This is a genomic window from Kitasatospora sp. LaBMicrA B282, from assembly GCF_050325825.1.
In the GTDB taxonomy this organism is placed as follows: domain Bacteria; phylum Actinomycetota; class Actinomycetes; order Streptomycetales; family Streptomycetaceae; genus Kitasatospora.
In genome coordinates, this window is the sequence record NZ_JBNQTI010000006.1 from 56,175 (window position 1) to 112,527 (window position 56,353).

General features: G+C 70.8%; 54 protein-coding genes and 1 pseudogene (2 of these 55 only partly in view). 23 read left to right on the forward strand and 32 right to left on the reverse strand.

Annotated features, from left to right (window positions below; all coding sequences use genetic code 11):
• A protein-coding gene (locus ACQRUO_RS03235; protein WP_428314140.1) for a helix-turn-helix transcriptional regulator crosses the window boundary here: on the forward strand, window positions 1-154 show its 3' end. 722 nt of this gene lie to the left of the window's left edge; 154 of the gene's 876 nt are visible here — the last part of the coding sequence; its start codon lies off the left edge, out of view; its stop codon occupies window positions 152-154.
• Between the two features lie 29 nt (window positions 155-183).
• Here the strand turns inward: ACQRUO_RS03235 and ACQRUO_RS03240 are convergent, their stop codons facing one another.
• The 4 genes from ACQRUO_RS03240 to fabG form a co-directional block, all read right to left on the reverse strand.
• Window positions 184-750, reverse strand: coding sequence for a hypothetical protein (locus ACQRUO_RS03240; protein ID WP_428314141.1), 567 nt, complete (start codon window positions 748-750; stop codon window positions 184-186).
• Window positions 747-1,997, reverse strand: a complete 1,251-nt coding sequence (locus tag ACQRUO_RS03245) for an MAB_1171c family putative transporter (RefSeq protein WP_428314142.1) — start codon at window positions 1,995-1,997, stop codon at window positions 747-749. The genes ACQRUO_RS03240 and ACQRUO_RS03245 overlap by 4 nt, the downstream gene beginning before the upstream one ends.
• Before the next feature lie 12 nt (window positions 1,998-2,009).
• The gene (locus ACQRUO_RS03250) at window positions 2,010-2,561 is read right to left on the reverse strand and encodes a hypothetical protein (protein ID WP_428314143.1); all 552 of its coding nucleotides are present in this window, start codon (window positions 2,559-2,561) and stop codon (window positions 2,010-2,012) included.
• A gap of 445 nt (window positions 2,562-3,006) precedes the next feature.
• Window positions 3,007-3,714 carry a 3-oxoacyl-ACP reductase FabG gene (gene fabG / locus ACQRUO_RS03255; protein ID WP_428314144.1) on the reverse strand — a complete coding sequence of 236 codons (708 nt, stop codon included), beginning with the start codon at window positions 3,712-3,714 and terminating at the stop codon, window positions 3,007-3,009.
• A 406-nt stretch (window positions 3,715-4,120) separates the two neighbouring features.
• Between fabG and ACQRUO_RS03260 the strand changes: the two genes are divergently transcribed.
• Window positions 4,121-4,936: a helix-turn-helix transcriptional regulator gene (locus tag ACQRUO_RS03260; protein WP_428314145.1), complete on the forward strand. Its 816-nt coding sequence runs from the start codon at window positions 4,121-4,123 to the stop codon at window positions 4,934-4,936.
• Between the two features lie 211 nt (window positions 4,937-5,147).
• Here ACQRUO_RS03260 and ACQRUO_RS03265 read toward each other — a convergent pair whose 3' ends face one another.
• Window positions 5,148-5,846, reverse strand: coding sequence for an HAD family hydrolase (locus tag ACQRUO_RS03265; RefSeq protein WP_428314146.1), 699 nt, complete (start codon window positions 5,844-5,846; stop codon window positions 5,148-5,150).
• 96 nt (window positions 5,847-5,942) lie between these two features.
• On the opposite strand from ACQRUO_RS03265, the gene ACQRUO_RS03270 reads away from it, so the two are divergent.
• Both ACQRUO_RS03270 and ACQRUO_RS03275 read left to right on the forward strand, forming a co-directional pair.
• Window positions 5,943-6,716, forward strand: a complete 774-nt coding sequence (locus ACQRUO_RS03270; RefSeq protein WP_428314147.1) for an XRE family transcriptional regulator — start codon at window positions 5,943-5,945, stop codon at window positions 6,714-6,716.
• Window positions 6,700-7,173, forward strand: coding sequence for an NUDIX hydrolase (locus ACQRUO_RS03275; protein WP_428314148.1), 474 nt, complete (start codon window positions 6,700-6,702; stop codon window positions 7,171-7,173). The genes ACQRUO_RS03270 and ACQRUO_RS03275 overlap by 17 nt, the downstream gene beginning before the upstream one ends.
• On the opposite strand, the gene ACQRUO_RS03280 is transcribed toward ACQRUO_RS03275, so the two are convergent.
• The 7 genes from ACQRUO_RS03280 to ACQRUO_RS03310 form a co-directional block, all read right to left on the reverse strand.
• Window positions 7,161-7,733, reverse strand: a complete 573-nt coding sequence (locus ACQRUO_RS03280; protein WP_428314149.1) for an HD domain-containing protein — start codon at window positions 7,731-7,733, stop codon at window positions 7,161-7,163. The genes ACQRUO_RS03275 and ACQRUO_RS03280 overlap by 13 nt on opposite strands.
• 292 nt (window positions 7,734-8,025) lie before the next feature.
• Window positions 8,026-9,312 (reverse strand): serine--tRNA ligase, encoded by a 1,287-nt coding sequence (gene serS / locus ACQRUO_RS03285; RefSeq protein ID WP_428314150.1) that lies wholly within the window; start codon window positions 9,310-9,312, stop codon window positions 8,026-8,028.
• Window positions 9,313-9,749: 437 nt separating this feature from the next.
• Window positions 9,750-10,193 carry an NUDIX hydrolase gene (locus tag ACQRUO_RS03290; protein ID WP_428314151.1) on the reverse strand — a complete coding sequence of 148 codons (444 nt, stop codon included), beginning with the start codon at window positions 10,191-10,193 and terminating at the stop codon, window positions 9,750-9,752.
• 113 nt (window positions 10,194-10,306) lie between these two features.
• The gene (locus ACQRUO_RS03295) at window positions 10,307-11,113 is read right to left on the reverse strand and encodes a hypothetical protein (RefSeq protein WP_428314152.1); all 807 of its coding nucleotides are present in this window, start codon (window positions 11,111-11,113) and stop codon (window positions 10,307-10,309) included.
• Complete coding sequence (locus tag ACQRUO_RS03300; RefSeq protein WP_428314153.1) at window positions 11,110-12,822, reverse strand: carbamoyltransferase family protein; 1,713 nt, start codon at window positions 12,820-12,822, stop codon at window positions 11,110-11,112. Before ACQRUO_RS03300 ends, ACQRUO_RS03295 begins: the two co-directional genes overlap by 4 nt.
• A 114-nt stretch (window positions 12,823-12,936) precedes the next feature.
• Window positions 12,937-13,755, reverse strand: coding sequence for a hypothetical protein (locus ACQRUO_RS03305; protein WP_428314154.1), 819 nt, complete (start codon window positions 13,753-13,755; stop codon window positions 12,937-12,939).
• Window positions 13,752-14,882, reverse strand: a complete 1,131-nt coding sequence (locus ACQRUO_RS03310) for a radical SAM protein (protein ID WP_428314155.1) — start codon at window positions 14,880-14,882, stop codon at window positions 13,752-13,754. Before ACQRUO_RS03310 ends, ACQRUO_RS03305 begins: the two co-directional genes overlap by 4 nt.
• Window positions 14,883-15,391: 509 nt before the next feature.
• Between ACQRUO_RS03310 and ACQRUO_RS03315 the strand changes: the two genes are divergently transcribed.
• Complete coding sequence (locus tag ACQRUO_RS03315; RefSeq protein ID WP_428314156.1) at window positions 15,392-15,544, forward strand: hypothetical protein; 153 nt, start codon at window positions 15,392-15,394, stop codon at window positions 15,542-15,544.
• A gap of 88 nt (window positions 15,545-15,632) precedes the next feature.
• Window positions 15,633-16,772, forward strand: a pseudogene (locus ACQRUO_RS03320) (JmjC domain-containing protein); the annotation flags it as partial.
• Window positions 16,773-17,455: 683 nt separating this feature from the next.
• Here ACQRUO_RS03320 and ACQRUO_RS03325 read toward each other — a convergent pair.
• From ACQRUO_RS03325 to ACQRUO_RS03335, 3 genes are read right to left on the reverse strand one after another with little or no spacing between them, the layout of a single operon-like run.
• Window positions 17,456-18,313, reverse strand: a complete 858-nt coding sequence (locus tag ACQRUO_RS03325) for a hypothetical protein (RefSeq protein WP_428314157.1) — start codon at window positions 18,311-18,313, stop codon at window positions 17,456-17,458.
• A gap of 57 nt (window positions 18,314-18,370) precedes the next feature.
• Entirely contained in the window at window positions 18,371-19,093 is a 723-nt protein-coding gene (locus tag ACQRUO_RS03330; protein WP_428314158.1) for an HAD family hydrolase, read from the reverse strand.
• 5 nt (window positions 19,094-19,098) lie between these two features.
• Window positions 19,099-20,472 (reverse strand): helix-turn-helix domain-containing protein, encoded by a 1,374-nt coding sequence (locus tag ACQRUO_RS03335; protein ID WP_428314159.1) that lies wholly within the window; start codon window positions 20,470-20,472, stop codon window positions 19,099-19,101.
• Between the two features lie 502 nt (window positions 20,473-20,974).
• Between ACQRUO_RS03335 and ACQRUO_RS03340 the strand changes: the two genes are divergently transcribed.
• From ACQRUO_RS03340 to ACQRUO_RS03400, 13 genes are all read left to right on the forward strand, one after another.
• Window positions 20,975-21,910 (forward strand): SAM-dependent methyltransferase, encoded by a 936-nt coding sequence (locus ACQRUO_RS03340; protein ID WP_428314160.1) that lies wholly within the window; start codon window positions 20,975-20,977, stop codon window positions 21,908-21,910.
• Between the two features lie 11 nt (window positions 21,911-21,921).
• On the forward strand, window positions 21,922-22,869 hold the full coding sequence (locus ACQRUO_RS03345; protein ID WP_428314161.1) for a hypothetical protein: 948 nt from the start codon (window positions 21,922-21,924) through the stop codon (window positions 22,867-22,869).
• Between the two features lie 68 nt (window positions 22,870-22,937).
• Window positions 22,938-24,446 (forward strand): amino acid permease, encoded by a 1,509-nt coding sequence (locus ACQRUO_RS03350; RefSeq protein WP_428314162.1) that lies wholly within the window; start codon window positions 22,938-22,940, stop codon window positions 24,444-24,446.
• On the forward strand, window positions 24,446-25,849 hold the full coding sequence (locus ACQRUO_RS03355; RefSeq protein ID WP_428314163.1) for a glutamine synthetase family protein: 1,404 nt from the start codon (window positions 24,446-24,448) through the stop codon (window positions 25,847-25,849). Before ACQRUO_RS03350 ends, ACQRUO_RS03355 begins: the two co-directional genes overlap by 1 nt.
• 86 nt (window positions 25,850-25,935) lie before the next feature.
• The gene (locus tag ACQRUO_RS03360) at window positions 25,936-26,496 is read left to right on the forward strand and encodes a hypothetical protein (RefSeq protein WP_428314164.1); all 561 of its coding nucleotides are present in this window, start codon (window positions 25,936-25,938) and stop codon (window positions 26,494-26,496) included.
• 89 nt (window positions 26,497-26,585) lie between these two features.
• On the forward strand, window positions 26,586-28,037 hold the full coding sequence (locus ACQRUO_RS03365) for a Mur ligase domain-containing protein (RefSeq protein ID WP_428314165.1): 1,452 nt from the start codon (window positions 26,586-26,588) through the stop codon (window positions 28,035-28,037).
• Window positions 28,038-28,246: 209 nt separating this feature from the next.
• Entirely contained in the window at window positions 28,247-28,687 is a 441-nt protein-coding gene (locus tag ACQRUO_RS03370) for an NUDIX hydrolase (RefSeq protein WP_428314166.1), read from the forward strand.
• Entirely contained in the window at window positions 28,684-29,601 is a 918-nt protein-coding gene (locus tag ACQRUO_RS03375) for a phosphotransferase (protein WP_428314167.1), read from the forward strand. Before ACQRUO_RS03370 ends, ACQRUO_RS03375 begins: the two co-directional genes overlap by 4 nt.
• Window positions 29,598-30,068, forward strand: coding sequence for an NUDIX domain-containing protein (locus tag ACQRUO_RS03380; protein ID WP_428314168.1), 471 nt, complete (start codon window positions 29,598-29,600; stop codon window positions 30,066-30,068). The genes ACQRUO_RS03375 and ACQRUO_RS03380 overlap by 4 nt, the downstream gene beginning before the upstream one ends.
• Before the next feature lie 104 nt (window positions 30,069-30,172).
• Window positions 30,173-31,360 (forward strand): protein-L-isoaspartate O-methyltransferase family protein, encoded by a 1,188-nt coding sequence (locus ACQRUO_RS03385; protein ID WP_428314169.1) that lies wholly within the window; start codon window positions 30,173-30,175, stop codon window positions 31,358-31,360.
• Window positions 31,357-33,372, forward strand: coding sequence for an ABC transporter ATP-binding protein (locus ACQRUO_RS03390; RefSeq protein WP_428314170.1), 2,016 nt, complete (start codon window positions 31,357-31,359; stop codon window positions 33,370-33,372). The genes ACQRUO_RS03385 and ACQRUO_RS03390 overlap by 4 nt, the downstream gene beginning before the upstream one ends.
• Before the next feature lie 226 nt (window positions 33,373-33,598).
• Window positions 33,599-34,477, forward strand: coding sequence for a hypothetical protein (locus ACQRUO_RS03395; protein ID WP_428314171.1), 879 nt, complete (start codon window positions 33,599-33,601; stop codon window positions 34,475-34,477).
• A 270-nt stretch (window positions 34,478-34,747) separates the two neighbouring features.
• On the forward strand, window positions 34,748-34,882 hold the full coding sequence (locus tag ACQRUO_RS03400) for a hypothetical protein (protein ID WP_428314172.1): 135 nt from the start codon (window positions 34,748-34,750) through the stop codon (window positions 34,880-34,882).
• 344 nt (window positions 34,883-35,226) lie between these two features.
• On the opposite strand, the gene ACQRUO_RS03405 is transcribed toward ACQRUO_RS03400, so the two are convergent.
• The 4 genes from ACQRUO_RS03405 to ACQRUO_RS03420 all read right to left on the reverse strand — a co-directional run bounded on the left by ACQRUO_RS03405 (window position 35,227) and on the right by ACQRUO_RS03420 (window position 38,677).
• Window positions 35,227-36,186: a pirin family protein gene (locus tag ACQRUO_RS03405; protein ID WP_428314173.1), complete on the reverse strand. Its 960-nt coding sequence runs from the start codon at window positions 36,184-36,186 to the stop codon at window positions 35,227-35,229.
• Between the two features lie 28 nt (window positions 36,187-36,214).
• A complete protein-coding gene (locus ACQRUO_RS03410) occupies window positions 36,215-37,009 on the reverse strand; it encodes an RDD family protein (RefSeq protein WP_428314174.1) in 795 nt (264 codons plus the stop codon).
• A gap of 33 nt (window positions 37,010-37,042) precedes the next feature.
• The gene (rpe, locus tag ACQRUO_RS03415) at window positions 37,043-37,726 is read right to left on the reverse strand and encodes a ribulose-phosphate 3-epimerase (protein ID WP_428314175.1); all 684 of its coding nucleotides are present in this window, start codon (window positions 37,724-37,726) and stop codon (window positions 37,043-37,045) included.
• Between the two features lie 69 nt (window positions 37,727-37,795).
• Entirely contained in the window at window positions 37,796-38,677 is an 882-nt protein-coding gene (locus tag ACQRUO_RS03420; RefSeq protein WP_428314176.1) for a methyltransferase domain-containing protein, read from the reverse strand.
• A gap of 78 nt (window positions 38,678-38,755) precedes the next feature.
• On the opposite strand from ACQRUO_RS03420, the gene ACQRUO_RS03425 reads away from it, so the two are divergent.
• Window positions 38,756-39,667, forward strand: coding sequence for an SDR family NAD(P)-dependent oxidoreductase (locus ACQRUO_RS03425; RefSeq protein WP_428314177.1), 912 nt, complete (start codon window positions 38,756-38,758; stop codon window positions 39,665-39,667).
• A gap of 111 nt (window positions 39,668-39,778) precedes the next feature.
• On the opposite strand, the gene ACQRUO_RS03430 is transcribed toward ACQRUO_RS03425, so the two are convergent.
• From ACQRUO_RS03430 to ACQRUO_RS03440, 3 genes are all read right to left on the reverse strand, one after another.
• Complete coding sequence (locus ACQRUO_RS03430) at window positions 39,779-40,756, reverse strand: aldo/keto reductase (protein WP_428314178.1); 978 nt, start codon at window positions 40,754-40,756, stop codon at window positions 39,779-39,781.
• Between the two features lie 128 nt (window positions 40,757-40,884).
• A complete protein-coding gene (locus ACQRUO_RS03435; RefSeq protein ID WP_428314179.1) occupies window positions 40,885-41,748 on the reverse strand; it encodes an ABC transporter permease in 864 nt (287 codons plus the stop codon).
• Window positions 41,748-42,797 (reverse strand): ATP-binding cassette domain-containing protein, encoded by a 1,050-nt coding sequence (locus tag ACQRUO_RS03440; RefSeq protein ID WP_428314180.1) that lies wholly within the window; start codon window positions 42,795-42,797, stop codon window positions 41,748-41,750. Before ACQRUO_RS03440 ends, ACQRUO_RS03435 begins: the two co-directional genes overlap by 1 nt.
• Window positions 42,798-42,970: 173 nt before the next feature.
• Between ACQRUO_RS03440 and ACQRUO_RS03445 the strand changes: the two genes are divergently transcribed.
• Window positions 42,971-43,681 (forward strand): TetR/AcrR family transcriptional regulator, encoded by a 711-nt coding sequence (locus ACQRUO_RS03445; protein ID WP_428314181.1) that lies wholly within the window; start codon window positions 42,971-42,973, stop codon window positions 43,679-43,681.
• Between the two features lie 34 nt (window positions 43,682-43,715).
• The gene (locus tag ACQRUO_RS03450) at window positions 43,716-44,261 is read left to right on the forward strand and encodes an AAA family ATPase (protein ID WP_428314182.1); all 546 of its coding nucleotides are present in this window, start codon (window positions 43,716-43,718) and stop codon (window positions 44,259-44,261) included.
• Window positions 44,262-44,339: 78 nt separating this feature from the next.
• Here the strand turns inward: ACQRUO_RS03450 and ACQRUO_RS03455 are convergent, their stop codons facing one another.
• The 4 genes from ACQRUO_RS03455 to def form a co-directional block, all read right to left on the reverse strand.
• Window positions 44,340-45,257 (reverse strand): aminoglycoside phosphotransferase family protein, encoded by a 918-nt coding sequence (locus tag ACQRUO_RS03455; protein WP_428314183.1) that lies wholly within the window; start codon window positions 45,255-45,257, stop codon window positions 44,340-44,342.
• 291 nt (window positions 45,258-45,548) lie between these two features.
• A complete protein-coding gene (locus ACQRUO_RS03460; RefSeq protein ID WP_428314184.1) occupies window positions 45,549-47,156 on the reverse strand; it encodes an RsmB/NOP family class I SAM-dependent RNA methyltransferase in 1,608 nt (535 codons plus the stop codon).
• A gap of 47 nt (window positions 47,157-47,203) precedes the next feature.
• Window positions 47,204-48,139: a methionyl-tRNA formyltransferase gene (fmt, locus tag ACQRUO_RS03465; RefSeq protein WP_428314185.1), complete on the reverse strand. Its 936-nt coding sequence runs from the start codon at window positions 48,137-48,139 to the stop codon at window positions 47,204-47,206.
• A 136-nt stretch (window positions 48,140-48,275) separates the two neighbouring features.
• Window positions 48,276-48,821 (reverse strand): peptide deformylase, encoded by a 546-nt coding sequence (gene def / locus ACQRUO_RS03470; protein ID WP_428314186.1) that lies wholly within the window; start codon window positions 48,819-48,821, stop codon window positions 48,276-48,278.
• A 531-nt stretch (window positions 48,822-49,352) separates the two neighbouring features.
• Here def and ACQRUO_RS03475 point away from each other — a divergent pair.
• Window positions 49,353-49,910 carry a hypothetical protein gene (locus tag ACQRUO_RS03475; RefSeq protein WP_428314187.1) on the forward strand — a complete coding sequence of 186 codons (558 nt, stop codon included), beginning with the start codon at window positions 49,353-49,355 and terminating at the stop codon, window positions 49,908-49,910.
• Window positions 49,911-50,076: 166 nt separating this feature from the next.
• Here the strand turns inward: ACQRUO_RS03475 and ACQRUO_RS03480 are convergent, their stop codons facing one another.
• From ACQRUO_RS03480 to mihF, 6 genes are all read right to left on the reverse strand, one after another.
• On the reverse strand, window positions 50,077-52,161 hold the full coding sequence (locus ACQRUO_RS03480) for a primosomal protein N' (RefSeq protein WP_428314188.1): 2,085 nt from the start codon (window positions 52,159-52,161) through the stop codon (window positions 50,077-50,079).
• Between the two features lie 286 nt (window positions 52,162-52,447).
• On the reverse strand, window positions 52,448-53,644 hold the full coding sequence (metK, locus tag ACQRUO_RS03485) for a methionine adenosyltransferase (protein WP_428314189.1): 1,197 nt from the start codon (window positions 53,642-53,644) through the stop codon (window positions 52,448-52,450).
• A 148-nt stretch (window positions 53,645-53,792) separates the two neighbouring features.
• Window positions 53,793-54,995 carry a bifunctional phosphopantothenoylcysteine decarboxylase/phosphopantothenate--cysteine ligase CoaBC gene (gene coaBC / locus ACQRUO_RS03490; RefSeq protein WP_428314211.1) on the reverse strand — a complete coding sequence of 401 codons (1,203 nt, stop codon included), beginning with the start codon at window positions 54,993-54,995 and terminating at the stop codon, window positions 53,793-53,795.
• A gap of 215 nt (window positions 54,996-55,210) precedes the next feature.
• Window positions 55,211-55,477 (reverse strand): DNA-directed RNA polymerase subunit omega, encoded by a 267-nt coding sequence (gene rpoZ, locus ACQRUO_RS03495; RefSeq protein ID WP_035840778.1) that lies wholly within the window; start codon window positions 55,475-55,477, stop codon window positions 55,211-55,213.
• 102 nt (window positions 55,478-55,579) lie between these two features.
• A complete protein-coding gene (gmk, locus tag ACQRUO_RS03500) occupies window positions 55,580-56,137 on the reverse strand; it encodes a guanylate kinase (protein ID WP_428314190.1) in 558 nt (185 codons plus the stop codon).
• A 70-nt stretch (window positions 56,138-56,207) separates the two neighbouring features.
• Window positions 56,208-56,353 carry the final stretch of an integration host factor, actinobacterial type gene (gene mihF / locus ACQRUO_RS03505; RefSeq protein ID WP_428314191.1) on the reverse strand. 181 nt of this gene lie beyond the right edge of the window, so 146 of the gene's 327 nt are visible here — the last part of the coding sequence; the start codon falls outside the window, past its right edge — the gene reads right to left on this strand; it ends in the stop codon at window positions 56,208-56,210.

Here is a 56,353-nt window from a genome sequence, read left to right on the forward strand (position 1 = left end):
TCAGGTCGTGGACGCCATCAGCCTGCTCGCGCTGCGCAACACCGACGGCTTCGGGCTTGCGGCCCGCGGCGCTGAGGCGGGTCTCGATCCGGCGATGCTCGCCAAGATCAGCGCCCTCGTGGCGGAAGCCCAGCAGAAGGCGGGCCCCCACTAGTGAGTGGGGGCCCGCATCGGGTCATGTCGTTACCAAAGCCAGGCGACCACCGTTGCCCCACCGAGTGCTGCACCCGCCACGGTCTGCGCGACGGTGTGGTACTTCAGCGCCACCCGCGACCAGCAGACTGCGACAACCAGCGGATACGCGGCCGTCCACCAGGGTGAGTGGACCACCGCCAGCATGGTGACCACCGCACTGGCGACTGCGCTGTCGACACTGATCTTCCAGACAGTGTTGATCGAGAGCAGGCCCACGGTCATCGCCCACAAGGCGATCATGGCGCGGAGGATGTCACTTGGGGCATGGCCCAGGAGCATCAGGAGGGACCCGAAGCCGATCGAACCGAGGATGACGAAGAAGATCGGTGCCCGTTTGGTCCGGTCAACGACGTGCCGGTCGCCCCAGGTCCCGCGCTTGCGCTCCCACTCGATGTACGTCGCCGGGATGATGCCGGCGCACAGCGCCGCCAGCAGCCCCCAACCGATGCCGGCCCAGTTGCCGGCCGCGGCGGCGCCCAGGCCGGTAAGCCCGGCCAGCAGCACGTTCCGTGGCTGCAGGACATCGGTGACGATTCGCGCCAGGGCGGTCTTCACAGGGCCAATTCCTCTAGAGCCATGGCGCACTCCTCCGCCTCGGCGATTGCCAGAAGCTCCGCGACCTGCATCTCGGTCGCGGCGGAGTACGCCTCCCGGACGCGCAGCAGCCAGGCCGCCTCCGCGTTGCTGTTCGCGATCGGTTTGCTGGGCAGCGCGGGAGCAGGCACCTCGTTGCGGTGCCCCGCTCGGGCGTTGACCAGCGCTGCCTTGATCCACAGCGCCTCGGCGGCTGCCTGCGGATCCACAGTCGCTTCCACCGCCCCTTCGATGACGGGCAGCAGGATCGGCGAAGCGTGGTGGCGCAGTTGCTCGACCACGTCAGCGATGTCCTGGATCCACCTGTCCAGTCGAACGTCCATCGGCGGGTCAGTCCGGGTGATCTCTCGCCAGCGGTTTGCCGGCTCCTGGAAGGCAACTTCAGGGAACACGCTGATCAGGTCACGCCACAGCGGGTACAGATGCCACAGCGCCCGCCAGGACCGCCACCGAGAGGCGGCGGCATTGGTGGTCGGAATACTCACGCCCGCGGCGAACGTCATGAACAGCAGGATCTGCATGTATTCGGTATCGACGCCCAGCTTGTGGTCGAAGGCGGGATCGAGCGGCGTGACGATGGTGACCCACATGAAGGTCGTACGGATCAGCACGTACGCCACACCGATGACCATTGCGAAGGCCATCAGGCCCAGGCCAGTGCGCAAGAGACGAGTGTCTGCGCGTCGCATGGCGCTGGACCACTGGTAGCACGTGACGGCCGACGAAGCGCCGAGATACACGTAGAAAATGCTCTCATACAGAATGGCGCCCCACTGCCCGGCATGGTCGGGCACGAAGTCCACGCTCGGCCGGCTGCGGTTCACCACGGTGAAGAAAAGCAGTGTCATCACCGCAAGTTGCCCGACTGCGGCCTTCCACGCGGTTTTCTCGATCCAGCGCGCCACGGCGACGTGGCGCGGGATCACTTCCTGATCTGTTCTGCCGTAGCACGCGACGACATAGGTGAGGATCGCAAGGATCGCTCCCGTGCTGACGAAGTGCTTGAGCAGGACCGACAGGTCGACGATCGGCTGGTGGTCCATCAGGCTGATCACACCAGGACTCTTGAGCCACAGAGCGGCCGCGAAGCCCGCGTAACAGCCCCACAGGGCGCGCCGGTGCGCGTCCCCGTACAGGACGGCCGGCAACCGCCACACCGCGACCACAGTCATCATGGTCGCGGCGGCGTAAGCCGCGAAAGCTAGCACGGAACTTCCTTCCTACTTCTGGATTCGCCGGGGGGCGGCCACGGGGTGCGACAGGGTGGACTCAAGGAGGCTGACCAGGTCGCCTCCTGCGGGTAGCTGCTGGCGCCGGACGATGCGCTTGATCAGCGAGGCGGACAGCTCTGCTTCCTGCTCCTCGCGGGTGTCGTAGCGCGCGCGTCCCTGGACGACGAGACCACTGCCCATGCGATCAGAGAGGCTCTGGCGCAGGTACTCGGGGACGAGCAGTCGGAACTCTGCCTCTCCCAGCGTGGTGCCGTGGTCGAACCATTCGTGCACCAGCTCGTGGAGCTTCACGTGGTCAGTCTGGTTCTGGGTGGGGCGCGGGCGATAGAAGATCAAGGAGAGGTCGCCAGTGCGGACGCGCAAGCCGCAGGCTGTGCGGAGATCGCTCCTGCGGTCGTCAAGCGGCACCATCTTGATCGTGCGACCGGTGGCCGCCTCCATGTTGGTCACCAGAGCTTCGAGGCTAAACGGCTCCGGGAGCGGCAGGTCCGACAGCTTTCGCTCGCACTGCCTGCGTAGCCGGCGCATCGCTGTCAGCATGCCGGGATTCCCTCCGGCTGCCGGCCGTGCGCCGCCTGCGGTGGCCTAGCCTGGCCCGCGATAGCCCCGAGTCGACCGGCTTCTCGGCCTACTGGGCTGGAATTGGAAAGAGGACTGAGCGCTTCATCCGCACAGAAAGCATCGGAACGCGGAGTGCGCGAGAGATGCGGTCTCGCTGGCCTGAAAGCCGATGATTGCGGCGGCGAGAATTTGAGAGTGGACACCGATTCCTCGTAAGGATTGGACGGTCAGAATAGAGTGCCGCATCCGATTCGTGCCCAGCGTGCGCACCGCACAAGACACGGGAAACGGCACTAGGCCAATCCCAGCTGACAGGGGGACAGCTCCGATTGGCTCAAGATGACGCGCACCGTCCTGCGGTTCGCCGGAACGGGGCCTGGTCATCCCCTCGCGTGACCAGGACCCGAACCGACCGCCAAGGGGATCAGTGGCCCATGCCGACGCCGCCGTCGACCGGGATCACCGCACCGGTCACGTACGACGCGGCATCGGAAGCCACGAACGACACCACAGCCGCGACCTCCTCCGGCCGGGCCATGCGGCCCATCGGCACCCGCTGCAGCAACGACTCGCGCTGGCCATCGGTCAGCACAGCAGTCATGTCGGTCTCCGTGAGACCAGGAGAGACCACGTTGCTGGTGATGCCGCGCGAGGCCAGCTCCCGGGCCAGGGAGCGGGCGAAGCCGATCAGGCCGGCCTTGGACGCTGCATAGTTGGCCTGACCAGCCTCACCCGTCATCGCCCCCGCGGAGGAGATGAACACCAGTCGCCCGCGCCTCAAGCGCAGCATGCCCTTCGCGGCCCGCTTGGCGACTCGGTACGCGCCGGCCAGATTGGTCTGAAGCGTGGCGTCGAAGTCTTCCTCAGTCATGCGAAGAAGCAACGCGTCGCGGGTGATGCCCGCGTTGATCACCACGATCTCGACCGGCCCTTGGGCTGCCTCGACCTCAGCGAAGGCGCTCTCCACCGATTCCGGCCTTGTGACGTCGCACTTGACCGCGTTCAGCCCCTCCTGCGGGGACTCGCCCGTGCGGGAGGTGATCGAGACGGTGTGACCGTCTGCGGCGAGCTGCCGCGCGACGGCCATGCCGATGCCGCGGCTGCCACCGATGACAAGGGCGGATCGAGACATGAGGGCTCCAAGCAGGGTGCAGGGGGTAGTACGGATCCGAGCCTGGGACTCGCGCCCAGGGCTCACACCTTGCCAAATCGCGACACGAACAATCAGTTCCGGAACTACCAGTTCCGGAACTACCAGTTCCGGCGCTGACAGTCCTTCGCTACGCATATCGATCACTCTGCGTAATCAGCCAACCGTGTCACCAGAACCCTCACGTCGGCCATGTCCGGCCCCATTGGCACCTCCTGACGCCGCATGAGAATCGGGCCCATTGATCAAGTCCGACTGACGGATCATCACCCGAGAACAGCTCCCGTGATCGTCCCGTTATAAGGTCAGGTATTTAAGGCCGCTGTGGCGTTCGCCACACGATCCCCGGTGATGTCCACTCCCCACCCGCTGCTTAGACTCAGCAGTCATGAGAACCGCTCACGAACGCCTTGCCGCCCGTGACGAGACTCTGGCAGGAATGGTCGAGCGCTGGCGTCGTCGCCTGGATCCCAATGCACTGCCAGGCCTCGTGAAAACGGCCAGCCGCCGAACGACTCCTGTCACAAAGACGGAGATGGCTAGATATACCGGCGTATCCCTTCGCTGGTACAGCAAGCTCGAAAATGGGGAGCCGGCCGCCAACTTCAGCGAGGATTTCCTGGAGCGAGTGGCCTTCACGCTTCGCCTGAACGAGGGGGAAAAATTGGCGTTGTTCCATCACGCACTCGGGCGCGCACCCAGGCAGCGGGACCCGGAACCGGACGCGATGGCGGCGATGGACGTCGATATGCAGCGGATGCTCGACATGATGTTGCCTCACCCGGCTTACATCTCTGACATCGCTTGGAACGTCGTCGCCCATAACAGTCCCTCCAGAGAGCTGTACCCGTGGGTGTACCAGCCCAACATCATGCGCTGGTCTTTCCTCTTCCCTGAAGCCCGCGAGCAAATGGTCAGGTGGAAGGAAGACTGGGCCGCGCCATTCCTTGCCCAGATCAGGACCGTGGCGGCTCAAAATCCCGACAACGAGCAGCTGAAGGAGCTCGTGCGGGACATCATGGAAGGCTGTCCCGAAGCACAGGAACTCTGGGACCGGCACGACTACTACGTGCATCCCGATGGCGATGTCCGGTACATGCGCATGCCCCACGGTGGCGACGACAAGGTGCCCTGCCGAATCATGGCACTGGCTCCCCTGCGTAACACCAAGCTGCGGTTCATCGTCAGCTTCCACGGCGCCTGATCCAGTCTCGGTCCCATCAGACGGGCGGTCGAGCGCCAGTGATCGCCTGCTGTCGCCGCTGCCACAGCGGCTGGCAGCAGGCGATCACTCCCGACAGCCCGCGAACGCCCGATACCAAACACGCTCACGCTCGACCAAGCCGAGTCGCCCGGCACCAAGTTGCCCGCTCGCTGAACGCGAGCCACCCGGCGAGATGTGCCCAGACGGTACGTCAGCCGCCGAGCTTGGCGGCAGACGCGAAGTGGGCCAGCAGAGCGACCGTGTCGGTCAGGTCCGGCAGCACCGTTTCGGCGCCGACATCTCGAAGCTCCTCGGTGGTGTGGACTCCGGTAGCAACTGCGATGATCCGAACCCCGCTGGACAGCGCAGCTTCGACATCGCGGGGGGTGTCGCCAACTAGCACCGCTGGTGTCTCGGCGGGTACGCCGTAGGCGGTGCGGATACGGTCGCGGGCCACTCCAACAAGCGCGGCGCGGTCTCGGTGGTCGGCACCGTACGCGCCGACCTCCAGGTCCACCAGCTCGTCGAGCCCGAAGGCCGCCAGCTTCACGTGGGCGTTTGCCTCGATGTTGCCGGTCAGCACAGACGAGATGACCGTGGGCTTCTGCGCGAGCGCCCTCAGGGCCTCCCGGACACCGGGAAGCACACGGCCCCGCTGCCGCAGCGTCTCGAAGCGCTCGCGGCCGGCTACCTCAAGGGCCTCCTGGACGGCGTGCCACGTCGGCTGAATCAGCCTGTTCCGGTCGAACATCTCCCCCATGATCAGCCGATCGGTGCGGCCCTCCGTCACCGCGGGGGCCGATGGCCGGCACCCCGCCACGGCCTCGAAGGCCGCACTGTAGATCTCCTTGCTCACCCCTGCGTTGTCGATGAGCGTGTGGTCAATGTCCCACAAGACGATGAGCGCCATCGGGCCAGCGTAGGCGGCACGTCGGGCAAGAGTCGGCCGCAGCGCGTCCCAAGACGTCCTTGCGGATCCCCCGCTGAGTCCGGTTGGATATCCGCTGTGAACGAGCGATTGCGCTCCGCACTCGCCCAGCGCGGTGTGCCCCCTGCGGCACTCGCAACGGTCTGCGAGGTGGACCCCAAGACCGTGACCCGCTGGTTAGCCGGTCGTGTTCCCCATGCCCGTCACCGGTGGACCATCGCGCACCATCTCCAGGTGGAGGAGGCCTTCCTCTGGCCTGAGTCCCACCCCCGGGCCGCACAGGTCACCGGTCCCGGCGCCGGCCTCGTGGCCGCCTACCCCGACCGTGCAAGCGTTCCGCGGGAGGTGTGGCTCTCCTTGCTGCTGGAGGCAGAGCAGTGCATCGACGTGCTGGTGTTCTCGGGGACCTTCTTCGCCCAGTCGAACCCTCGCATCGCCACGATGCTGGCACAGCGCGCGGCGGCCGGGGTGAAGGTCCGGTTGTGCTTCGGCCACCCGCAGGGCCGCGCAGTAGCGATCCGCGGACGCGAGGAGGGCATCGGCGACGCGCTCGCAGCGAAGATCGGCGCCTCCCTCACCTATTACCGACCGCTGCTGGGCACGCCCGGCTGCGAGATCCGCTTGCACGACACCACGCTCTACAACTCGCTGTTCCGCTACGACGACGACCTGCTGGTCAACCCCCACGTCTGGGGCCAGCCGGCGTCCGCCAACCCGTTGCTGCACCTTCAGAAGGACGGTGGGTTGGGCTGGTTCGATGGCTACGCTTCAAGCTTCGACGCGGTCTGGGACTCCGCCCGGCTGTGGACCGACGACGCACTGGGGGGTCAGCCTCATGGCCGGCAGGACTGAGTACTACGGCGATCCGGACGCACCGGCCGCGAACTCGCTGGTGCCCGCGAGCAACCTGCTCGTGCAGAACGAGGCCGGCGAGATCTTGCTGCAGCGCCGGCGTGACACGGGGCAGTGGGCGCTGCCCGGAGGGAAGCAGGACATCGGCGAGTCCGCCGCTGACTGTGCGGTACGCGAGTGCGAGGAGGAGACCGGCATCAAGGCCGTCATCACCGGGTTCCTCGGGGTCTACTCCAACCCGGAACACATCGTCGTCTACAGCAGCAACGGCGAAGCCCGCCAGCAGTTCGAGGTCGTCTACACCGGCCGCCCCGTCGGCGGCAGCCCCACGATCAACGACGAGGCCGACGGTGTGCGCTGGGTGCGGCCGGGCGACCTGGACGAGTACGACATCCACCCGAGTATGCGCGAGCAAATCGGCCACTACCTCAGCGGCAAGTACCCCTACCTCGGCTGAACCGCCGCGACGGCGATGCGGTCCTCGGTCCGGGCGACAGCGGTGTGGATCAGAGGCTCGGCCTGCCGGATGAACCGGCCCACGACGCTGTCGCCGCCGTACCGGCCGGTGATCTCCGTGATCCGCTGCTGCGAGGTGGTCGGCTCGCCGTCGGGCGTGGTGGTCATGTCGCAGTACACCAGTGCGTCCACCAGCACCTGGTCCTCGAGCAGCGGGAACTCCGACTCCAGGAACGGCCGGATCCCGCGCAGGTCGGCCTCCAAGAGGGCGAAGGAGTGGTTGGCGACCAGGCGGGTCAGCCGGTCGTCCGCCCGGTGCACGTCCCGCAGATTCCTGGCGCCGTCCAGCGGGTGGAACCCGGTAACGGCCAGCTCGGGGGCGTAGCCGACATCGTGAAGCACGGCGGCCGAGGCCAGCAGGGGCGCGTCCGGACCGAGCACCGGAGCAAGCCGGCCGGCCTGGCGAGCCACGCCCTGGGAGTGCGCCCACCGCCTGGGGAGGCTCTCCGCCAGTGTCTGTTCAGCGATGTGCCAGGCGGCCTCGGGCAAGATCTCGTTCACGCCTCGGACCTTCCCCGGACTGCAGGTTTCATGCGCCCCCTCGGCGGCCGACGCGTCAGCGGCCGAGAGGGGAGACGACGGAGCGAAGATGGTCGGTTCGACCGCGCCGTATCGACGCTGCGCTGGCCAGGCGCAGCTGAGCCCTGGCCATCCCGGCTGGTGCCTGGTCCATTCGTTGCGGCAAGAGGGCACGCGCTGTACGGGCCACCGCCATGGCTACCGGTGGCCCATACAGGGGCCCATGCTGGCGATGGAGACCAGGACGCGTGGTCCGGTCCTACCACTGGTTCGACTACGCGGGTACCGCTGGGTTCAGGGACTTGCAGCCGAGCCAGCGCTGCAGCACCGCCGGCACCGCGACGGTTCCATCCGCCTGTTGGTGCTGTTCCAGTAGGGCAGGCACCAGGCGGCTGGTGGCCAGCCCGGAGCCGTTGAGGGTGTGCACGTAGGCGGCCTTTCCTGTCGCGGGGCGGTAGCGGATGTTGCCGCGCCGGGCCTGGTAGTCCCGGGCGTTCGATACCGAGCTCACCTCGACGTAGCCGTCGATGCTGGGCAGCCAGACCTCGACGTCGAAGGTCTTGGCCATCGAGGCGCTGGTGTCCTCGGCGGCCAGCCGGGTGATGCGGTGGTGCAGACCGAGTGCCTCGACCAAGTTCGCTGCCTTGGTCAGGAGTTCCTCGTGGGCGGTGTCGGAGTGGTCGGGGTGTGCGAACTGGAACATCTCGACCTTGTTGAACTGGTGGCCACGAAGGGTTCCACGGTCGGCGGCGCGATAGCTGCCGGCCTCGCGCCGGTAGCAGGGCGAGTAGGCGACGTACTTGCGCGGCAACTCAGCCTCCTGCAGGACCTCGTCGCGGTGAAGGTTGACCAGGGCGGTCTCCGAGGTCGGCAGCAGGAACCGCTGCGGCCCAGCCGGACCCTGTTCGAGCGCGAAGACATCCTCGGCGAACTTGGGGAACTGGCCTGCGGTGTAGCCAGCCTGATAGGTCAGCAGGTGGGGCGGCAGGATCAGCTCGTAGCCGTCCTGAACATGGGTCTCGATGAAGAAGTTCAGCAGCGCCCACTCAAGCAGAGCGCCGTTGCCGCGGTAGACCCAGTTCCCGGTGCCGCCGAGCTTGACGCCCCGCTCGTAGTCGATCAGACCCAGTCGACGGGCCAGGTCGACGTGGTTCTGCGGCTCGAAGTCGAAGGCAGGTCGAGCACCGTGCTCGCGGACGACCTGGTTCTGCTCCTTGCCGCCAGTCGGCACGTCCTCGTCGGGCAGGTTGGGCAGTTGGTCGAGGAATGCCTGGCGCTCGCCGGCCAGGGCGGTGAGCTGCTCCTCCAAGGCGGCAAGGCGGGTGCCGAGTTCGGTCGCCTCTGTGCGCTTGGCAATGGCTACCGGGTCCGCCGGGTTGAGTCGCGCGATCTCGCGAGAGATCTTCTTGCGCTCGGCGCGTAGCGTCTCGACTTCGGTCGTGCCCTGCCGGTACCTCTCGTCCAGGGCGAGGAAGGCGGTGAGGTCGATGTGAACGGCTCGCTTTGCCAGCGCGCGCTCGACGCGCTGAGGGTGCTCGCGGATCACGGTGATGTCCAGCATTTCGGGTCCCATCGATCAGTCGGAGGTCCGACGTGATCCCTTGGGGGCGTGGGCGAGAAGGGAACTCGCGGTGCCACCACGCCTTCGCCGTCATCCGGAAATGACGGCCTCGACAGCTCGATAACGGGAGCGAACCGGCGGGGCATTGGGCCTGGTGGCCGTTCCTCCCCGCACTCGGGAGGGGATTCGCCACAGGACGCGAGACTGCCTTCCCAGCTGCCGGCAGCTCTCTCGGCTCGCGTGCCCTGCGGTTACTCGTCTCCGTCAGCGCGTTGCCCAGAGGATAGAACGCCCGGGCGCCGCGAGCAACGCAGAATCGCCGTCCAGATTCAGCCGATCACTCTGAGCGACGCCATGATGATGGGCGCGAATAGCTGTCTTGCCAGCTCAGCAGCCTCCTGCCGTCAGCTCCCGTGAGGGTCGGCTTCCGAAGTTGATCAGCGCCACTCAGCCAGCGCGATCAGCCCGCGCACCGCCTTCGAGACGTTCGGCAGGGCGTCCGGCCTTGCCCACACGAAGTCGTCGTGCTCGCTCAGGACGATGGGCTCGGTGCTCGGCGCGGTGGCGGTGAAGGTGTACTGACGACCCCGCTGCCCACTGCGGTTGGTGTAGTCGACGGAGCCCAGGTAGCCGGTGATCGTCACCACCAAGCCACACTCCTCCAGGGTCTCCCGCAGCGCTGCCTCCTCCACGCTCTCACCAGGCTCCACACCTCCGGACGGCAGTTCGTACAGGCCCGCCATGCAGTCGCCCTGCTTGCGTCGAAGGAGCAGGATCCGGCCACCTTCGCGGATCAGGCACCCAGCACCGAAACGCTCGATGCCATCACGAGCAGCTTCCTCCACGGGGGCAAGGACGGACGGCGGGATGGTGCGGCACATGCGCTGCTCCTCAGGTTCGGACCGCTCAGGATGAGCTGAACCGATACGGGCTGAGGGTCATTCTGGTGCCGCGGATGGCCTGGGGCGGGGACCGCTGCAGGCCAGCCGTCCGTCTACGGCGTGTCGCAGTGGTCCGCCCAGGTGCCGGCAGCGTGGGCGGCCCGGACCCGGTACTCGTATAGGGCGCCGGGCGGGTAGTGGTCGATGCGGCTGCTCCAGTAGGTCGCCAGGATCAGGGCGACGGTCGTGACGGCCTCGCGCGGCGCTGCCTTGAATGCCGGGATGCTCTGGACGAGTACTTCGGCGCCGCGGGGGCTGTGCCCGGCCACGATGAAGTGCGGCACCATGAACGCAGCTACCAACCAGCCCGCCCCCAGCCGACTGGAGCCCCAGTCGATCACGTGGACCTCGCTGTTGATGATCAGGTTGTCCGGCCGCGGGGAGCAGTGGAGCAGCGTGTCACCGGCAAGGAGTTCCGCCGGCGCCGCCCGGTAGGCACGGTGGTCACTGATCGCAGTGGCACCCGTGTACGGGCTCGGGGACAGGACGTCGATCAGCATGCTGATCTTCTCCAGCACCTTCGGGATGTCCCGTGAGCGTGGGCTCAGATCCGGGTGGCGGCCATCGACGTGCTCGAAGACGAGGGCGAGCCAGCCGTCGACGGTGTCGGACCACAGTAGCCGGGGGCCGAGGCCGGGTGGCAGGACCGAGTTGATCCCGGCCTCCAGCTGGTGGCCCTTCGAGAGCGGGTGGCAGACGGCTATCGCCTTGAGGAAGACGCGTCGCTGGGTCAGGGTGAGGGCGGCGCTAATGCCGGGGGTGTGCCCGCCAGGGCGCTCCTCGATGTGAAGGACGGGGCCGAACTCTCGTTCCACTGCCCTGCGTAAGGGGTCGGGGACGATGCCGCCAGGGTGGCTCACCGGGTGGTCTCCTCGATGACGTACGGGCCGGCCACGAGTGCGTCCAGGCCGCACTTCAGGAAGGTTGCGACCGCATCGCTCGGGTTGCAGACGATCGGTTCGTCCGCGCCGTTGAACGAGGTGTTCAGCACGACGGGCAGGCCCGAGAGCTGTTGATAAGCATCAATGACGTTCCACAGCAAGGGGTTTGTGCCCCGGTGCACCGTCTGGACCCGCGCGGAGCCGTCCACGTGGACCACGGCTGGAAGGCGATGCCGCTGCTGCTGGCGCACCGTGCCGGTCGCCAGCATGTACGGGTAGACGAGTGCGCCGGCGGACGGCAGGTCGAAGAACTCGTGGGCGCGCTCTGCCAGTACGGCCGGTGCGAACGGGCGGAACGCCTCCCGCTGTTTGATCATGGCGTTGATCCGGGCAGCGGTCGTGGCGTGCTGGGGAGAGGCCAGGATGCTGCGGGCTCCCAGCGCCCGCGGTCCGAACTCCATGCGGCCCTGGAACCAGCCGATCACTTTCTCCGCCCTGAGCAGCCGTGCGGCTTCCCGGTGCGGCTCGGCCGTGCGCCGCACCCGGTACCGGTCGGCAGGGATGCCGCTCAGGGCCGCGCGGATGGTCTCCTCGTCGTAGGAGGGGCCGAGGAAGGCGTGTCGCAGAGGGCGCCGTGCTGGGCTGGCCACAGTGGCCAGTGCTGCGCCGACGGAGGTCCCGGCGTCGCCTGCGGCGGGCTGGATGAAGATCCGGTCGAACCGGCCTGAGGCGATCACCGTGGCGTTGGCGACGCAGTTGAGCGCGACGCCGCCGGCCAGGCAGAGCGATCGCCGTGGCACGAGCCGCTGGGCGAAGGCGAGGTAGGAGCCGACCAGCTGCTCCAGGAGGTGCTGGAGGGCGCGCGCGATGTCGCGGTGCCGGTCTGTGATCTCTTCTCCGACGCGTCGGGGCTGCCCGAGGAGTTCGACCAGAGCGGGGCTGAACAGGCTTCGGCGGGCGCTGGCTCGGCGGTGGTGGTCGAAGTAGCGCAGGTTCAGGTGCAGTCGGCCGGTGCACGGGTCGAGTCGGGCAAGGTGCTGCAGATGATCGAGGTACCGGGGGCCTCCGTAGGCTGCCAGGCCCATCACCTTGTACTCGTCGCTCTGTGGCCGGAAGCCGAGGTAGCGGGTCAGGGCGCTGTACAGGTATCCGAACGAGTGCGGGTAGACGATGTGATGGCGCCTCGTCATCCGGCCGTTGATGCCGTCGTAGATCGCCGCGGTCTCGTATTCGCCGCGGCCGTCGAGGGTCACGACCAGGGCGTCATCGAAGGGAGACGTCAGGTAGGCGCTGGCGGCGTGCGCCCGGTGGTGCGGCACGGGCACGAGCGGCAGGTGGCCCGGTAAGAGGCCGCTGTGGTGAACTGCGTGGGGCAGTCGGCGCCGTGCGCGGTACTTGTCCAGGTCGGACAGCAGCGAGCCGATCGACGCCGGTGTGCCGTAGCGCAGGTTCGACGGTGCCAGGAGAAGGTGAAGCTTCGGGTCCACGAACAGCGCTGCCTGGTCGAGGTCCTGCGGGTGGGCGCCGGCCAGGTTCAGGCAGGCCCGGATCGCCCGCTCGGGGAACACCTTCGTGTTCTTGATCCGATTCAGGCGCTCCTCTTCGACGGCGGCGACCACCGTCCCGTTGTGAACGATGGCCGCCGCCGCGTCGTGGGTGCCGAAGTTCAGCCCCAGGGTCAGAGTCAACAGCGCCCGCCGATCCGCTCCCGGCCTCCCAAGGACGGGCGCAGGGCTCTGGGGACATGGATCACGCTGTCAGCCAGGGTGCGGCTCACGGGAGCCGGTCGTGACAGGGCGCGGTCAGTCACAGGACGGCCTCCTTGCGCCCGGTGCTGCCGGTACGGGGACCGGAGGGCCTTGGCGTTGCGAGTTCCGGACGGTGTCGATCACTTCGTGGACGTGCTCCGGCGAGGACATGGTGATGGCGATGGTCTCCACACGCGGATCCTGTAGCGACCAGGCGAGAGGTCGGAGTCTGCTGCTGGCGGTGCGGGCGAGCGGGTCGATCAGGGCTCCGCGGTTAAGCGGTGACATCCCGACGAAACCGCAGCCGGCCTGAGAGATCTGGGCCAGATGGGAGATCGGCCAGGATGAGGCGAGGTGGTACTGGGCCGCGATGGCCGTGATGGACTCCTCCCGCAGGGCGGCCCGGACGACTGCGGGGCCGTGGCAGTAGGCGTAGACCGCGCCGACCCGGCCGGAGGCGAACGCCACCCGGGCGCCGTACCGGTAGAATTCCCTCAACGCCCGCTGATCATTGAGCAGTTCAGTCCGCTCTGTGCGCTTGAGATCAACTTGCAGCACCACCGCGTCGATCCGGCTGATGCCCAGCTGGCCGGTGGACATCTCGATGGCCGTGTTGATGCGCGCCTCCAGATCCCCCCGCAGCGGGCACTCCGCCTTGACCAGGTGACGGAGCCCGGCAACCGGACCGACCTCGTCCAGCACCTCCCGCACCGCCCACTGCGTGCCGAGGTGCGGATTGGAGTGGATCGTGCGCACCCCGGCCTTCAGCGCGGTGCGCAGCGCGGCCAGTCCGGGCCGGGAGTCCTTGCCGGGCAGCAGACGGCCGGCCACGAACGTCGAGGTGCCGAAGCACAGGCGCTCCAGGTCCGTCACATCTCACCCCGTGCTTCCAGCGCCTCGCGGGTCAAGATGGTGCGGAAGTGCGCGATCGTCTTCTGCTCGCCGACGACCTTGTCGAACCGCAGCTCGCCGAGCTGGTCGCGGTAGTGCTTGCGATTCGGATTGTCGATGTCGAACTGCTCGCTGTCGCGGTAGCCGGTCAGCCGCTTGAACGTCTCCCGCTTCTCGTCCAGCGACATCCCCCACAGGACCGGGGGGTTCTTCTGGCTGATGCAGACCGTCGTCATCCCGTTCGGGCTGATCCGCAGCTTCCAGCAGCCGCCGCACGGATAGTCCCAGGAGAACATCGCGAGCACTGCGACCTTCACCCCGGTATCGCCGATCTCGTAGTAGTTGTAGCTCGGGTTGTCGCCCTCAATAGACTCCCGCCGCACCGGCCGCAGCTCGCCGGCCTTCGCGAGCGCTTCGAGGATCGCCCCCTCCTCTACGAACTGGTCCTTCCAGAACGCCTCGCCCTCGGCACCGAGCTGGGCGGGGTTGGAGGGGAAGAACTGGTTCAGCTTGATCGCCAACTGGCCTGCCCCTCCACTGCTGTTCAGCTCGCGGGCGTAGTCGATGAACGCGGGCAGCTCGTGAAGGGTGTCGCGCATCGTCACGCACGAGATCTTCGTCAGGGTCGGCAGCAGTTCGACCGAGCGCTCGATGCTGCACAGGGTGTCACTGTGAAAGCCCCGTCGGGTGATCAGCAGGTTGCGCTGCTCGTCCAGGGTATCGATGCTGACGATCGCGCGGGTCAGGCCGGCGTCGATCGCCTCCTCGATGAAGTGGTGAAGGCGGTAGCCGTTGGTCGTGACGATCTGCTGGTCATAGCCGATCTCCTTGCCAGCGCGCAGCAGATCCACGAAGTCCCTGCGCACCGTCGGCTCCCCGCCGGTGTAGTGGACCCGCCGGAAGCCAATGTCGTAGCCGGCCTGCAGGACCTCGATCGCCTCCTTCAGCGACGGCTGAACGATGACCCCCTGCTTTCCCTCCGGAAGGCAGTACTGGCAACGGATATTGCAGCGGGACGTAATGCCGAACCGAAGGTTCCATTTGCGCATGCCGGGCGAGTACCGGTTGTCCATCACCTTCAGGGAGGCCTGCCTGATTTCGTGCTCCACGGGCACCTCTTTCAGAGGGAATAATCTCCAGGAGGAGAGCTGTGCGAATTGAGCCAGTTTCAGAGGTGGCAGCGTGCTCCGGGCATCAATTCCCTCGCACCGCCAACCCGGAGAATCCCCCGATTCTGGCGCTCCATTGGGTGCCTTCCAACCACGTTTCGGGACGCCCTGGGGACGTCCCGAGACGTCTCCAGCCGGAGCGCCCTGGCGCACCCACCTGACCGATCCTTCGCGGGAAGCAGTGCAAGGCCACGCCCCACCGCTACGAGCAGCGGCGGGGCTGGAGCAAGGTGCCCGGCGCGGAGACACATACTGCCCAGCCCCACTATCGGTTTGCGCCAGCAGGGCGCGACGACGCTATGCCCGGAGGCCCAACTTCCGTATGCACCAGGACATATGACTGCAGGTAACAACCACATGATGATGAGCAACCCGTGCGAGGTCGCCAGCCGGCGGTACCTCGCACGCCGTCCGCCTCCGCTAGCCCGGGGGCATGAGAGGAGTGAACGTTGGCAAGCCAACCGGATGAGGAACTGCTGCTCGCGGTCGATGAGCTTGGGGCGGTGCACGACCGGTACGACAGTCTCCGCTCGGACAACGCAGGCTCCAGCGGCGACGCGCCGTGGCCCGGCGGCGACGGCAATCTGCACGACAGCGAGTGAGTGAGCCGGCCGGTGGGTGGGTGGCGGACAACTTCCTGCCCACCCACCGGCCGGCCCGGCCTGGTGATCGAGTTCAGGGGAGGTATGTATGGAGCACAAGTTGGTCAGGGCTGTGGAGGCGACTCTGGGTTGGACGGGACCGAAGCGGATCGGCGATCGGTTCGCACGAGGAGACATGGGGGCCCAGGACCTGTCGGGGCGGTTGCTCACCCCGGAGCGGCTTCTCGACCTGGTGATGCGGCGCAGTCTCGCCCGCCCGCAGTTCCGGGTGTTCCAGGAAGGCGTGGAGGTCCACCCGGCGGTCTACTTCACGGACAGCGTCAGTCCCCGGGGCCAGAGCATCTCGATGGTCAACATGAATGCCTTGGGACGGCTGCTCGAAGAGGGGGCGACGGTGATCCTCGACCAGGCGAACGTGGCCGACCCAACGCTGGAAGTGGCGTGCCGTGCGCTGCAGTGGTGGAGCCGGGAACGGGTCCAGGTGAACGTCTACTGGACCACTGGCGAGGCGGAAGGGTTCCCGCTGCATTGGGATGACCACGATGTGATCGTGGTCCAGCTTGCGGGCGAGAAGGGCTGGGAGGTCCGTGGTACTTCGCGCACCGCACCGATGTATCGGGACGCCGACCCGAACTCCACGCCGAGCAAGGATGTGGTCTGGTCGGGGCTGCTTCGTGCTGGCGAGGTGATGCACATCCCGCGGGGCTACTGGCATCGGGCGACTCGAGTCGGCCACGGTGAAGCCGGTCACTCGCTGCACGTCACGTTTGGCATCACCAAGCGGACCGGGGCGAGTTGGATGGCCTGGCTCGGCGACTGGTGCCGCGACCAGGAAGTCTTCCGGCACGATCTCGACCGCACTTCGGGGGCCGCCACTCACCAGCTGCTCGCCGCCGCTCGGGCGCTGCTCGAGTCGCGGCCTCCGGCCGCATTCCTCGGCGACTACGAGCGCAATGCCGGCCCGGCTCGGCAGGTACCGTACCTGGACGTGCTCGGTCCGCTGGCGGGGGTGGTCTGCACCACGAGCTTCCGCCCGGAGATCCGGGTCAGCGACAGCACAGTGGAAGTGACAGCGGCTGGCCGGCGCCTCAGCTTCACTGCGAAGGCGGAGCCTGCGCTGCGGCTGCTGCTCAGCGGGCACCCTGTGGACTTGGCGGAGGCCGAGGCTGCGGTGGGCAACGATGTCCATGCGGTGGCCGGCCTGTTGGCGAAGGAGGGTCTGTGCGCGCCGCCGAGCTTCACGGTCTCCACCAAGGTCGGGTACCTCCCCGCCCCCGGCGGCCGGGCGCGCCATAGCCTCGAGCCCGCGGATCTCCGTGCCGCGATGGTGCGCACCAGCCGTGACCTGGGCCGCGTGCCGGACATAGTGTTCTTGCACAATCCGGAAGCCTCGCTCGCTGCCAGTGAGCGGGGCGAGGAGCAGTTGGCCGGCGCCTGCGGTGTCCTGGCTGAGGCTGCAGCAGCAGGGTGGTGTGGGGCGTGGGGAGTCGCATCATGGAACCCGTGCAACATGGCCGCGCTCGGCGGGTCACTTCCGGTCGCTCCAGATGCGTTGATGGTCCGGTCTGGGCTGCTCGTCGGCCACGAGGTCCTGGAAGCCGGTGAGACCCTGGCACGGAGGTGGGGCGTGCCACCCGAACGGCGTTGGGGCATGAGCCCGTTTGGCGGGGACCTCACCAACGCCCCGTGGCGGAAGAGCGACCCACGGCTCTTCCTAGCGGATGCCACCGGCGAGTCGACTCCCGTGCAGGCGGCCTTCCGCCTCGCCTTCGAACTGCCGTCGGTGGGCGCGGTCGCGGTCGGCACCGACCGACCGAAGCACCTACGGGAGTTGGTCGCCGCCACTGGGCTGGCAGTCACCGCTGAGCGCATCAACTGGTACCGGCGCCTTCTGGCCGAGAGGTCCACCCGTCACCCCTCTTGAAGCAGGCTGATCAACTGCTCAGCCTCCATTCGGGCAGGTGCCACCCGAGGGTCGTCTGGGTGGGCGTGCGGGCCGGCGATCTTTGCCAGCACGAAGAGGCGCATCACCATGCCGTCCCGGCTCTCAAGGTCCGCCCGTCGCTCACTGCGCACGCGGTCCGCGAGTGCCGGGACGGCGAGGGACGCGGCCAGGAGCGAGGCGGAATCCAGTCCGCGCGGCGCCATCCCCCAATCCTCCCAATCAAACAAACAGAGCTCGGGGCCAGTGGCATTCGCCCAGTTCAGATCGGCGTGCGCCGCAGACCAGGACGCCACTGCAGTATTCACGGCAGCGGGGAACGCGGCGCGGATCCTTTGGTCGACCAGCTGCTGGGTGATCAGCTCGGTGTCCGGCGTCGCTGTCCTGCTCGTTGTCTGGACGGCGAGGGCATCCAGCGAAGTGTTCAGGGCATTCCACCAGTCATCCGGGAGATCCGGATCCGCGGCCAGAACAGCCGTGCCGACCGGGCTGCCAGGGATGAGCGACGTCTCGTCCGCTCGCCAGATCGCCGTGCCGCTCATCTCCTGCCATACCACCGAGCCCACCCAACGGGGCATCGCAACGCCTTCCAGCACTGCAGCAGTCTCGGTACCGGCCCAGCCCTGTTCCTGGGCTCTCGCCCACGGACGACGCTCCACGCGGACCCAGGTGTCTCGGCCAGTGCACGCTCCGATCGACCTGCGCTTGCGGATGAGACGGGTCCGGTCGAGCGCCGTGCCGAGGCGCTGCTCGACCTGGTCGAGGACCTGGTCGACCGGTTCCTTCCGGAGATCCACCATGCGGTCGGCTTCCACGGAGAGCGTCATAGTGGTGACGGTACCAGTCCGATACGGCCGAACCACGCGGTTGCCGTCTCAGCCGAACTACTGGCAGTGCGAAGAGAGTTCTGCGACAGCGAGGAGCACAGCCTGAGGGTCGCACAGGCTGTCGAGGACGCGGTCCGCCCCCGCATCGGCGAGCTGCTCGGCCGTGGTAGTGCCAGAGGCGACGGCTATCACGGAGGCCCCTCCCTCCGCTCCGGTCCGTACATCTTCGAGCGAGTCGCCAATGATGACCGTGTTCGACCGGCTGAACGTCGTCCCGTAGCGGGCGGCAGCCCTGCACTGCGCAATGCCGACCAGAGCCGGCCGATGGGAGTCATCGGAGGCGAAACCGCCAACGGTGAGATCGATGTACCGATCCAGCCCGAAGGCGCGGAGCTTTATCTCCGCGCTCTGCTGCAAGTTGCCGGTCACCACAGAGGACACGAGGTCCGGGCGGGCGTCGACCGCTTCGAGGGTGGCGGTGGCACCCGGCATGAGCAGGCCGCCTGACCTCAGTTGCTCGGCCTTGGCGGCGAGAAGCTTGGGCAGCAGCTCGACGATCTGCTTCGCGAACGGCTCCAAGTCCCGCTGGTCGACGTCGTTGGCCACGAGCAGCTCCCGCACCGCCAGCGGCATTGTGCGGCCAGTACCGCTTTCAGGAAGCTTCACCGCATCGCGGCCGACGACCCGGCGGAACGCCTCGCGGTAGACCGCGCGGTCTGTCTCGCCGACGTACACCAAAGTGCGGTCGACATCCCACAGAACGAGCACGGTGCTGGTCACGGTCACTACTCCTTGGCCTCCATCATTTGTCGTGACCGTTCTATCAGCTCGTTCGACTGCGGGCCGGGGATGGCGTGGAAGTATTCCAGGGTCTGTTCCAGGTGCTCGTTCAGCCTTGCCGACTGGACGTTCGTGGCCAGGGTGAGAGCAGCGTCGGCGGCCGTGAAGCCTCCGTCGTGGTCGCCGGCGAGAAGGTGGGCGGATGCGGCCCGCGACGCGAACAGCGCCCTTGTGCGCAGGTCAGCGGGGTTCAGCGCGGAGGCAGCCCGCTCGAAGTGGTCCGCCGCGTCCTTGTATTCCCCGAGTTGGAGGCAGCAGCTCGCGGTCTGCCCGAAGATCTCCCCGCGGTTCATCCAGTAGAGCCAGCCGGGGTCCTGCTCGGCCGATCCGCATTCGGCGAGTTCCGCGGCACGGCCCAGGGCGCGCAGGCATGCCTGGTTCTCCCCGAGAGCGGCGTGGCCCCGGGCCTGGCGGGTCAGGAGCATAGCCTCCAGATGGGAGGAGCTCAGCGTACGGACCTTCTCCCTGGCCGCCTGCATTGCGGTCACGGCGTCGCGGGGGTTGCCGACCGAGTAGCTCTGAATGGCCAGATAGGACAGAGCGCCGGCGCCGTAGCGAGGATCGCCGGATGCGTGGGCGGCCCGCAGCGCCGCCAAGAGGGCCCGTTGGGCCAGCTCGTGGTGCCCCGCATCGAAGTGGAACCACCCAAGCTGGGTCGCCGTGTCGGCGGCGATGCCGGCGAGGCGCCTGCCTGTTTCCTCGCTGTACCTGGCCGACTTCAGCGTCTCATAGACGAGACCCAGGTGAGCCCGTGCCAACCCGGCGACCAGAGTGCTGCCTGAGCTGGCATCCATGGTGCGGAGGCTGTCGATCGTCCCCTGGAGGCTTGCCACGAGGGCGGGGGCGACTCGTGCACCGCCAAGCGCGTGCTCGAGGTGTTCGGTGTCAGCGATCCCCCACTGGTGGATGTAGGCGGAGAGAGCGGTTCCGGTGAGGAGCAGAAACTGACGGCGACTCGGACGCATGGTGGCGGGCTCCCCTCGCATCACGTCGTGTAATGCCGCCACCATACGGCGGGCCGTCCACGGCCCGGCAGTGTCGTCGCGATGGCGTAGTGAACTCTCGCTCCTCACATTGGCAGTTGGGGCAGCGGCTGTCCGCAGGGGAAATCGCACGAGGTCGCCCGGGACACCGATCGCGTCGAGGAAGTCGACGATCCTCTCGATGTGAGTCAGCCGTACTCGCCCAGCCTCAAGTCGGGACAGGTAGCCCTGCGTCAGACCGGTGATCCCAGCGAGGTCGTCCTGGCGTAGTGGAACGATCTCTCTAAGTCGCTTACTCAGCCTGCCGAAGTCCAGATCGGCGAGGCTGTCACGCATAAGTGGATCGCGCCACACCCAAGCGGGGACGCCTGCCGGAGCAGCCTCAGAAGCCGTCCGTGCGCATGGCCCGCACATGCGACCGCTGTCGTTGTAGCGGCTGAGTGTGCATGCACAGCGTTCACATCGCAGTGGCCCCATCCTGTCCCTCCCAGTCACGGGAGCCCCGGCCTCCCACAGGCGACCGTCGTGATCATATTTCAGCGCGAATATGACTACGTGAATGGTCGCCGTCGAACACTCTCAGGCACCCTACTGCGGCGAACAGTTGACCATGCCGGACTCCGATCACTCCGTCCCAGGACGTCCCGAACGCGTCCCCCGGCGGGGTCGCATCGTCCGGCGAACCGCCGACACCATCTGACGCAGGGGAATCGGAAGGCGCAGCCCCGTCGACCAGACACAGACCCCGAAGACCGCCCGCCTACCGCGTTACCCCCTTCGCGGCTATCGGGTGCACCAACTCACAGGCCCGCAGTCCCATATACCGCCGAGGAAACCCATGGCCAAGCTCCAGGAGCCGCAGCAGACACCACCCCAGGTCAGACGACCGTCGCCTTCCGCCGCAGCTGCTCTTGGCACTACCGAGCTACCGCCCTACCTACGCAACTGGGCGCCCGGCACCGCGCTGAACAGTGATCGGGCGGTTCCCGCCCGGATCGACAACCATGTGCTCGGGGGCAAGGACGCCTTCGGCGCCGACCGGCCGGTGGCGGAGCAGCTGATCAAGGTGGCACCCGGGTTCGCCAGGGGCCTGCAATCACGTCGACGGTTCGTGGAGCGGGCGCTGCGGCACCTGGTCCGAGAGGAAGAGGTCCGGGAGTTCCTGATCGTCGGGGCCGGCCTGCCGTCCCTCCCGCACCTGCACGGCGTGGTCCAGGCGGAGGCCCCGCGGGCGCGGGTGGTGCATGTTGATAGCGACCCGATCGTGCTCAGCCATCTGCGCGCCGAGCTGACCTGCCCGCCTCCGGGCCGGCTGGCGGTGGCGTGTGGGCACCTGCGCGATCCGCAGCAGCTCCTCGGCGTGGCTGCGGTGCGCTCGTTGCTTGCCGTTGGGCGGCCGGTAGCCGTGGTGCTGGAGTCGGCATTGGAATACGTCCCGGACGAGGAGGACCCACGCCGGTTGCTTGGAGCGCTGCTGGCGGGGTTGCCGCAGGGCTCCTGGCTGGTGCTCACCCACGCCACTGCGGACTTCGCGCCGGCGCGGTGGCAGATGATCGCCGGGGTCTACCGTTCCCACGGGATCGAGGTCTTCTCTCGGCCGATGGAGCAGGTCGCCGGCTTCCTGGAGGGCATGCTGGTGGCTGCCCCGGGCCTCGTGGGGGTCAACCAGTGGCGCCCGGATGCGCAGGCGCTCGCCGAGCTGGGCGATGCCGCGGTGTCGCGGTACGGTGCGGTCGGCCGCCTCGGCCTGCCGGCTGCGGACGGGGTGCGGTGATGGCGGCCAGGGTGGACGACGACGTGGTGTTCCACCCGGCCGGACTGGACGCCAAGTTACGCGGCGCAGTGGCGGACCTCCAGGCAGGGCGGTGGATGTCCACCCGCGAGCTGCTTGCCCGAACCGGTGCCGACTGGCCGCTGAGAACGGCGCGCAGCCAGGTGCTGGCTAGCGCGGCTGCGCGGTCGGACGTGCTGGACCACTGGGCGTGTGAGGATCCGGGCAGCACCGACCTTGCCGTGCTCCGGGCCCGGGTCGCGGTGCTGCGGGCACTGGCTGCCGAGCGGTCACGTCACCGCCAGGCCGGGCCCATGCACGGGAAGGCTCGCGACGCGTGCTGGCACGCGACGCGAATCGCACCGGACGATCCGGTGCCGTGGGTGGCAATGCTGGAGCTGGCCGTGCTCGACCCGCGCCAGGCACTTCAGGAGCACGGCGGGGACCCGCCGGACGTGATGCTGCTTGACGGCCCATGGTGGCTGCTCTCCCAGCTCCAAAGGCGAGACCCGTACAGCCGCGAAGGGCACCACCGGATGCTGAGGTGGTGGCTGAGCCAAGGTCGTTCCGGTTTCGGACACGAGTTCGTGAGCTGGCTGCTGAACCATGCGCCGGCGGGTTCACCTCTGCAACTTCTTCCGCTTTACCTCCACGTGGAGCGGTACCGCAACGGCCCGAGGTTCAGCCAGTGGGTGGAGGATCGGTGCGCTCGGGACGCCGAACGCGCGTGGGAGCAGTGGTTCCTCGGCCGAGCGAGCGAGGAACGGTCGGTAGTCGACTTGAGCCATCTAGCTCACGCCCTGTGGGCCGGCAACCGGAAGGTACAGGCGGCCAGGGTGTTCGACGTCCTCGGGCCGTTCGGCTCTCCCCAGCCCTGGGAGAGCGTGGCGGCGTCCGGTGATGGTCACGCCCTGCTGGTAGACGCCCGACGTCAGGCCGCCCGGGCAGCTGCGCGGACCTGAGCCCGAGGCCGCAGACGGACCGCGCTGCTCATCCGAACCTCTTTCCCAGAACACACGTTGGAGGAACTGTGTCCCGAACGCACCGTGCCACGCCGCTGACCGTCACGGATGACGAAGCCCATCTTCAGTCCCTCGGGTACCCCCAGGTGCTCGTGCGCAGGATGGGACCGTTCAGCAACTTCGCGATCTCGTTCTCGGTGATCTCGATCCTGTCCGGCTGCATGACCCTCTACGGATTCGGCCTGACCACCGGCGGGCCGGCGGTGATGCTGTGGGGCTGGGCCGGAGTCGGCCTCATGGTGCTACTGCTCGGCATGGCCTTCGCCGAGGTCACCTCTGCCTACCCGACCTCGGGCGCCCTCTACTACCAGGCGAACGCCCTCGGCGGCCCGCGGTGGGGCTGGTACACCGGCTGGCTCAACCTGCTCGGACTGCTCGGCGCGATAGCCGGAATCGACTACGGGGCAGCCCAGTTCGTCGGCGCTCTGATGCAGATGCAGTTCTCCTTCACCCCGACCCCGGGCAAGCTCTTCGGCATCTTCGCCGTGATCCTGCTGCTGCACGCGGTGGTGAACCTGCGCGGGGTGCGGCTGGTCGCCATCTTGAACTGCGTCTCGGTCATCTGGCACCTCGCTGGGGTAGCGGTGATCGTGGCCGTCCTCGCCCTGGTGCCGGCGCACCACCAGTCCGCTGGCTTCGTCTTCACCCACTTCGCCAACGGCACCGGCTGGCACAACTCCCTGTACGTGAGCGCCGTTGGTCTGCTCCTTGCCCAGTACACCTTCTCCGGCTACGACGCTTCCGCGCACCTTTCGGAGGAAACGACCGGGGCGTCGCTGGCGGCACCGCGCGGGATCGTCCGTTCGATCTGGGTGTCGTGGATCGCCGGCGCTGTGCTGCTGGCCGGGCTGACGTTCGCCATCCAGGACTACGCCGGGACCGTGGGCACTGCCACCGGGGTGCCGCCCGCGCAGATCTTCCTGGACGCGGTCGGCTCCACGGGGGCGAAGCTGCTGCTGCTGATCGTGATCGGCGCGCAGCTGTTCTGCGGCGCGGCCGAGGTCGCCGCCGCCTCCCGGATGGCGTTCGCGTTCTCCCGGGACGGGGCGCTGCCGGGCTCCGCCTGGTGGCGCAAGGTCTCGCCGAAGACGGCGACGCCGGTGGCCGCGGTCTGGCTGTCGGTGGGCGTGGCGCTGGTACTCACCCTGCCGGTGCTGTACTCCCCGACCGCGTACGCGGCGGTCACCTCGATCAACGTCATCGGCATCACGCCGGCCATCGCGATCCCGGTGTTCCTGCGGCTGCGGGCCGGGCGGCGCTTTCGGCCCGGGCCATGGAGCCTGGGCCGCTGGAGCACGCCGATCGGCGTGGTGGCCGTGCTGTGGGTCGCTATCGTGACGTTGCTGTTCTGCCTGCCGCAGGTCTCCCCGGTGACGGTCGACTCCTTCAACTACGCCGGGGTGGTCCTCCTGCTGGTGCTGATCGGCGCCGAGGTCAGCTTCAGGGTGGTCGGCCCGCGCTACAGCGTCCCGGTCGCGGACCGGGCGATGGCCGAACTGGCCGCGGAGGTCGTGTGATGGTCACCGCCCCGATGCCCCAGCCGAGCAAGACGAGCAGGCGCCGCGGCAGGCTGACGCCGTCGCAGTTCCGGGAGGCGGTTCAGGCCGGCGAGGTGCGCCGGGTGCGGATCGCCACGATCGACCTGCAGGGCCGCCTGCGCGGCAAGACCTTCCCGGCGGCCGGCGTCGTGGAGCAGCTGCTGGACGGCACGATGCACATGGAGGGCTGCGGGTACCTGCTGGCCACCGACCTGGGCATGGTGGCGGCCGACACCTGGTGGCGCGACGGCTACCCGGATGTGAGCCTGGCGCCCGACGCCCGCACTGCGCGGGTGTTGCCATGGGTGCCGCACACCGTGCTGGTGCTGGCCGATCCGCTGGATGTTGTCGGGCAGCGCCTGCCCATCGCCCCGGGCACGGTGCTGCGTGAGCAGCTCACCGCGCTGGCCCGGCTCGGCCTGGAGCTGCGGGTCGGCCTGGAGAGCGAGTTCGTCGTCTACCACGCCCCGGACGAGGACCAGGTGCAGCAGCAGGGCGCCCGTGCGCGCGCCCGCCGGCCGGTGACCGGCCCGGGGCGGGACTACGCCCTGGACGTGCCGGAGAAGGTGGCCCAGTTCCTGGCACGCCTGACCTCCGCACTGGCCGGCGCCGGGCTGCCAGTGGAGGCGGCCAAGCTGGAGGGTGCACCAGGCCAGTTGGAGGTCACCTTCCCCTACGGGGACGCGACGGCGGCGTGCGAGCAGCACGTGCTGTTCAAGGAGGCCACCCGCTCCTACGCCGCCCGGCGTCACATGGCCGCCACCTTCATGGCGGCGCCCGACGACTCGACGGGCTCGGGGCTGCACCTGCACCTGTCGCTGTGGCGCGAGAACCGGCCGGTGCTCGCCCACCCGGACCGGCCCGAGGACCTGTCGCCGCTGGGTGAGCACGCGGTGGCTGGCCTGCTCGGCGCGCTCCCCGACCTGATGCCCCTCCTCGCTCCCTACGTCAACTCCTACAAGCGCTACCGCGATCACAGCTTCGCCCCGACCCGGTTCGCCTGGGGCCGGGACAATCGCTCCTGCGCCGTGCGGGTAGTCGGGCATGGCCCGGGCCTGCACCTGGAAGTGCGGCTTCCCGGCGCGGACGCCCAGCCCTACCTACTGGTGTCAGCCGCCGCAGCCGCTGCCCGTTGGGGCATCGAGCAACACCTGGCTCCGCCCGCGCCGGTTACCGGCGACGCCTACCGGCACACCACCGCCCCGCTGGTGCCGCTGTCACTCGGCGAGGCGGTCGACGCGTTCGAGGCCAGCACGCTGGCCGTCGAGCTGTTCGGCGAGCAGGTCGTCGCCCACTACGCCCTCGCGGCCGATGCCGAGCTGCGCTTCCACGAGCGGCACGTCAGCGACCTCGAGGTCGCGCGCGGCTTCGACCAGGCATGAGCCGGACCGCCATGCCACCCTTCTCGACCGACGACTCAGGAAGACGCCCGGTGCCATCCCTCCACTCCTCCACCGAGGACTGCCTGTTGCTCGACCGGTGCCCGTCGCTGGCGGTGCTCGTGGCCGGCCCGCCTGGCACCGCGCATGCTCTGGCCAGCGCCCTGAGCGATGACCCGCTGCAGTCGGTCACGGAGCTGCTGAGCGTCACCGCCCCCGGCAGCGGGCTGGGCGAGGACCCCGACACGACGGTGTCCCTCGGCCTGGGCCGCATCGACCTGGACCGGGCCGCGGTCACCCTGTTCGCTGTCCCGGACCAGGAGCGGCTGTGGTTCCGGTGGGAAGAGCTGCTGAGCGTCGCCGACGCCGCACTCGTGGTTGCCGACCCCCAGAATCCATCGGCGTCCCTGGCCACCACCGAGTATCTGCACCGCCGCCGCATCCCCCTGGCCGTGGTCATCGACCAGCCCGGCACCCCACGGCCCGAAACCGCGGCCACCGTGCGCCGCGCTCTGCACCTGAGCGACCCGCGCATCCCCCTCATGCCGGCCGACATCGCCGAGGCCGGCGCGGCACTGCGTTGCCTGATCGCACTCGTCGAACACGCCCAAGCTGCCGCCGAGGTCCCGTTCCCACAGCAGAGGACCTGAGCACGGACCCCTGAAACCGCGTCGGCCCCCAGTCCTTGGCCGTCTTCGCCCCGCCCGACAGCGAGCCCTTCACCCCCCGGAGTTGATCGATGGAACACCACCCTCACTACTACGACGGACCCGGCAGACTCAGCGCACCGCACCTCGTCGGGATCGACGAGATCGGTATGCCCGCCCTCGCGCAACTGCTCCTTCAGCGCGGTGCCCGCGTGACAGGCTCCGCAGCGGCCGAGAGCGAGATCACCGCCGAGCTGACGAAGGCCGGTGCCCGCATCACCTACGGCTTCGACCGCGCGAGCGTGCGCGCCGACCGCTCCGCAGTGCTCTGGTCCAAGGGCGGCATCGCCCAGGAGAGCGAACTCGCCCGCGCCGAGGAGATGCGTCTGCCGATCCTTCACCACGCTCAAGCACTGGCGCTGCTCATCGACGAAGCGCCGACCTCCATCATGGTGACGGGCAGCCACAGCGTCGCCAGCGCCGCCGCTCTGCTGGTCGCGGCACTCGACCACCGCAACCCGTCCTACCTGCTGAACGATGCCCCCCTCGGCCGCAAGCACGGGCACCACAGCGGCGGCGGTCTGCTGATCGCCGCCGCAGAGGACGAAGACCAGGTCGGCGCCGTCCCCGCGCTGCGGCCCACCGTCATGGTCATCTCCAACGTGGCCGCAGCCCCTCCCCGCCACCGGAGCCAGGAAGCAGCGCTAGATGAGCTGGAGGCCGCCGCCCGGCGCAGCTCCACCGTCGTGCTGCCCACGTTCGACCCCGGTGCGTGCGCCCTGGCAACCCGCCTGACCGAACGCTCGGGACCGCGGGTGATCCGGGTCGGGGAGAGCCAGGACGCGGACGTTCGGGTCATGGGGATCACCTGGGACGGTACCCACAGCAAGGTCACCGTGCAGGATACCGACGGGTCCTGGGACACCATCATGGTGGCGGCCCCGGGCCGGCACACCGCGCAGGCGGCGGCCCTGGTCTTCGCGGCCGGCCGGGTGCTGGGTGCCCGCGGCGAAGACCTTGCCCGTGGCCTCAGCTCGAACTTCATCGGCGTTGAGCGGTCCCTGACCCCGCAGCACCGGCAGGCTGGCATCACCGTTGTCGACTCCCTTGCCGCCCACCCCGACGAGGTCGAGCACGACCTGCGTGCGGCGCGGATGCTCACCGAGGGCAGCGTCATCGCGGTCCTGGAGCCGTCGGGATGGGCCCGCACCGTCGCCCTGGGCGCCGAGATCGGCCGCCGGCTGTCCCCAGCCGACGAGGTGGTGCTCCTGCCCGTTCACGCCCCCGACTCCCGGCCCCACCCCGACGGCGGAGCCGGCAGCGCCGCCATCGCCCGCGCCGTCATCAGCAGCGGCCTGGGCGCCGAGCACGTCCACGTCCTGGACGAGGAACAGGCCGACACCGACGCGGAGCAGCTGATCGCCTCACTCGCCGCACCCGGCGACCTCGTCCTGATCACGGGCACCGGCCGTGCCGTCCGCCTCACCCGCCGCCTGCTCTTCCACCTCGGCGCACCCACCTCACCCATCCCCAAGGACCTGTAGAGCCCCCGTGCCGCGCCAGATCCCGGCGAGCCCGCGCGGCGGGGCGCTTCCGGGCGCACGCCGACACACCGGATCGAACAGATGTTGCCCCCATCGAGTGAAGCGTTCGGCGACACGCCACCCGAAGTCCGCAAGCCCTGCCACGATCGTCGCTCCACGTCGGCATCAGCCGACACTGCCTGCCAACAGCTGTGCTTCCAGGAGGTTTTGTGCCTTACAGAACAGTGATCGGCGTGCACCTGGTCCTCGTCGAGGAAGGCCGGGTGCTGCTGGGGCTGCGCCGCAGTGCTGCCTACGCCGACAAGACCTGGCACACCCCCGCCGGCCACCTCGAACAGGGGGAGAGCGTGGCTGCGGGCGCCGCCCGGGAGGCCGGGGAGGAGCTGGGGATCGTCATCGATCCGCGGGATCTGGAGCTGGTGCACACCCTGCATGACCTGGACGCCGACGACGGCGCTGGCCGGCTCCAGCTCTTCTTCCGGCCCGCTCGGTACACCGGTCAGATCACCAACGCCGAGCCGGACAAGTGCCATCAGCTTCGGTGGTGGCCGCTCGACGCCCTCCCTGAGCCGGTCGTCGGCTACACCGTGCAGGCGCTGGCGGCGATCGCCGCCGGGGAGCCGCTGTCGGTGCGGGGGTTCTCGGCATGAGCTTTGACGGAGCGGAGTTGGTGCCGGTGGACGTCGAGCTGCTACTGGACCGGGCGATCGACCGGTGGCGGCTGCTCGGAGTGCGCTCGCCCGACCGCACCGGTGCCCCGTCGGTCTGGGAGGTCGAGGACCCGGCCGGGCACCGGTGGTTCGCCAAGCGCCACTGGAGCGACCTGCTGCACGGGCGCGAGACCCGCGCCTACGACGAGTTCGTGCCCGCGCTCGGGCCACGGCGGGCGTCCTGGATCGCCGACCGCGACCCGGCCGCCCGACTGATCGTCACCCGCGGCCTCAAGGGAGAGCCGCTGAGCCGGATCCAGCTGAACGGCCTGCAGGAGCAGGAGGCGTTCCGGCAGGCCGGTGCGCTGGCGGCCCGCCTCCACGCCCTTACCGCCACGCCGGCGCCCGGGCCAGTGCGCGATGTGCCGTCGTGGTCGCAGCAGCGGTCCAAGGCCCTGGACATGGCGATGGACCTGGGCCTGTCCGCCGAGGACCTGGGCGTGCTGGCCGCAGCGTGCGCCGAGGCCCCACCGCAGCTTCCCGCCGGGGTGTGCCACGGGGACTACAGCCCCCGCAACTGGATCATCCAGCAGAGCGGCGAACTGCGCCTTCAGCTGATCGACTTCGAGCGCACGACGGTGGAGGAGCCGGCGCGTCACGACCTGATGCGGATCATCTACCAGGTCACCGCCGGGCGCCCTGCGCTGGCGGAGGCGTTCTTCGACGGGTACGGCCGCCAGCTCACCGAGGCGGAGCAGGCGGCGTGCCGGGCGTACGCGGCGCTCGACTGCCCGTCCGCGCTGAAATGGGCTGCCGATCACCGCGACGCCGAGATCCACGGCTACGCCCGCCGCGCACTCGACCTGCTGCGCGCCGAGGTGCGGTCGTCCCCGACATCCAGGAGCAGCGCATGAGCGCCGTGACCAGCCGGCTGACGGTCAGCATCGTGGTCCACGACCGCGAACTCGACCGGATCGTCACCGTCCACTACGGGCCGCGCAGTTGGAACCCGGATCCGATTTGGACTCTGCCCGGTGGCAAGGTCGATCCGGGCGAGAGCGCGGACCGGGCCGCCGTGCGCGAACTCCAGGAAGAGACCGGCCTAGTCGTGGACCCGGTGGACCTGCGCCTTGACCGGGTCCTGCATGTCGCCCACGGCGGGGACGGCCATGGCCAGTACGTCCACTTCCTGTTCGCCGCCGACCGCTGGCGGGGTGAGGTAGTGAACCGGGAGCCGCACAAGCACCTGGAGGTCTGCTGGTCCCCCATCAACGCCCTGCCCGCGCCGATGTTCTCCGGCACCAAGGCCGCGCTCGCCGGCTACATCGGGAAGGGGCCGCTGTTCGTCCCCCTGAACTGGCCTCCGCCCGGGGCTGAGTAGCGCTCCGGCCCCGCGACGCGCCCCGCCGTGTCGATTCCCCGTTCCCATCAGCTGAGGTGATGACTGTGCACGCCACCCCGAGAGCGGAAGCTGACCAGCCTGCCGTGGAGATCGATGCCCGGGAGGCGTTCGCACGGGCGGTGGTCGCCCAAGCCGGCACCACGGACCCCCGGATCACCGCGGCGCTGGCGGCTGTCGAGCGTGAGCGGCTGATCCCGCGCCTGTACGTACCGGTGAGCACCCGGCGGCCGGCGCGGCGCTGGCGGCTGCTGGACGGCTCCGTGCCCGAGGACCGGGACGAGTACCTGGCCGCCGTCCTCGGGCTGGACCAGGTGGTCACCGAGCTGGACGGTGAAGACCCGGCCCAGCACCGGCGCGGTCGCGAGTTGGTCGGCGTGCCCAGCGGCATGTCGAGCGGCGCGGGCCTGATCGCCCAGGTGCTGGAGGACCTGGAGCTGCAACCCGGACACCGGCTGCTGGAGGTCGGCGCGGCCCCCGGCTACCTGGCCTCGCTCGCGGCCCGCCTGACCCAGTGCACGGTCACAGCCGTCGAAGCTGACCGACGCCTGGCCAATCACAGCCGCCGTCTGCTGGCCGACAGGGGCGCGGACGTGCAGATGGTCGCGGGCGACGGGCTGCTCGGACTACCCGCTCACGGCGCTTGGGACCGGATCACGGCCTCCTTCGCGGTCCGCTCGATCCCCAGGGCGTGGCTGGAGCAGCTGGCCCCGGGCGGCTTCCTGCGCTGCACCGTGACCACCGGCGCACCGGGCTGGCACGCCACCGCCCGGGTGCGCCGCGACACCGGCGGACACCTGTCGGGCTGGCTGTCCGGCGGCGGGTGGAGCCACATCCCGGCCCGGGGCCTGCCGTTCCTGGCTGTACACGAGCCCTCCGGCGAAGACCCGGTGTGCGTTCGCCCTGCCCTCGCACCGCCCGGCCGCACCGAGTTCGGCTTCTGGCTTGCCCTGGCCCAGCTCATGCCCGGCGTGCGCCGCCACTGGGAGGAGGGCAGAGAGGCGGATCGGGTCGTGCTGGTCTGCCCTGCGGACGGCTCCCGGGCGGTCCTCACTCGCGAGGGCCGCACCTGGCTGGCCGAGGAGAGCGGACCGCGCGCTCTGTGGGCACAGGCTGAAGCCCACCTCTGCTCGTGGCTCGCCGCTGGTCGACCCGCGCGCTACCGCCTGACCTTCGAGGCGGACGGCACCCAGCACGCCGGCGCCGGGACCCGACTCGCCTGGACCCTTCCCGCCCATCCCGTGGCCACCACGACGACAGGAGCGACCGCGTGACCACCGCCACCCCCGACGACACCGAGCCCGACAACCCCGGCTCGGAGAGCGAGCAGCTGCTGTTCGGCGGCCCGATGCGCTACGACTACGGCTGGGCCAAGCACGAACTGGCCAGCGGCGAGATGACGTTCTGGGCCATCGCCCGCCAGCTGCCCGGCATGCTCCGACTGGCCGGACGGATGTCCTGGCGGGCGGACCGCACCGCGCTGATCACCCTGTTGATCGCCGAGGTGCTGCGCGGTCTGGCGGCGGCTGTCGGCCTGCTGGCTACCAACCGGGCGCTACGCGCGCTGCTGTCGGCTGGAACGGTCCGCCACGCGCTTCACACCGCGCTGCCCGCGGTCATCGCTGCCGGGACGGTCGCCGGCTTGTCCGCGGTGTTGCTGGCTGCCTCCAGCTGGGCGACCGGCCGCCTGGAGCCAGCCGTCTTCGAGCGGGCCACCGCTGACTTCCTGAGGATCGTCAGCCGCACCGAGCTGGAGGCCATCGAGGACCCCGAGTTCCTGTCCGCCGTCGACTCCGCCCGATTCGGCGCGACCTCCGTGCAGCGCCTGGTCGGCCAGGCCACCACCGTGCTGACCTCCAGCTTCAGCCTCGTCTCGGTCGCGAGCGTGCTGTCCGTCCTGCACCCGGCTCTGCTGCCGATGCTGCTGCTGATCTGCGCTCCGCGCGGCTGGGGCGCGGTGCGCACCGCCCGCCGCCGCTACGCCTCGCGCCGGGCCTGGCTGCAGCACTCGCGCGCCGGCGCGCTGCTGGCGGACATGCTGGTCCACCCGTGGTCGGCGGCCGAGCTGCGGGTCCACGCGTCGGGGCCGTTCGTGCTGCGGCACTACGAGGCGATGGCACACGAGGCCGCGCGCGAACAGGGCCGCCTGGCCGGGGCGAAGGCCCGCACGGACATCCTCGCCGCAGCGCTTGCCGGGCTGGCCCTGGTGGGTGCGTACGGGCTGCTCGGCTTCCTGGTGGCAGGCGGCTCGATGCCGCTGGCGGTGGCCGGCACCGCGGTGCTGGCGATCCGCAGCGGATCGGGCAGCATCGGCACCCTGGTGTCCCAGGTCAACTCGCTCTACGAGGACGCGCTGTTCGTGCGGGATCTGGACACGCTGCACCAGGAGGGCGCCAAGCGGGCCATCCCCACCGGCGGCACCGAGCTGCCCCAGCGCCCCATGATGATCCGCGTGGAGGACGTGTCCTTCACCTACACCGGCCGCGACACCCCGGCCCTCGACAAGGTCTCCTTGGAGATCCCGCGGGGCAAGGTAATTGCGCTGGTGGGCGACAACGGCTCGGGCAAGAGCACCCTGGTCAACCTCCTGTCGGGCGTCTACCAGCCGCACGAGGGACGGATCCTGTGGGACGACGTCGATACCGCCACCGCCGACCGCGACCAGCTGTTCGCCTCGATCGCCCTGTTCGCGCAGAACTTCCAGCGCTGGCAGTTCACCGCGCTGGCCAACCTGCTCCTCGGCCGCCCCGAGCAGGCCGTCGAGCAGGAACAGTTGGACGCCTCCGCCGCCTACGCCGACCTGACCGAGGTGATCAGGGACCTGCGAAACGGCTGGCGCACCCTCGTCTACAAGGGCTTCGAAGGCGGCGTCAATCTTTCTGGTGGGCAGTGGCAGAAGGTCGCGCTCGCCCGCACTCACCTGCGGGTCACCACCGAGGGCCCCGACGGTCGGCTGCCGCACCTGGTCATCGTCGATGAGCCCACCTCTGCCCTCGACGCCCGGGCAGAGGTCGCGGCCTTCGAGCGAATCCGCGAGCTGACCGCCCTCGGCGTCACCGTCGTCCTGATCACCCACCGCCTGGCCGCCACCGCCAAGGCCGATCACATCTACGTCCTCGACCACGGCCGGCTGATCGAGCAGGGCACCCACGAGGAGCTGATGGCCCAGCAGCCCGGCACCCAGTACCGCGAGGCATACCTCCTACAGGCTCGCCAGTACGAGACGGTCAGCGTTCCCCGTCAGGCCCGCGACAGCCACGAGCCCGCAACCCCGCTCGTACTCTGACGCAAGTGCCTATCGCCCCCATCTGCCCGAAGGGCACACGATGGACAGTTTCTTCAAGGCCATCATCCACCCCGCGAGGACGACCACTGACACTCTCTACCCGACCCGCAGATCAACCGGCAGGCGCGGTTCGGGCCCGATGCTGGCGCGAAATAAGGTGCCCGCAACCCAAGCGCACGACACCAGCCCCGATCCCGCTCACCCGACACCTGTGGAGCCAGCCGCCGTGACCGACCCTCAGCCTCCCACCATCACCGCGCCCGCCCTGACCGCCGCCGTGCGGCCGGCTGGCCGGGCCGGCAGCACCGCGCGATCCAGCGAGGACCGCATTCTCACCACTCCGAACACGCTGATCACCCTGGATGGCGTCTCGACCGTCAACGATGAGCAGCCCCGCGGCGGCTGGTACGCGCAGACCCTTGGCGAGCACATCGCCCAGCAGCTGACCGAGCAGCCCGCCGCAGATCTGGCTCAGGTCCTGGAGGAAGCGATCGCCACCCTGAGGGCCAAGCACCACCTGATCCCGGGCGTTTCCCCGGCCGCGACGATCTCCATCGTGCGCGCAGGCATCGAACACCTGGACGTTCTGGTGCTCGGAGACAGCCCCGTCATCCTCCTTGACCGGGACGGAGAGGTCCGGCAAGTGCGCGATGACCGACTCGCCGACCTCGTGGGCCCTCGGCCCGAGCTGGCCGAACTTCAGCGCTCGTTGCTCGCCGGCTACGGCTTCGGCGAGCATCACCGCGACCTACTGAAGGCACTACGCACCTTCCAGCTGACGAAGATCAACCGGCCAGGCGGCTACTGGGTCGCTGAAGCCGACCCGATCGCCGCCCGGAACGCGGTCACCGCCTCCATCTCCCTGATCGACGTAGCAGCGGTGCTCACGATGACCGACGGGGTGTCCTGCGCGGTCGAGGACTACGGCCTCTACTCGTGGGAGGAACTGGTTCGCGAGTGCGCCAGCGCGGGGCCGGCCGCCGTGATCGATGCCATCGCGCGCGCCGAGCAGCAGGACCCCGCCGGGCAGACCTGGCCCCGCTACAAGGAGTCCGACGACAAGGCCGCCGCCTACTGGCTCCTGGCGCAGGCGACCTGCCGTTAGCGTCCGTCCCACCGGCACCGATGCGACCTGAACCGCGATGACCTCGAAGTCGAGCTGCATGGCGAGTGCTTTCCGCAGTGCGTTGGTCGGAACTGTTCGCGCGGAAGCATTTCGGGACCGCGTGTGCGCGCACGCGTCACCTCCGACTCAGTCCAGGTGGTTCGCCGGTCAGCGCTCCGGCTTCGGGCGGACCTGACCCCCCAGATGTGGAAGGCCGGCACCGCGGACGCTGTATCACGCTTGTGTCCGCCCGACGTCGATGTGAAGGCTATGCGCGGGCTGAAGTTCCACGAGGCTCTTCCTGAACGGCTCGCCATGGCCACGCTCGCCACACGGCTCGCAGACCTCGACTCCGCGACAGCCGTGCTGGCCGAACCGGTCAGGTTCTCATTCCAGACCACGTGAGGAAGCCTGCTGAGCAGAAGAAGGTGCTTCTCGATGGCCTTGGCTCAGGCGGTACGGGTGGCCTGGGCCGAGCTGCGAGTCTCCCCGTATGCCTCAGCAAGGTGCAAGAGGTCTAGACCTAATGGACTAGACCTCTCTCTTTCTTGAGGTCAGCAAACCGTCAGCATCAGTACGAGTAAACGCTGCTAAAGACAGCCAAACGCGGGAATCACCTCCGGCGCCCACATGGCTCTGCGCCCGTCGCCGAACCGTGCCAAGCGCCGCCAATCCAGTCGGTTGCGATCAAGTCAGCCGCCGCTCGCACCTCATGCGAACCCGCCCACCCGTCGTCGCAAAAGACCAGGTCAGCGGGCCCTTCCTCGCGGCTTGAGGGGCACCGACGGCAGCGTCGGCGCGGCCAACCGAGCCCCTGCGTACCCGTGCACCTCCCCGAACCTGGACCCTTCCATCCAGTCAGATCGTGCCTGTACGATCTCCTCACTGGATCGGCCGATGAAGTTCCACCACATCACCACCTGCTCCTCGAAGGGTTCGCCGCCCAGGAGGAGGAGGGAGCCGTCGGTGCTTGCGCGTAGGGGGAGTTCGCGGCGGCCGCAGCCGAGGTAGAGGAGGGAGCCGGGGTCGACGGGGACGCCGTCGACGTCGACGGTGCCGGTCATGGCGAGGGCGGCGTACTCGAAGTCGGGTTCCACGGGGAGGTGGACGGCGGTGTCCTGACGGAGGGTCAGGTCGATGCCGACCAGTGGGGTGTAGGTGGTGCCGGGGGAGGTGGCGCCGTCGGCGGAGCCGAGGAGCACGGTGCCGTGCAGGCCTGGGGCGGTGAGTTCGGGGAGGTGAGGGTGGTGTTCGAAAGTGGGGGCGGTGTGGCGGTGCTCGTCGGGGAGGGCGACCCACAACTGGGCGCCGTGCAGCAGGCGGGCATGCTCGCGCGGGGACTCCTCGGAGTGGGCGATGGCCCGGCCGGAGGTCATCAGGCCCAGTTCGCGCGGTCGTACGGTCTGCAGGCTGCCCAGGCTGTCCCGGTGCAGCACCTCGCCCTCGTGCAGCCAGCTGACGGTCTGCAGGCCCATGTGCGGGTGGGGCGGGACCTGCATGCCCGGCTCGTCGGCGATGTCGTCCGGGCCGTAGTGGTCGACGAAGCACCAGGCGCCCACCATCCGCCGCCCGAGGTTGGGCAGCAGGCGGCGGACCTGGGTGCTCTCGCCGAGTTGCACGGTGCGTCCGGTCAGCAGTTCGCGGACCGGGCCGGTGCTGGCGTCGCCGCCGCACAGGGTGGCGGTGGGCGTGCGGTCGAGGTTGCTCACCAGGCCACCGTAGCGGCCTGACGGGTGCTCAGGGCGTGGCGCGGCCGCGGGTGAATCGGTCCGGCAGGGCGACGGGCGCCACCCGGGTGCCCGCGAAGCGGTCGGCCAGCGAGCGGCGACCGCCCAGCAGTGCGGGGACCGCGTTGCACCAGAAGACCGCCACGGCGATCGCCCAGCACACCGCGGCGAGCAGGAAGGAGCCGCCGACCAGCAGGCAGCAGGCCGTCGCGAAGAGGCCGATGTCGGCGATCGCGGTCACCGCCCCGCGGATCGCGGCCTGCCCGCGCCGTAGGCCGGCCGACCGACCGTCGGGGGCGGGCAGCGTCCCGACCCGCAGGCCGAGCAGCGCCTTGCCCAGGGTCCGGCCGCGGGCCAGCAGCAGCGCCGCGAACTGGTACAGGAAGGTGAGCAGCACCAGGGCGAGGAAGGCCTGCCGGACGTCGGAGACCGCCGACTGCCAGAGGTGCCGGCCCACGCCCTCACCCGCCCGGACCAGGTTGCCGTGCGACTGGAGCAGCTGCCAGGCGCTCTCCCCCGCCAGCCCGGGGATGCTGACCAGCAGCGCGGCGATCCGGTGGAAGGTCAGCACGCCGAGCAGCACCGCCAGCCCGAGGACCAGCGCGAAGTCGACCAGCCAGGCCAGCCCGCGCCGCCAGCGTGCGACGGCAGGAGCAGCAGGGGCGGCAGAGAGAGTGGGCGGCGCGGGCGGATACCCGGCGTAGTCGAGCGCGGGACCGAACCCGCCGCCGGCCGGGTAGCCGTCCACTGCTCCGTAGCCCTCGGCCGGGCCGAACTCGCCCACCGGCCCCGCAGAACCCGCCATCACCCTGTCGTCACCGCTCCCCGTCGTCACCGCTCAGTGCGCGCAGGCCCACGCGGCGCCCGCGGTGGCCGCCTCCGCCTGGGCGCGCAGGGAGCGTACCGCCTCGGCCGGGTCGGCGGCGCCGTAGACCGCCGAGCCCGCGACGAACACGTCGGCGCCCGCCTCGGCGCAGCGCTCGATGGTGTCGGGGGCGACCCCGCCGTCCACCTGCAGCCACAGCTCCAGGCCGTGCTTGGAGATCAGCTCCCGGGTGCGGCGGATCTTGGGCAGCATGATGTCGAGGAAGGCCTGGCCGCCGAAACCGGGCTCCACGGTCATGATCAGCAGCATGTCGAGCTCGGGGAGCAGGTCCTCGTAGGGCTCGATCGGGGTGGCGGGCCTGAGCGCCATCGAGGCGCGGGCGCCCTTGGCCCGGATCTCGCGGGCCAGCCTGACCGGCGCGGCGGCGGCCTCCACGTGGAAGGTGACCGAGCCGGCGCCGGCCTCGACGTACTGCGGGGCCCAGCGGTCCGGCTGCTCGATCATCAGGTGGCAGTCGAGCGGGGTGTCGGTGGCGCGGGCGAGCGACTCGACCACGGGGACGCCGAGGGTGAGGTTGGGCACGAAGTGGTTGTCCATCACATCGACGTGCAGCCAGTCGGCGCCGCGCACCGCCTCGGCCTCCTGGGCCAGGCGGGCGAAGTCCGCGGACAGGATGCTGGGGTTGATCTGCGCCATTTCCAAAACCTTCACCGCTCGTCGGGCCGGCCACCTGGGCGGTCGCCTGCCCCCATCATCCCCCGAACATCATTTTGCCCCCTCCCCGGGGGCGGCCGTGCCCACTCCCCCGACCCGCTCCAGCACGATCACGTCGTACCGCTCCAGCACCGGCTCACTCCCGCGCGCTCCGGCGACCTCCGCGTCCACCCGCGCCAGCCCGGCCGCGAACTCCGCCTCGCTCAGTGCCAGGAACTTCGACTGGGCCCGCCCGGCCACCCGCTCCCGCCACTGCCGCAGGTCGGCGGCGACGGGCTGGGCGAAGGAGTGCACCCGGTGCACCCGGAAACCCGCCGGCCGGAAGTCCGCCAGGATCTCCTGCTCGCTCGGGAACCGCGCGGCGTCGGTCTCCAGCAGTCGCGGCCAGTACCGGTACACGGGCGCGTCCAGCCGCTCACGCACGGTGGTGCGGATCACCAGCCGGCCGCCGGGGCGCAGCACCCGGGCCAGCTCGCGGGCGGCGGCGGGCCGGTCGGGCAGGTGGTGGACCACCCGGGAGAGCAGCGCCAGCCCGAACCCCGCCGCCGGCACAGGCAGCCGTTCCGCCGACCCGGCGAGGTAGCGCACGCGCGGGTGGGCGTGATGGCGCTCGGCCTCGGCCCGCATCGGCCCGGACGGTTCGACCCCGGTCACCTCGGCGGCGGGCAGCGCCCGGGCCAGGGCGGTGCAGAACATCCCGGTCCCCGACCCGACCTCCAGCACGCCCGGCATGCGCGCGCCCGCCGTGGACGCGGGCGAGGTGCCCGGCGCGGAGGCCGCTTCCTCCGGGGCGTACCCGGCGATCAGCTCGGCCCAAGCGCGCAGCGACTCCGCGGGCATCTCGTTGCCGTGCTCGTACCGGGCGGCCAACTGCGGATCCTCGTACGCCGGCTGCCGCCCCGGACCCGTCGCCTGCCCCGCTTCCGTGACCATCGCCGCTTCCTCCCGGTGGTCGGGTCAACTGCTGCTACTAGACTCGCAAGCTCCGGACGATCTTTGGGAGCTGACGGTATGTCAACACCAACCGAACCGACCACCCGCACCATCCTCATCACCGGCGCCACCGACGGGCTCGGCCGAGCGCTGGCCCTGCGGCTGGCGGGACCCGACGTCCGGCTGATCCTGCACGGGCGGTCGGCCGAGCGCGCGGCTGCCGTCCAGGAGCAGGTACGCGCGGCCGGCGGCACCGCCGACGTCCTGCTGGCCGACCTCGCCGAGCTGCGGCAGGTGGACCGGCTCGCGGATGCCGTGCTGGCGGACTTCGACCGGCTGGACGTCCTGGTCAACAACGCCGGCGTGGGTTTCGGGGCGCCCGGCACGGGCCGCGAGGAGTCGGCCGACGGCATCGAGCTGCGGTTCGCGGTGAACTACCTGGCCGGCTACCGGCTCACCGAGCGCCTGCTCGACCGCCTCGCCACGAGCGCAGCGAGCCCAGCAGACTCCGCGGACTCCGCAGAGCCCGTAGAGCCCGTAGAGCCCGCCCGCATCGTCAACGTGGCCTCCGTCGGTCAGTACCCCCTCGACTTCGCCGACCCGCAGACCACCCGAGCCTACGACGGCATCACCGCCTACCGCCGCAGCAAGCTGGCCCAGATCATCGCCACCTTCGACCTGGCCGACCGGCTGGCCACGGCGAACCCCGCCACCGACCGCCGCCCGGTCACGGTGAACGCCCTGCACCCGGCGAGCCTGATGGCCACCACCATGGTCCAGGAGGCCGAGGTGGCCCCCCTGAGCACGGTGGCGGAGGGCGTCGACGCGACCCTGCGGCTGGTCACCGGAGCCGCCGGAGCCCTCAGCGGCCGCTACTACGACGGCACCCGCGAGGCCCGGGCCGACGCCCAGGCGTACGAGCCGGCGGCGCGCACCCGGCTTCGCGCGCTCTCCGCAGAGCTGATCGCCGGCGCGCTCCGCCGCGGTTGAACCGAACCGCCGCCGGCCCGAACCGCCGCTGACCCGAACTTCCGCTGACCCGGCCCGAACCGCCGCTGACCCGAATCTCCGCCGGCCCGCTCCGCCCCCGGCAGACCCGCCTCACCAGGCGTAGTCCTCAGGGGCCGGCTGGTGGCCGGGGAACAGCTCGTCCAGCCGGGCCAGCGACTTCTGGTCCAGCGTCAGTTCCAGCGACCGAACGGCCGCGTGCAGCTGCTCCGCGGTGCGCGGGCCGATGATCGGCGCGGTCACCGCGGGGCGGGTGAGCAGCCAGGCCAGCGCGATGTCGCCGGGGTCCGCGCCGAGTTCGGCGGCGAAGTCCTCGTAGGCCTCGAGCTGCTCGCGCCGGGCGGCCAGGGTCTCCGCCGCCCGCCCGGTGAGTCGGCGCACGCCCTCGCGTTCCTTGCGCAGCACGCCGCCGAGCAGGCCGCCGTGCAGCGGGGACCAGGGGATCACGCCGAGCCCGTAGGCCTCGGCGGCGGGCAGCACCTCCAGCTCGACGCTGCGCTCCAGCAGGTTGTAGAGCGACTGCTCGCTGGTCAGGCCCAGGAAGTTGCGGGCCCGGGCGGCCTCCTGCGCCCGGGCGATGTGCCAGCCGGCGAAGTTGCTGGAGCCGACGTAGACGATCTTGCCCTGGGCGACCAGCACCTCCATCGCCTGCCAGATCTCCTCCCAGGGCGCGGCCCGGTCGACGTGGTGCATCTGGTAGAGGTCGATGTAGTCGGTGCCCAACCGCTTCAGACTGGCGTCGACGGCGCGGCGGATGTTGAGGGCGGAGAGCTTGCCCTGGTTGGGCCAGTCGCCCTCGCCCATCTCGCCGTACAGCTTGGTGGCCAGGACGGTCTTCTCGCGCCGGCCGCCGCCCTGCGCGAACCAGCTGCCGATGATCTGTTCGGTCCGCCCCTTGCCGACGCTCCGGCCGTAGGTGTTCGCGGTGTCGAAGAAGTTGATGCCCGCATCGTGTGCCAGGTCCATGATCCGGTGGGCGTCGGGCTCCTCGGTGTGCGGGCCGAAGTTCATCGTGCCCAGGCAGAGACGGGAGACGCGCAGGCCGGTGCGGCCGAGGTGGGTGTACTCCATGGGATCCACCCTCCGTCGTGCCCACCGGCCTTGTCCAGTACATCACTGACCGACCGTCAGTCCGCGGCGGACGCCCCGCCCTCCGACCCGACGTCCCGCTCTCGCCCGTGCCGCTACCGCCCGTCCCGCTACCGCCCGTGCCGCTGGTAGCTGCGGACGGCGAGCGGTGCGCAGAGCACCAGCAGCACCGCGGCCCAGAGCAGGGCGGCGGTCACCGGGTGGTGCAGCGGCCAGGCCGTGCCCGACCCGGCCGGATTGCCGAACAGCCGCCGGGCCGCGGCGACCACCGCGCTGATCGGGTTCCACTCGGCGACCGCCCGCAGCCAGCCGGGCATCCCGCCGGTCGGCACGAAGGTGTTGGTCACCATGGCGACCGGGAAGGTCAGCACCGCCAACTGTCCGGCGATGTCCTCGCGGCCGGCGGCCAGGCCCAGACAGGTGCCGAGCCAGGTCATCACGAACCGGAAGAGCAGCAGCAGCGCGAAGCCCGCCAGCACCGACCCGAGTCCGCGGTGCACCCGCCAGCCGGCCAGCAGCCCGACCAGCGCGAGCAGCGCCAGCACCACGGCGCTCACCAGCAGGTCGGCCAGGGCGGTGCCGAGCAGCACCCCGAACCGGGAGACCGGCATCGAACGGATCCGGTCGGCCGCCCCGCGGGTCAGGTCACGGGCCGCGCCGACCATCGTCGGGGTGATCCCGTTGACGCTGACCATGGCGAACAGGCCGGGCAGCAGGAACTCGCGGTAGTTGCCGCCGGGCACGGCCATCGCACTGCCGAAGACGTACCCGAAGACCACCACCATGATCACCGGTACCGCGAGCGAGGCCGCCACCAACCCCGGCGAGTGGCGGTAGTGCAGCAGGACCCGGCGGGCCGAGGTGACCGCGTCCCGGAGGACACCGGCCGACCGCGCGGGGCCCGCCGCACCCCCCGGGGTCGCGGCGTCCGGCGCACCCACGGCACCCACCGCGCCAGGCGTCGAGACCGCCATCACGCCGCCACCTCCGCCCCGGTGCCGGCCGCGACCCCGTCCCCCGGCCCTGTCCCGTCCCCCGGCCCTGCCGGCGCTCCTGCACCGGCTCCTGCTCCTGCACCTGCACCTGCACCGGTCAGCGCGAGGAAGACGTCGTCCAGGGTCGGCGTGCGCAGCGCCACGTCCCGCGCCGCGACGCCCGCCTGGTCCAACTCCCGCACCAGCTGCGGTAGCGAGATCTCCCGACCGGGCCGGGAGACCACCGAGACCAGCAGCCGGTCGGCGTCGGTCCCCGGCTCGCCACCGGTGAGCCGGGCCACCACCCGGGCCGCGTCCGGCAGTTCGCCCGCGCTGCCGACCGCCACCTCGACCCGGGCGCCGATCGAGGCCTTGAGCCGGTCCGGTGGACCGTCGGCGATCGCCCTGCCCTGGCCGATCACCAGCACCCGGTCGGCCAGCCGGTCGGCCTCGTCCAGGTACTGGGTGGTGAGCAGCACCGTGGTGCCGCTGCCGGTCAACTCCCGGACCGCGTCCCAGATCTCGCCCCGGCTGCGCGGGTCGAGTCCGGTGGTCGGCTCGTCCAGGAAGAGCACCGGGGGGCGGGTGACCAGGCAGGCCACCAGGTCGAGCCGGCGCCGCTGCCCACCGGAGTAGGTGCGCACCAGACGGTCGGCGACGGCGTCGAGCCCGAACCGGGTGAGCAGCTCGGCGCTGCGCCGACGGGCCTCCCGGCCGCCGAGGTGGTGGAACCGCCCGACCAGCTCCAGGTTCTCCCGGCCGCTGATCCCCTCGTCGACGGCGGCGTGCTGGCCGGCCAGGCCGATGCTGCGGCGCACCTGGTCGGCCTGGGTGCGCACGTCGAAGCCGGCCACGGTGGCGTTGCCCTGGTCGGGCACGGCGAGGGTGGCCAGGATCCGCACGGCGGTGGTCTTGCCGGCACCGTTCGGGCCGAGCAGGCCGTAGATGGTGCCGGCCGGCACGGCCAGGTCGAGCCCGGCCAGCGCCTGGGTCTTCCGGTAGCGCTTCACCAAGCCTTCGGCTCGGACCGCGAGTTGCTCCCGGGACATGACGATCCCCTCCCTCTCTAAGTACAGCGTACGTAGAAGAACGTTGCGCTCATCGTACTACGTACGTCGTACGGTGTCGCGGGGCGGTGTCCTAAGATGAACTGGCCCCTCGGATGAGGAGGCGAGCTCACGAGCCATCGCGAGCTCGTGAGAAAGGCGAGCTGATCAGTCCCGTGCCACCCGAGAAGTCCACCCCCGCCGCCGCAGAGCTCATCTGGCTGCGCCCTGAGCGCACCGGCCGCGGACCGCGCCCCGCGCACAGCCGCGCCTCGATCGCCGAGGCCGCCGTGGCACTCGCGGACGCCGAGGGGATGGCGGCGGTGACCATGCGGCGGATCGCCGCCGAGCTGGGCGCGGGCACCATGTCGCTGTACAACTACGTGCCCAAGAAGGAGCAGCTGCTCGACCTGATGCTGGACGCCGTGTGCGGCGAGTACCGGCTCCCCGAGCAGCCGAGTGACGACTGGCGCGCCGACCTGCGCCTGCTCGCCCACCAGCAGCTGGACATCCTGCGCCGCCACCCCTGGGTGGTGACCCTGATCCGGACCCGCCCCTCGCTCGGCCCCAACAGCCTGCTCTACACCGAGTTCTTCCTCGGCGTGCTGCGCGACGCCGAGCTGACCGGTAGTCAGAAGATGGAAGCACTGGCCATGTTGAGCGGCTTCATCTGCCAGTTCGCGGACTGGGAGAACGCCACCCGGGCGGCCGCCGGCAGCTCCGCCGAGTGGCAGCGCGAGCTGGTCGAGTACCTGACCGGCGTCGCGATGAGCGGCGACTACCCGCAACTCGCCGCCACCCTGGGCGCCGGCAGTGGCCCGACCGACCCGGCGGCCTCCTTCGACCGCCTGCTGGACAAGGTGATCACGCTCCTGGCCACCCCCTGAGCCCGGCGCCTCGCAGTCGCACTACCCTGGCCGAGTGATCACCGTACTGGTCAACGGCCTGCCCGGCGCCGGCAAGACCACGCTGGCCCGAGCCCTGGCCGCCGAGCTGGGCCTGCCACTGTTCAGCAAGGACGCGGTCAAGGAGACCCTGGCCGACCAGCTGACCCGACTCAGGCCCCCGGGCTGCTCCGACCGCGAATGGAGCAAGCACCTGGGCGCCGCGGCCGGCGAGACGCTCTGGACCCTGCTCGCCGAGGCCCGCGGCGCGGCCGTACTGGAGGCCCCCTGGCTCGCCCCACTGCGACCGGTCGTCGCGGCGGGCCTGCGCCGGGCCGGGGTGACGGAGGCGCAGGAAGTCTGGTGCGAGGTGCCGTTGGCGCTGGCCTGGCAGCGGTTCGCCGACCGCATACCGGACCGGCATCCGGTCCACCCCGAACGCGCCGGCGGTTTCGAGGGCTACTGGGACACCTGGGCCCGGGACGCCGAACCGCTGGCTCTAGGGCCCGTGCACCGGATCGACACGAGCGGCCCGGTCGATGTCGGGGCGTTGGCGGAGCTCCTTCGCGGCAAGGGGATGTGACGCTGCGTCATATCGGGACGCGCCTCGAACTGTTGTCCCAGCACCTCGGGGAGCGAGGGTCCGTGGTGCCCGGCGAAGTCAGTGGTCGGCCGTCGCCACAAGGCGTCGCAGTGCGGCTTGGGCCGGCGGGCCCCACGTGGCCTTGCCGCCCGGGCGGCCGTGGACGCCGGCTTCGCCGATGAGGATCCCGGAGAGGGCTCGCGACACCGCGCAACCGCGGGCGCGGCGCAGGGTCGCGGCATCCGGGGTCGGCCGGTAGGCGTCGTGGAAGCGGTCGGCGGCACCGTCCGGCAGCAGGATCCAGGCGGCGGCGAGGTCGTAGGCCGGATCGCCCGCGCAGAGGTCGCCGAAGTCGATCACACCGCAGAAGGTGCCGTCCGCGGTGAGGATGTTGGCCGGGTGCAGGTCGGCGTGGAGCCAGAGCGGCGGGCCCGACCACTCGGGTGCGGCGAGGGCGTCCTCCCAGATCGCGCGGACGGCGTCCGGGTCGGGGACCAGCCCCAGTTCGGTGGCCGAGACAAGCTGCCGGGCGAACCCTTCGGCGGCGTCGGCCAGTGGTCCCCCGCGGCCGCGGCCGACCGGTGCCCCGTCCGGGGCGGGCTGGTGAAGAACCGTCAGGAAGGCGGCCAGGCTGTCGGCTGAATCCGCGCCACGCGTGACAGGGGCCCGGTCGGCGGGGGTGCCCGGCACCCAGGTGGTGATGATCCAGGGCCGCGGGAACCGCTCGGAGGGCTCCCCGAGACGCTGCGGGACGGGGACCGGCAGCGGAAGGCGCGGCGCGAGGGAGGGCAGCCAGGCGTGCTCCTTGCGCAGCAGTGCATCGGCCGACTCGGTCGCCCAGGGCATCCGGACGGCGAGATCGTCGCCGAGCCGCCACAGCTGGTTGTCCCAACCACGTGCGCCGAGCGTGACAGGGCGACCGGCCAGGTCGGGGTGCTGGTCGCGCAGCAGGTCCCGGACCAGCTCCGCGGTGATCTCGAGCTCGGTGTGGGTCATGCGGAGCAACCATAGCCGGGCCGGCGGCCCCCTCCTGACGAAGAGCCAACTCACTGCCACACCAGGCGGGTTCGGGCAGGCCCGGCTCGGCGCGTGCGACGCTCCCCGCAGCTCCGCCCCGAGAAACGCGATCACCACGACCAGTCGATGACCAACGGATGACAGATGACAGATATTGAAATCTGTCATCTGTCATCCGTTCTCGCTCCCCTGCCCGGTCACCCCCCGGGCGCCCCCGGTCACGCAGCCGCGAAACCGCTCACCCGATCAGCCGCGCAGCCGCTCAACCCCTCACGCCGTACGGCGCAGCAGGGCCAGGTACATCGCGTCGGTCCCGTGCAGGTGTGGCCAGAGCTGGATGTCCGGGCCGTCACCCAGGCCGGGCAGGTCCGGGAGCAGCGGGCGGGCGTCGATCCACTCCACGTCGGCCCGCCCGCGCAGCACGTCCTCCACCACCGCCCGGGTCTCCGCCAGGTGCGGGGAGCAGGTGGCGTAGCCGACCACGCCGCCGACCCGGGCCGCGGCCAGCGCCGAGCGCAGCAGGTCGCGCTGGAGCGGGCCGAAGCCGGCCACGTCCTCCGGTCGCCGGCGCCAGCGCGCCTCGGGCCGGCGGCGCAGCGCACCGAGACCGGAGCAGGGCACGTCCACCAGCACCCGGTCGAAGCTGCCGGGGCGCCAGGCGGGCCGGGTGCCGTCGGCGGTGATCACGGTGTAGGGCCCGGGGTTGCCGTCCAGGGCGCGGGCCACCAGACGGGCCCGGTGCTGCTGCCGCTCGCTGGCGACCAGCGCCGCGCCGCGCTCCGCGGCCAGCGCGCCGAGCAGCGCGGCCTTGCCGCCCGGTCCGGCACAGCCGTCCAGCCAGAGCCGGTCGCCGCCCTCCAGCGGCGCCGCCGCCAGCGCGAGCGCGACCAGCTGGCTGCCCTCGTCCTGCACGCCGGCCAGGTTCTCCTGCACCGCGGGCACCGTACCGGGGTCGCCGCCCTCGGCCAGCCGCACCGCGTAGCGGGACCAGCGGCCGGGCGAGCTGTCGGGCAGCTCGGTGGCGAGCTCCGCCGCCCCGATCCGCCCGGGGCGGGCCACCAGGGTGACCTCGGGACGCTCGTTGTCGGCCCGCAGCAGTTCCTCGATCGCGGCCCGGCCGGCGGAGCCGGGCTGCCAGCGGCCGAGCGCGTCCCAGAGCGCGGCGACCACCCAGCGCGGGTGCGAGTGGACCACGGAGAGGTGGTCCTCGGCGTCCTCGTCGTACGGCGGGGCGACCTCGGCGATCCAGGCGTCCAGCTCCTTGGCGCTGATCCGGCGCAGCACCGCGTTGACGAACTTGGCCCGGCCGTCGCCGAGTTCGGCCCGGGCCAGCTCCACGGTGGCGGAGACCGCGGCGTGCACCGGGATCCGGGTGGCGAGCAGCTGGTGCGCGCCCAGCGAGAGCACGTCCAGCACCGGCGGGTCCACCTCGCGCAGCGGGCGGTCGATGCAGGCGGCGATGATCGCGTCGTAGGTGCCCTGCAGGCGCAGCGTGCCGTAGACCAGCTCGGTGGCGAGCGCCGCGTCGCGGCGGTCCATGCCGCGCTGCTCGGCCTCGCGCAGCAGCGCGGGCAGGATCAGGTTGGCGTAGGCGTCGCGCTCGTCCACGGCCCGCAGTGCGCGGAAGGCGACCCCACGGGCGGGGTCCTTCTTCGGCCGGCGGTGCGGGCGCGGCGGACGCTTCCCGGCCGGCGCGGCCGCATCGGTCGCGCCGGCGGGCTTGCCGGACTGCGTGGACCCACCGGACTGGGCAGGCCCGCCGGACTGCCCCGGCTTACCGCCCCGGGCGCCGCCGCCGGACTTCCCGGGCTTGCCGGACTGGGTGGAACTGGCCGGGCGCCCGCCGGGGGTGCCGCGTCGGCCGGGAGTGTTGCTCATCAGGAGAACCTCAAAGTGCTTCGGACGTCTCGGACACGGTAACGCGCTCAGCCGCCGAGCACCTCGCCGCTCTCGATCCGCACCCCGCGCGCCCAGTCGGCCGCCCGCATCGCCTTCTTGCCCTGCGGCTGCACCTCGCCGAGTTCGAGCTCGTGGCTGCCGGTGCCGATCCGCACCGCGTTCTTGCTCACCGCGAGCTCGCCGGGCGCCAGCGCCGACTCCTCCGGGAGCAGCCGCACCGGCCCGGCGAGCTTCAGCCGCTCGCCGCGGAAGGTGGTCCAGGCGCCGGGCGCGGGGGCGCAGCCGCGGACCAGGCGGTCGATCCGCAGCGCCGGGTGGGCCCAGTCGATCCGGGCGTCCTCGACGTTGATCTTGGGTGCCAGGCTGATCCCGTCGGCCGGCTGGGGCACGGCGATCAGGCTGCCGTCCTCGATGCCGTCCATGGTGGCGGCCAGCAGGCCGGCACCGGAGCGGGCGAGGCGGTCGAGCAGTTCGCCACTGGTGTCGGTGGGCCGGATCTCCTCGGTGATCACGCCGAAGACCGGACCGGAGTCCAGGCCGCGCTCGATCCGGAAGGTCGAGGCGCCGGTCACCTGGTCACCGGCCAGCACCGAGTGCTGGACGGGGGCGGCACCGCGCCAGGCGGGCAGCAGCGAGAAGTGCAGGTTCACCCAGCCGTGCCGGGGGATCTCCAGGGCCGGCTCGCGCAGCAGCGCGCCGTAGGCCACCACCGGGCAGCAGTCCGGGGCCAGCTCGGCCAGCCGGGCCAGGAACTCCGGCTCGCTCGGCTTGGCCGGCTTGAGCACCTCGATCCCGGCCTCCGCCGCACGCTGCCCGACCGGGCTGGCGACCAGCTTGCGACCGCGCCCGGCGGGGGCGTCGGGACGGGTGACCACGGCGACCACCTCGTGCCGTTCGGAGGCGAGCAGCGCATCGAGCGCGGGGACGGCCACCTCGGGGGTTCCGGCGAAGACGAGACGCAATGCACGTGCCCTTTCTCAGGAGCAGCAGGCTCAGGAGCAACAGGATCGGGCTCACGAGCAGCAGAATCAGGAGCAGCAGGATCAGGACGGGGTCGAAGACGTGGGCGCGGGGCCGGAAGGCGTCAGCCGGCCGGCGTCAGCCGACGGCGCCGAAGGTGCTGTGCGGGGAGAGCCGCACCACGGGGGCGGGGCCCTCGCCCCACTCCGCCTCCCGGATCGCCCGCATCGCTTCCTTGCGGCGCTCGCGGTCCAGGCGGTCGATGAAGATGATGCCGTCCAGGTGGTCGGTCTCGTGCTGGATGCAGCGGGCCAGCAGCTGGGTGCCCTCGACGGTCACCGGGTCGCCGTGCTGGTTGAAGCCGCGGGCCACCACGCCGTGCGCGCGCCGGGTGTCGAAGCGCAGGCCGGGCAGCGAGAGGCAGCCCTCGGGGCCCTCCTGCTCCTCCTCGCTGAGCGACAGGTCGGGGTTGATCAGATGCCCCGTCACACCGTCCACGTGGTAGGTGAAGACCCGCAGCGAGATGCCGAGTTGGGGAGCGGCGAGGCCGGCACCGGGGGCGTTCAGCATGGTCTCGGTGAGGTCCCGGACCAGCGTGCGCAGTTCCTTGTCGAAGGTGGTCACCGGCTGCGCCTTGGCGCGCAGCACCGGGTCGCCGAAGATCCGGATCGGCTTGATCGCCACTGCGGCGGCTCCTTTCTCGGGCCTTGGTCCGGTCGATCCCGCGGGCCGGGCCCAGGGATCTGCTCGGGCGCGCGACACGTCAGTCTATGCGGTGCCGCACCCCGCCCGGGCCGCCCTTTTCACCGCTCCCCCACTGCAGCCCGGCGCCCGCCGCACCACCGCCGATCGTCGTCGAATCGAACCCGCACGCCGAGACGCGTGACCCCGGACCCCGCTTTGGCGTTGGTCAAAGCAGATTGACCGCGAGACGGCCGAGTACGGATCGACTGCACGTTTCACCTCGACCGCACGTTTCACCGCGATTAGCAGCTCACCGAGTTCCACCGCTGTTTCACCGTTCACGTTCACGTTCACGTTCACGTTCACCGTTCGCCGAGATCACCGAGCCCACCCAAGCTCGCCGAGTTCGACGTTGTTCACGGTTCAGCACGTTCCACCGCTGTTCCGCCGTTTCACGGATTTCCCCGCGAGTTCCACCGGGCCCGGCGCGAGGCCCCAATTCACTTTGCACGGAAGGTGGCCGAAAGCACGATGGCCGAGCAGATCAACCACGACACCCGGGCACGGGCGAGTCTGCACCTGCTGGTGCGGGACATCGAACGCGTCCGCCGCCAGGTCGACGCCCTGCGCACCCTCACCGCCCAGTTGGGCAACGTCTACCGGCCGCGCCGCCCCAGCAGCTCCGGCGGCTTCGTGGTGTACGGGCGGGCGCCGGCACCGACCGTGCGGCTCGCCCAGGAGCTGCGCGAGAGCGTGGAGACGCTGGTCGCGGCGGCGGTGGAGTTCGACCGGGCGCTCGGGTTCTCCTGGGACTCGGTGGGCTCCGCCCTCGGGGTGACCAAGCAGGCGGTGCACCGCCGCTACGGGATGCGCCGCTCGGCCACCGAGCTGCTCGGCGCCGCAGGTGGCGCGGCGGCCGGCAACCCGGCACTCGGCGGCACGCTGCCCTCCCCCAGCACGCCGCGCGACGACCGGCTGGCCGAGGAGCCGGTGCCGGCCCCCGAGCCCGCCGCCGCTGCCCTGGCCCGCGCGGTACCGGCGGCCCGCCAGAGCAGCCTGGACCGTTCCGGCGTGCCGCTGCGCGGCTGACCGCCGCCGCCCGGGTGGGTGCGGGGTGCGCGAGGGCCCGGACCGCCACCCCGCACCCGGGCGAAGCGGTCGCCACCCCGCACCCAGGCAGCGCAGCCGCCACCCGCACCCCGGCCGACGCACTCACCCCCTGGCCGACGCACTCACCCCCCGGTCTCGCCCCCGCTCACCCGATGTCCAGCGGATCGATCCGCACCTTGACCGGCTCCGCCCCCCGCAGCGCCACCCGGGCGATCTGCGCCGCCTTCAACGCCGCCGCCAGCGCACCCCCCTGTCCGGGGCGCACGCGCAGCAGGGCGCGCTCCTGTTCCTGGCCGCGCACCGGCGGCAGCGGGACCGGGCCGAGCACGTCGGCCTCCGCCGGCAACCGGGTCATCGCCAGCAGGTCGGCCACCGCGGTGGGCGTACCGCTGACCGACGCCATCCGGGAGACCGGCGGGAACCCCAGCTGGGCCCGCTCGGCCAGCTCCAGGTCCGCGTGCCCGGCCGGGTCCCAGCGGACCAGCGCCTGCACGGGCCGCGCGGACGGCTCGGCCACGACCACCACCAGACCGCCCTGCTCGGCCGGCCGGACCAGCGCGGCCGCGGCCAGCCAGAGCCGCAGCGCCTCCTCACCGGCCCGCAGGTCGGGCCGGCCGAGCAGGGCCCAGCCGTCCAGCAGCAGCGCGGCCGCGTACCCCGGCCCGGCCGCCACCGGCTCGGCCCCGGGAGTGGAGATCACCAGCGCCGGTTCGTCGGGCACCGAAGCCAGCACGGCATCCCGCCCCGAGGTGCGCACCGTCACCCCCGGGAAGGCCTTGCCCAGCTCCTCCGCGGTCCGCCGGGCGCCGACCACCTGGGCCCGCAGCCGGAACGACCCGCACTCGGCGCAGTGCCAGTCCGCCGTCTCGATGCCGCACCAGGCGCAGCAGAGCGCCTGGTCCGCACCCACCGCCTGCAGCGGCCCGGCGCAGTGTTCGCAGCGGGCCGGGGTGCGGCAGCGTCCGCAGGCCAGCCGCGGGACGTAGCCACGGCGCGGCACCTGGACCAGCACCGGGCCGCTGCGCAGCGCCTCGCGGGCGGTCTGCCAGGCGACGCTGGGCAGCCGGGCGGCCTGTGCGGCGGCGTCCCGGGCCTGGTCCTGCTCCTCGACGGTGCGCACCCGGGGCGCGGTCTGTCGGACCACGGCCCGGTCGGCGGCCAGCGGCCGGGCCCAGCCGGTGTGCAGCAGCTGGGCGCCCTCGACCGTGACGGCGAGCCCGCCGAGCAGCACCGCCGCGCCCTCCTCGGCGGCGCGCAGCAGCGCCACCTCGCGCACGTGCGGGTGCGGGGCGCGCGGGTCGCTGTGGCTGCCGTCGCCGTCGTTCCAGACCACCAGCAGGCCCAGGTCGTACACCGGGGCGAAGACCGCGGCCCGGGTGCCGACCACGGCGTGCACCGCGCCACGGCTGACGGCGAGCCAGTTGCGGTAGCGCTCCTTGGGGCCGAGGTCGGCGGTGAGCACGGTGTGCCGGCCGGGGCCGCCGAGCAGTTCCTCGAGCGCCTCGTCCACCCGGGCGACGGCCCGCCCGTCGGGCAGCACCACCAGGGCGCCGCGGCCGCCGGCCAGGGTGGCGACGACCGCGGCGGCGATCTCCCGCGGCCAGTCGGGGCCGGGCAGCGCGGTCCAGACGGCGCGCGGGGCCCGGCCGGCGGTGAGCGCGGTCAGGAAGTCGGGGCCGTGCGGGTAGCGCTGCCAGCTGCCGGGGGCGGGTGCGGCCGGCGGCGGCAGCGGCGCGGGCGAGGGCTCGGCCTCGGCCTTGGCGTGCCGGGGCGGCACGGCCAGCTGCAGCACGTCGGCCAGGCTGCCGGCGTACCGGTCGGCGATGGTGCGGCTGAGCTTCAGCAGCGCCGGGGTGAGCACCTGCTCGGACGAGAGCACCTGGGCGAGCGGGGCGAGCGGACCGGCGTAGTCGCTGGCGGCCAGCCGGGCGACGATGAAGCCGTCGTGCAGCTCGCCGCCCTCCCGGCGGCCGGAGGCGGCGACCCGGGCGCCGAACCGGACCCGGACCCGGACCCCGGGCTGGGCGTCCTCGGCCATCGCCACCGGGACGGCGTAGTCGAAGAACTTGTCGAGCTGGAGCAGCCCCTTGTCGACCACCACCCGGGCCACCGGCAGCTCCTCGGCCAGGTGCGCGCCGTGCCAGGTGCGCGGCTTGGCCCGGCGCACCGTCTCGCGGATCAGCGCCAGCTGCTCGGGCGGCCCGCCCGCGGGGGTGTTCTCGCTGCTCATCTGCCTTTCCTCGGCCCGCCGGACCCGCGGTGAAGTCCAGTCGTACCACGTCCCACCGACACCCGGACCGTGCAGCACTGCCGCACGGTGCAGCACCGCCGCACGGCCGCACGCCACAGCGCTGCCGCACACCGCCGCACCGCGCAGCCCGCCCGGACGACGCAGCCACCCCCACAACCGACCGCGGCGGCGACCCCACAACCGACCGCGGCGGCGGCGACCACCTCGAGGTGAGGGGTCGCCGCCGCCGCGGTCGTCGCTCGGTTCAGCCGGCGCCGGTCACGCCTCAGGCGTGCGCGGCCGCCTTCAGCTGGTCGGCGCGGTCGGTCCGCTCCCAGGTGAAGTCCGGCAGCTCGCGGCCGAAGTGGCCGTAGGCGGCGGTCTGGGCGTAGATCGGGCGCAGCAGGTCCAGGTCGCGGATGATCGCGGCCGGGCGCAGGTCGAAGACCTTGGTCACGGCCTCCTGGATCTTCAGCACCGGGACGGTCTCGGTGCCGAAGGTCTCCACGAACAGACCCACCGGCTCGGCCTTGCCGATCGCGTAGGCGACCTGGACCTCGGCCCGGCGGGCCAGGCCGGCGGCCACGATGTTCTTGGCGACCCAGCGCATGGCGTAGGCGGCCGAGCGGTCGACCTTGGACGGGTCCTTGCCGGAGAAGGCGCCGCCGCCGTGGCGGGCCATGCCGCCGTAGGTGTCGATGATGATCTTGCGGCCGGTCAGGCCCGCGTCACCCATCGGGCCACCGATCTCGAACCGGCCGGTCGGGTTGACCAGCAGGCGGTAGTTCGAGGTGTCGATGGTCAGGCCCTGCAGCACCGGCTCCACGACGAACTCGCGGATGTCGGGGGCGAGCAGCGACTCCAGGTCGATGTCGCTGGCGTGCTGGGTGGAGACCACCACGGTGTCCAGGCGCACGGCCTGGTCGCCGTCGTACTCGATGGTGACCTGGGTCTTGCCGTCGGGGCGCAGGTAGGGGATGGTCCCGTTCTTGCGCACCTCGGTCAGCTTGCGGGAGAGCCGGTGCGCCAGGGTGATCGGCAGCGGCATCAGCTCAGGCGTGTCGTCGCACGCGTAGCCGAACATCAGGCCCTGGTCACCCGCGCCCTGGCGGTCCAGCTCGTCCGTCTCGTCGCCCTCGACCCGGTGCTCGTGCGCGAAGTCCACGCCCTGCGCGATGTCCGGGGACTGCGAACCGATCGAGACCGAGACGCCGCAGGAGGCGCCGTCGAAGCCCTTCTTCGAGCTGTCGTACCCGATCTCGAGGATCTTGTCGCGGACCAGCTGGGCGATCGGCGCGTAGGCCTTGGTGGTGACCTCGCCGGCCACGTGCACCAGACCGGTGGTGATCAGCGTCTCGACGGCGACCCGGGAGGTCGGGTCGTCCTTGAGCAGGGCGTCGAGGATGGTGTCGCTGATCTGGTCAGCGATCTTGTCGGGGTGACCCTCGGTCACGGACTCCGAGGTGAACAGGCGGCGAGACACAGCGCTCCCTGGGGTTGCAGCGGCTGCTGACTGAACGCTCCGGCCGGGCCGGGGCATCCGGAAAGACTTGATTCCTGGAGTGTAACGGTCAGCTATCGCCGTTCAACACTCCCTGCAGGGTTTATGGACAGATCGTCTCGATCCGTGGTCACCCGAGCCGGGGAACGACCAGGTCCCAGATGGCGTCGGCCACGTCCTCCTTGGGACCGGCGGCGATCGGGGTCTGCGCACCGTCGGTGGCCAGCACCACGGCCTCGTTGGTGTCCTGGCCGAAGGCCAGCCCCTCGCCCACCTGGTTCACCACCAGCAGGTCGCAGCCCTTGCGGGCCAGCTTGGCCCGCCCGTTCTCCAGCACCCGGTCGGTCTCGGCGGCGAAGCCGACCACCAGTTGGCCGGGTCGCGCCCGGCTGCCGGAGAGCTCGGCCAGGATGTCCGGATTGCGCACCAGGGCGACCGGGGCCGGCTCCACCCCGTCCTGCTTCTTGATCTTGACCGCGGCGTACTCGGCCGGGCGGAAGTCGGCCACCGCGGCGGCCATCACCACCACGTCCGCGTCGGCGGCGGCCTTGACCGCGGCCTCGCGCAGCTCGACCGCCGTGGTGACCTTCTTCACGTCGACCCCGGCGGGGTCCGGCAGGTCCACGTTGGCGGCCAGCAGCGTCACCCGGGCGCCACGCGCGGCGGCGGTGACGGCCAGCGCGTAGCCCTGCTTGCCGGAGGAACGGTTGCCGAGGAAGCGCACCGGGTCCAGCGGCTCGCGGGTGCCGCCGGCCGAGACCACCACGTGACGGCCGGCCAGGTCGGCCTCCCCCGCGCCGCGGGCCAGCACCCGGCGGCAGGCGGCGAAGATCGCCTCCGGCTCGGGCAGCCGGCCCTTGCCGGTGTCCACGCCGGTCAGCCGGCCCACCGCCGGCTCCAGCACGATCGCGCCGCGGCGGCGCAGCGTGGCGACGTTCTCCTGGGTGGCGGCGTGCTCCCACATCTCGGTGTGCATCGCGGGGGCGAAGACCACCGGGCAGCGCGCGGTCAGCAGGGTGTTGGTGAGCAGGTCGTCGGCCAGCCCGTGGGCGGCCTTGGCCAGCAGGTCCGCGGTGGCGGGGGCGACCACCACCAGGTCGGCGCGCTGCCCGATCCGCACGTGCGGGACCTCGTGCACCCGCTCCCAGGTCTCGGTGGCGGCCGGCCGCCCGGAGAGCGCGGCCCAGGTGGCCTCGCCGACGAAGTGCAGCGCGGCCGCGGTCGGCACCACGGTGACCGCGTGCCCGGACTCGGTGAACCGGCGCAGCAGCTCGCACGCCTTGTAGGCGGCGATCCCGCCGCTCACACCGAGGACCACCTGGGGCTGCCGCACGGTGCCGGTCTCAGTCACGGGGCTCGTCTCAGTCACGCGTTCACCTTACGGCCACTCAGCCGGGCCGACCGCGGCGGCCCGACACCGGCACCCGGTGCCCGGGCCCGGCAGCACCCGGCACCGCTGGCCCGGCCCCGCTGGCCCGACCCCGGGCACGACGAAGCCCGCCGGGTCTCCCCGGCGGGCTCGGTCGTGCAGGTGCCCTGCGTGCTGCCTCAGGCGGCGTCGACGGCCTCGGCGGTCAGCATGCCGGCGTTGATCTCGCGCAGCGCGATCGACAGCGGCTTCTCGTGCACGTGGGTGTCGACCAGCGGGCCGACGTACTCCAGCAGACCCTCGCCGAGCTGCGAGTAGTAGGCGTTGATCTGGCGCGCGCGCTTGGCCGCGTAGATCACCAGGCTGTACTTGGAGTCCGTGGCCTCGAGCAGCTCGTCGATCGGCGGGTTGATGATGCCCTCGGGCGCGGTCATGGAAGAGGACACGCGAAAACCTTCCGAAAGGGTGGCTAGGAACATTCCTGATCAGTTCTCCGCCCGATGTGGCCGGGCCGTTTCCGGCCGGCTCGTCGGATCAGAAAGATCGGATCAGTTTACACCGAGCAAGGCTAGCAGCTCGGCCGCAACCTGCTCGACGGAGGTGTTCACCAGCGTGGTGTCGAACTCGGGCTCCGCGGCCAGTTCGGTGCGGGCCGCCTCCAGCCGCTGGTCGATGACCTCCTGCGGCTCGGTGCCGCGGCCGGTGAGCCGGCGGACCAGCTCCTCCCAGCTCGGCGGGGCCAGGAAGACCAGCTGCGCCTCGGGCATCGACTCGCGGACCTGACGGGCACCCTGCAGGTCGATCTCCAGCAGCACGGGTTCGCCGCGCTCCAGTCGCTCCTCCACCGCCTTGCGGGGGGTGCCGTACCGGTTCCCGGCGAAGACGGCCGACTCCAGCAGTTCGCCGTTGGCGACCAGCTTGTCGAACTCGTCGTTGTCGACGAAGTAGTAGTGGACCCCGTCCCGCTCGCCGGGTCGCGGGTGCCGGGTGGTCGCCGACACCGAGAGCCACACCTCGGGATGCTGCTGCCTCATATGAGCGACGACCGTGCTCTTGCCGACCCCGGAGGGGCCGGAGAGCACGGTCAGCCGCGGACGTTCACTCATGTACCGATTATCCCGGATCCCGGACGATCCGGAGACCACGCCGCAGGTCCGGGAACCGGAGGGTGTTGCGTCAGGACGCGTTCTGACCGAACTCGCGCTCCAGAGAAGCGATCTGGTTGGTACCGAGACCGCGCACCCGGCGGCTCTCGCTGATCCCCAGGCGCTCCATGATCTGCTTGGCGCGGACCTTGCCGACGCCCGGAAGGCTCTCCAGCA

Coding starts and splice junctions, on each gene's coding strand:
- ACQRUO_RS03400 (WP_428314172.1), top strand. CDS start 34,748: ATGCGCGGGCTGAAGTTCCACGAGGCTCTTCCTGAACGGCTCGCCATG.
- ACQRUO_RS03375 (WP_428314167.1), top strand. CDS start 28,684: ATGAGCTTTGACGGAGCGGAGTTGGTGCCGGTGGACGTCGAGCTGCTA.
- ACQRUO_RS03335 (WP_428314159.1), bottom strand. CDS start 20,472: ATGCGTGACAGCCTCGCCGATCTGGACTTCGGCAGGCTGAGTAAGCGA.
- ACQRUO_RS03475 (WP_428314187.1), top strand. CDS start 49,353: ATGGCCGAGCAGATCAACCACGACACCCGGGCACGGGCGAGTCTGCAC.
- ACQRUO_RS03430 (WP_428314178.1), bottom strand. CDS start 40,756: ATGGAGTACACCCACCTCGGCCGCACCGGCCTGCGCGTCTCCCGTCTC.
- fabG (WP_428314144.1), bottom strand. CDS start 3,714: ATGTCTCGATCCGCCCTTGTCATCGGTGGCAGCCGCGGCATCGGCATG.
- ACQRUO_RS03290 (WP_428314151.1), bottom strand. CDS start 10,193: ATGTGCCGCACCATCCCGCCGTCCGTCCTTGCCCCCGTGGAGGAAGCT.
- ACQRUO_RS03250 (WP_428314143.1), bottom strand. CDS start 2,561: ATGCTGACAGCGATGCGCCGGCTACGCAGGCAGTGCGAGCGAAAGCTG.
- serS (WP_428314150.1), bottom strand. CDS start 9,312: ATGCTGGACATCACCGTGATCCGCGAGCACCCTCAGCGCGTCGAGCGC.
- ACQRUO_RS03480 (WP_428314188.1), bottom strand. CDS start 52,161: ATGAGCAGCGAGAACACCCCCGCGGGCGGGCCGCCCGAGCAGCTGGCG.
- ACQRUO_RS03425 (WP_428314177.1), top strand. CDS start 38,756: ATGTCAACACCAACCGAACCGACCACCCGCACCATCCTCATCACCGGC.
- ACQRUO_RS03355 (WP_428314163.1), top strand. CDS start 24,446: ATGGTCACCGCCCCGATGCCCCAGCCGAGCAAGACGAGCAGGCGCCGC.
- ACQRUO_RS03435 (WP_428314179.1), bottom strand. CDS start 41,748: ATGGCGGTCTCGACGCCTGGCGCGGTGGGTGCCGTGGGTGCGCCGGAC.
- ACQRUO_RS03260 (WP_428314145.1), top strand. CDS start 4,121: ATGAGAACCGCTCACGAACGCCTTGCCGCCCGTGACGAGACTCTGGCA.
- ACQRUO_RS03380 (WP_428314168.1), top strand. CDS start 29,598: ATGAGCGCCGTGACCAGCCGGCTGACGGTCAGCATCGTGGTCCACGAC.
- ACQRUO_RS03365 (WP_428314165.1), top strand. CDS start 26,586: ATGGAACACCACCCTCACTACTACGACGGACCCGGCAGACTCAGCGCA.
- ACQRUO_RS03325 (WP_428314157.1), bottom strand. CDS start 18,313: ATGACGCTCTCCGTGGAAGCCGACCGCATGGTGGATCTCCGGAAGGAA.
- rpe (WP_428314175.1), bottom strand. CDS start 37,726: ATGGCGCAGATCAACCCCAGCATCCTGTCCGCGGACTTCGCCCGCCTG.
- ACQRUO_RS03440 (WP_428314180.1), bottom strand. CDS start 42,797: ATGTCCCGGGAGCAACTCGCGGTCCGAGCCGAAGGCTTGGTGAAGCGC.
- ACQRUO_RS03455 (WP_428314183.1), bottom strand. CDS start 45,257: ATGACCCACACCGAGCTCGAGATCACCGCGGAGCTGGTCCGGGACCTG.
- ACQRUO_RS03420 (WP_428314176.1), bottom strand. CDS start 38,677: ATGGTCACGGAAGCGGGGCAGGCGACGGGTCCGGGGCGGCAGCCGGCG.
- gmk (WP_428314190.1), bottom strand. CDS start 56,137: ATGAGTGAACGTCCGCGGCTGACCGTGCTCTCCGGCCCCTCCGGGGTC.
- ACQRUO_RS03460 (WP_428314184.1), bottom strand. CDS start 47,156: ATGAGCAACACTCCCGGCCGACGCGGCACCCCCGGCGGGCGCCCGGCC.
- ACQRUO_RS03275 (WP_428314148.1), top strand. CDS start 6,700: ATGGCCGGCAGGACTGAGTACTACGGCGATCCGGACGCACCGGCCGCG.
- ACQRUO_RS03410 (WP_428314174.1), bottom strand. CDS start 37,009: ATGGCGGGTTCTGCGGGGCCGGTGGGCGAGTTCGGCCCGGCCGAGGGC.
- ACQRUO_RS03265 (WP_428314146.1), bottom strand. CDS start 5,846: ATGGCGCTCATCGTCTTGTGGGACATTGACCACACGCTCATCGACAAC.
- ACQRUO_RS03340 (WP_428314160.1), top strand. CDS start 20,975: ATGGCCAAGCTCCAGGAGCCGCAGCAGACACCACCCCAGGTCAGACGA.